Raw genomic sequence first — 57,671 nt, 5'->3', positions numbered from 1 at the left:
TTGAAATAAGGTCACGATCATTCTAAACCTTCCCATTGTGGTAAGGTCAATAAGATTTGTTTCTTGTTTCATCATTACTGATTGGAATCCAAATTAGGCGTATGTTCTTTACTCACTTAAATTAAAAACAATATTCCAAAAATCCATTTAAATTGAATAAATTTTCTTAAATAAAAAATCATCAAAACAAATCAGAATAAAAAATAACCATCAAAAAGAATTATCGATATGATCTAAAGCATTCAATTTAATTGATTAACAATCTTCAAAATTTCAGATATTTATAAAAAATGGGTAATGATATGAATGATAAATTAAGTTTTGGTTTATTCGCGATTTTATTGAGTACCATGGCATTAAGTTCTAATGCGCAAAGCGCAGATTATAAATGGAAGCTAAGAGGTGCGATTAGCAATATTGATCCCACATCTTCTCCAGGTAGTATTTTTAATCAAACAGCACCCGTCACAATAGATGATGCTTGGGGAGTCACTGGCACGATCTCTTATTTTTATACACCAAATATTGCATTTGATGTATTAGTCGGTTTGCCACCTGAACATAAAATTAATGTTGCTGGTAATGAAGTCGCAAAAACAAAACATTTACCTCCAATTTTCAGTGTGCAATATCACTTCTTGCCCAATGAAAAGTTACAACCTTATGTGGGTCTGGGCTTAAATTACACCTATTTTTTTAATGACCGATTATATAGTGATGATAAGTTTGATCTCTCAGATTCTTTTGGCTTAGCAGGTCAAATAGGCGTAGATTACCAATTGAACCCTCAATGGAGTGTTGGTGCTGATATCCGATATGCGGATATCAAAACCGATGTAAAAGTAAATGGAGAAAAGGTAGGAAGTGTGGATGTAGATCCAACAGTGTATAGTTTAAATATCGGATATAGATTCTAAATATTAGGGTTTAAAAAAGGAGTCAATGCCAAGACTCCTTTTTTATAGATATCTACAACTAACTTCAATTAGCCATTGATGATCCCAGTAACACCAGTCACGATCATATCGATGGCAATCGTACCGATAAGTAATGCAGCAACACGCCCCACGATATCTACATATAAGTCGATATAATTAGAATATTTATGCTGTAAATTATCATGCAAATATTTCATTAATATCAAAAGACTACAGGTTAAGAATAAGGTCATAAAGATGACTGTGATTGTCTGCCATAAACTTAATTGAATGCCAGTGATTACAGATGCAGAGATTGTTCCTGGACCGATCATAAAAGGCATGGCGATCGTACCAGCTAAATGGTTTGGTGCTCCACGCATGACCCCAATCGTATCAGCACCTTCAAATACATAACGATAACCAATCACCAAGAAAATGATCCCACCAAAAATTTGGAAAGATTCAAATCGTGCATGAAGTACATCATTAAAAAAAGCTTCACCTGTTTTAGCAAAAATGACAAAAACCACAAAGCTAATTAAACTACCTTGGATCAGCGCCATATTAAAAACTTTTGCATCTGAATTTCGAATAATCCCAAGCATATAAATGCTCATTAAAAAGGGATTAAGCAACGAAAAAAATAGAGCAAAGGCGTTTAGACTTTCTGACATGGTCATTTTCCTTGTTTAGATGAGCTACTACTAACTAAATGTCACGATCAGGAAATTGTGGACGTTTACCTGGACTGATACGGTTAATATGAAGGTACATCATATGACGTTCATATTTGTCCAAAATGTCGTTAATCACTTGTTCTTTGTTGTAACCGACCAAATCATTACCTTGCGAACCTTCAAACAAGTAACTTTCTAAACGATAGTAATAACGCTTTGTTCGTTTAGCACGGGTACTAAAGTTAGGGGTGTCATAACGAACGGGCCAAATCTCATATACGAAATTTTCTTCTTCATTCAAGTGAATAATGAGGTCCAAATGATAAAGCTCAGCATTATCTTCAAGAGGTTTGGTATTCACATCGACTTTGACACCTTTGGATAAAAGTTCCTGTGCCACGGCATCCATTGCAGGTTTACACACATCATCTAACATTTTTAATGTTTGTTCATGGCTAGGATGCAGCATTACGCGACTGAGTCGCTTTTTCCAATTGAGAATATCCACATTGCCCACGACTGGCGCGGCATTTAAGCTAGTACTGGCTTGTCTGAAATCTTCCAATCTCAAGGATTTGTATAAACCTGCCATCACAAAGAATATGACAAAGCTAAAAGGCAGACCCATGATGATGGTTGTGTTCTGTAAGGCAGTAATACCATTTGCCATCAGCATCGCCAAGGTGAGTAAACCAATGGCTATAGCCCAAAATACGCTGAGCCATCTTGGAGAGTCATGCTCGATATTGGTGAATTTTGTCGTGAAATTACCCAAAACAAGAGCGCCTGAGTCTGCAGAAGTAACGTAAAATAATAATCCTGTAATTGTTGCTATACCGGCTAAGAACGTAAAACCAGGATATTGTGCAAGTAGGTCATAGAAACCATGCGCTGGATTTTCTAAAACAGTTGTTGCGAGTTGCGCATTACCATCAAAAATTACATTGTGAAGCGCACTATTTCCAAAGATGGACAGCCAAGTCAGTGTAAATAGTAGAGGAATAATCAACGTACCAAATACAAATTCACGAATGGTACGACCACGAGAAATTCGTGCTAAAAACAGACCGACAAATGGCGACCATGCAATCCACCAAGCCCAAAAGAAAAGCGTCCAACTGTTCATCCATTCTTTAGGTTGTTCGAATGGAAAACTCATTAAACTCAATTTCGGGAATTGACTGAGGTAATCACCTAAATTTTGGATTAAGCCTGCGAGTAAGAATTCTGTATTACCAATCAAAAGAATAAAGAGGAGTAACCCAATCGAGACATAGATATTGATTTCAGAAAGTACGCGAATCCCTTTATTCACACCTGCCGTTACTGAGATGACAGTAATAACCACTGCGATCCCGATTAGACCAGCTTGAATCCACAAATTTTCAGGTAGATCGAAGAGAACGTGAAGACCATAATTGAGTTGTACGACACCAATACCACAGGTAGTCGCGATACCAAAAATCGTACCTAAGACGGCAGCTGTATCTACAGTGTGACCTATAGGGCCGTTAATTTTTTTTCCAAAAATAGGGTAGAGAGCTGAACGGATCGTAAGGGGAAGGTTATAACGATAACTGAAGTAACCTAAGGCTACACCAACCAATGCATACATGCTCCAACCAGTTAAACCATAATGAAACAAGGTCCATACCATGGACTGACGTGCTGCTTCAAAGGTTTGTCCTTCACCTACAGGTGGGTTCATGTAATGCGATAGAGGTTCAGCCACGGAAAAGAACATGAGATCAATGCCAATACCCGCAGAAAAGAGCATTGCAGACCAACTCAATAAACTAAATTCAGGCTTAGAGTGTTTAGGTCCTAATTTAATTTCGCCATATCGGGAGCATGCGATAAATACAATAAAGACAAAATAGAGTGTCGCAGCCAACAGGTAATACCAACTAAAGGTTCTGCTTACCCAATCGAGGGTTTGTGTAATGACGTTATTGGCAGCTTCATTAAACAAAATTGTGGTGATCGAAAACAAAAGTATCAATGATGCTGATACATAGAACACGACCTTATTCAAACTATCCTGCGTTTGATCATTTTTGTTATGCATAAATCAGTGACCATTCAATGAGTAATGAAATGATCTACAGCGCAGTTCGATTTAAATCCTGATAGAAGCTTGCTTTATCCACAATTACAAACTTTTGCAAATACAAAACAAACTGAGCTGTACATCATGGAAGTAATAGCACTATAATTTTTATTGATTGAACGTTCAATTAAAAAAACGTTTACTAATGTTACAGCGTTCTTATTGATAAACGCTGATTATAATCTCCTGTAGGTTTAGGTCATCTTATGCCAAAAGTTGGTATGCAACCCATTCGTCGTCAACAATTGATTGATGCCACTCTCTCCACTGTAAATGAGCTCGGTTTTGCTGATGCATCCATTCAACAGATCGCGCAAAGAGCAGGTGTCTCCACGGGTATTATTAGTCATTATTTTGGTGGTAAGAATGGATTGATTGAGGCAACCATGCGCTATTTACTACAGCAACTTGGAGAAAGTGTAAGGGATCTAAAATCGGAGGTTGGTCATTTACCAGAAGATCGTTTAATGGCGATCGTTAAAGCGAATTTTGCAACGCCTCAGACCAATCAAGCCGCGATGAAAGTATGGCTCGCGTTTTGGGCTATTAGTTTGCATCAACCCGATCTACACCGATTACAGCAAGTGAATCACTGTCGTCTACATTCAAATTTAAAACATGAGTTTTTAAAACGTTTAAGCCCCACAAAAGCTGAACAAGCAGCTCAAGGGTTGGCTGCATTAATTGATGGGTTCTGGTTAAGGGGCGCATTAACAAGAAGTGAGATTGATACCGATCTTTCTATCCGTCTTTGCCATGCCTTTATCCAGCAGCAACTTACACAATAATTTTTAATATTTACTATATCTGAGGCTAATCGTATGAATAAATTCCCATTACAACGTCCTTATATTCATGGACAATTCGTCGATGCTCAATCAGGTCAAACTTTTGATTCGATTAATCCAGCCACGGGGCAAGTTCTTGCGACCATTCAAGCATGTTCTCAACAGGATGTGGATCAAGCCATTCTATCTGCCAAACAAGGACAGAAAGTTTGGGCTGAAATGACTTATATGCAGCGTTCAAGAATTTTAAATAAAGCTGTAGCTATTTTACGTGAAAGAAATGATGAACTTGCCACCATTGAGTCCTTAGATAGTGGTAAAGCATATAGTGAAACATCGACTGTAGATATTGTGACAGGGGCTGATGTACTCGAATACTACGCTGGAATTTTACCTGTACTCGAGGGTCAACAGATTCCTTTAAGAACAGATTCATTTGTCTATACACGCCGTGAACCTTTGGGAATTGTAGCTGGTATAGGAGCATGGAATTATCCAATTCAAATTGCCTTATGGAAGTCAGCACCTGCTTTGGCGGCGGGGAATGCAATGATTTTCAAAGCCAGCGAGATTACCCCATTAACAGCCTTTAAATTGGCAGAAATTTATACCGAAGCTGGAGTGCCAGATGGGGTATTCAATGTTGTAACAGGGGGCGGTGATATTGGTGCCTATTTAAGCCAGCATGTAGATATTGCGAAAATTTCATTTACTGGTGGTGTGAGCACTGGAAAAAAAGTGATGGCTCAAGCTGCTGAATCGAGTCTTAAAGAAGTCACGATGGAGTTGGGTGGGAAGTCACCATTAATTATTTGTGAAGATGCTGATTTAGACTTAGCTGCAGATATTGCAATGATGGCAAATTTCTATAGTTCTGGACAGGTATGTACGAATGGGACACGAGTGTTTATTCCAGAATCATTAAAACTAAAATTTGAAGAAAAGCTATTAGAACGTATTCCTTATATCCGCTTAGGTAATCCGCTCGATCCAGAAACAAATTTTGGACCAGTATCTAGCTTTGCGCATATGAATAAAATTTTGGCATTCATCGATTCTGCTAAAAGCGAGGGAGCACGTTTAGTGTGTGGTGGTTCTAGAGCAACAGATGATCATTTAAAAAATGGTGCTTTTGTACTGCCTACAATCTTCAGTGATTGTCGAGATGAGATGACCATTGTTCAAGAGGAAATCTTCGGTCCTGTGATGGGTATTTTGACATATACATCAGAAGAAGAAGTGATTCGTCGCGCTAATAATACTTCTTATGGATTGGCTGCTGGCGTGGTTACCCCTGATATTGTCAAAGCACATCGAATCATCCACCAAATTGAAGCAGGTATATGTTGGATCAATACGTGGGGTGAATCGCCAGCTGAAATGCCAGTCGGTGGCTATAAGCATTCTGGTGTAGGAAGAGAGAATGGTTTAACGACTTTACAACACTACACGCAAATCAAATCGGTACAAGTGGAATTAAGTCCATTTCAATCTGTATTTAAAGCCTAAGGAGAACACTATGACATATGATTACATTATCATAGGTGCAGGTTCTGCTGGGAATGTACTTGCAGCGAGACTCACCGAAGATCCAGATATTAAAGTTCTGCTCCTTGAAGCGGGTGGCCCTGACTACCGTTTAGATTTTAGAACTCAAATGCCTGCTGCTTTGGCTTATCCTTTACAAGGTCGACGTTATAATTGGGCATATTTGACCGATCCAGAACCACATATGAATAACCGCCGTATGGAATGTGGACGTGGTAAAGGTTTAGGTGGTTCATCATTAATTAACGGTATGTGTTATATCCGTGGGAATGCCATGGATTTAGAACAATGGTCTCAAATGAAAGGACTCAGTCATTGGCGCTATGCTGAATGTTTACCTTACTATAAAAAAGCAGAGTCTAGAGATATTGGTGCAAATGAATATCACGGTGATCAAGGCCCAGTAAGTGTTGCTACGCCAAAGTCAGACAATAATGAGTTATTTCATGCAATGGTTGAAGCGGGTGTGCAAGCTGGATATCCACGTACGGATGATTTAAATGGATACCAACAAGAAGGCTTTGGTCCAATGGATCGTACGGTGACACCTCAAGGCAGACGTTCCAGTACCGCTCGTGGCTATTTAGATATGGCTAAAGGTCGTCAGAATTTAACGATTATTACGCATGCCACAACCAATCGAATCTTATTTGAAAAAAAACAAGCTATCGGTGTTGAATACATTCTTGGTCAAGATGCAACTAATTTACACAAGGTCTATGCTGAGCGAGAAGTATTGCTGTGCGCAGGTGCTATTGCATCACCTCAAATTTTACAGCGTTCAGGGGTAGGAGCTAAGTCATTATTAGAGTCACTGGATGTAAAGGTTGTGCAAGATTTACCGGGAGTGGGTGAAAATCTGCAAGATCATTTAGAAATGTATCTTCAATACCAATGTAAGAAGCCCGTCAGTCTTTACCCTGCATTAAAATGGTATAACCAACCTAAAATTGGCGCTGAATGGCTGTTTTTGGGTAAAGGAATTGGCGCAAGCAATCAGTTTGAAGCAGGTGGATTCATTCGCTCTAGTGTGGAGTTTGAGTGGCCGAATCTCCAGTATCACTTTTTACCAATTGCAATTAACTACAATGGTACCAATGCAATCAATGAACATGGTTTTCAAGCACATGTTGGATCTATGCGATCGCCGTCAAGAGGAAGAATTCGCTTAACCTCGAAAAATCCTTTTGATCATCCGAGCATTTTATTTAACTACATGAGCACTGAACAAGATTGGCGCGAATTCCGTGATGCAGTGAGAATTACACGAGAAATTATGCATCAGCCTGCATTAGATCAGTACCGAGGTAGAGAAATCAGTCCAGGTTCAGCATTAAAAACAGATCAGCAAATTGATGAATTTGTAAAAAATCATGCAGAAACAGCGTATCATCCTTCGTGTAGCTGTAAAATGGGTGAAGATGATTTAGCTGTTGTAGATGGTTACGGTCGTGTCCATGAAATAGATGGGTTGCGAGTGGTCGACGCTTCTATCATGCCGCTGATTATTACTGGTAATCTCAATGCAACGACGATCATGATGGCCGAGAAGATTGCAGATCACATTCGTAATCGACCTGCTTTAACCCCTTCAGATGCACCATTTTATCGTGCAGAAACTTCACCCTCATTTTCTTAATTATAAATTTTATGATGATTAAAACGACTCAAGCAGTGCTGTTGAGCACTGCTAGCTTTATTATTTTACCCAGTTATGCAAATTCTACGAATCAAGAAACAAATTCACCAATTCAATTTGATGGATATGTCACATTATCCTCCAAATACATTTCACGTGGTTTAACAAATGCACCAGAAAATGATGACCTCGCAATTCAAATAGGTCTAAACCTCAGTTATAACAACTTCTATGTCGGGTATTGGGGGTCTACACTAGGCTACTCTTATGCTGAACTTCAAGGTGATAAGCGCCGTAAAACTGATAAATTAGAGCACGACTTTATTGTCGGCTACAGTTTTGATACTGGTAGGACAAATTGGAATATTTGGAGTGCCACTTATTTCTATCCGAACGCGTCAAATACAACTTCAAATGAAATGGGAGTAACTGCCTCACACCAATTCAATGATAAAAACTCTTTATCAACCAGTTTATCTGCATATACATATGATGTCGTGTATGCAAACCAAGGGGATACTTATCTAAACCTAATATATACCCACCAACTCAATGATAAATTATCTGCTACAGCAAGTGCTGCAGCGAGCTATTTTAATGATAATGGGAAATATGAAGGTCTAGAGCTCGGTGATACAAAACGAGAATTTGCTTATCGCTTCTCATCTATCGGGCTAGATTATGCCTTGACACCAGAACTCGGATTGAGTGGACAATATATTTTTGGTGGTAAGAACCGCTATAACGAAAAACAGAAAAATTTAGGTGTAGTGGCTTTCACCTATAGTTTCTAATTTAAGAAAATCTTCAAATGCTTAGGCTTAAATTTTGAATACCAAAATAGCCTAAGCAAAAGTGTAATTTAAAAAATTACACTCATTAATAAATAAAATCTCGACATATCAAAGATTATTAAAAAAACCTATCAACTTAGTATTTATTTAATGAGTAATAGAAGTGAGGATTGACCAAAATAAGGTCATGAATGTCACGAGGAGAGTAAAATTTTACGCAAAATTTTTCAAGGATCTATTTAGAAATAGTTGTTGTGAAAAAAGTTCACTAAGGTTTTTTGAGGTTACATAGATGACTATACTCAAGTACTCAATCATTTCAGCCAAATTCATAAATCAACTAGATACTCATAACTTATAACTAGTGAGGGCAATGCATTGAAAAATAGAACTATGAATGTTCATATTAAACATAAGGTTAGAATTTGATTCTCTCCAATATTAAAAAAGGGCTTTTGATTTCTATCTTCAGAGATAAACAACTAAACGTCTAATCTCATTTATTAAGTTTTAATATTTTGAAGAATATTTTTCTCATCCTTAACGGTGCTATCGGAAAAATAGCAAAGATTTATGAAAAATAGTGTTAATTGTTTTTATTTTATTGCTGTCATCAATATTACAAATATACCTTAGACAAATATCTCCCTAAAATCATTGAACTTATTTCGCTTTTTGAGCCAGTATTAAGAATGCTTTTAACCTGAGTGAGCTGGCTTATCTATGAGTAAAATCTCTAATTTAGATATCAAATTGTACTAAAATTAGTACGAGTCACTCAAAGAAAGCAAAAAATTAAAATTTCAGCATTAAAATTCAGAGCTTTAAATGCTAAAGCTCTGAATTTAATAAGTTAACGTGTAATTTTCCAGGTTTGATATGAATTATTGCTTTGACATCCAATCATTTGTAGGCGTGCCATACTATTTGCACCATCAGCGGCATCAAGGCATAGACCTGTTTTTAAGTTGATATATTGGCTTGTGTGGCGACTATACATCCATCGTTGACTACTATCATTATTGCACGGCGCAACTTTAACGAAATTATCTTTAACATCGCCCATCAAACACGCATCCCGATGAGTTAAATATAAGCGATGGGTGTGATCCGTACTCAGACGTTGATTACCGTTGTTGGGATCACATGAATACAATCCCATTTGTTGACCACCATTCAAGCTATCTGCACAAAAACCTCGTGCACCATTTTTCAAAATGAAAGGTTTTTGCTGGGTGTAATTGGCATTATTTACAGTAGAAATGCAAGTAGAATCATCCGTGCAATGCGCTGATGCCACTTGTACACAATTTCCATAAGTTTTAGTCGTTTGTGATTTAGACTTAATTGAAGAGTTTGCTATTGCAGGATAGGTCGCTGAAACAGATGTATGAACATCATTACAACTGTTATAGCCATAAATACCGTTGGGTTGTTGGTGCTGTCTGAAATTTTCGGTAAATGTAGCTAAACTATCAAAACCACCCCAGGTCTGCGGCACATTGATTTTTGCAATTTCAAGTTGTTTACCAGTACTCATGTCTTTAACAAAAGCTGAGACTGTACTGTCATTATTTTTCACAATCTTAAAATTATATTTCGTGCCTTCTTTCCATTCATAAGGTAAGTCACATTGAACGCCATCACCTTCATGATCAAATTGTCTGCAATACGCAGGGTATCCTGATTTCCAAGATGTCGTTTTCCAGATTGAGAAATTTAAATACTTCTCATCATTGCTTCGTTGCTGTAATCCAACATAACCGATATTTCCATTTTTTAATGAAAATTGATTGGCCCAAAATGTATTACCATCATTTCCTGGCTCATTGGTAATGATGATTTTATTTTCGAGTGTTGCAAAGCCATTAGCAGGAATATTGTTCCAATGGTAGTCAGTCGAAACCATTCCGCCTGCAACCACGGCATACGCATTTGAAACTCCAAGTAACACAGAAGTACTTAAAGTGGTACGAATAATAAGATTGATTAAATTCATTGTTATATGCTCATATGATTATAAAAATTAAGACATAGATTCTTTAGTTTTACTTATGATTCTACAGTGATGAATACAATTTAGAATCACTATAAATAAAATTTATTTATTTAAGTTTAACTAAACATTAAACATGTTGAAATGTTATAACATAACAATTATGATTTAGTTACATCAAAAATCAAGATCATTCATTGATTGCAATAAGCGATCAAATGATGTGGTTGAACATGAAAACGAGTAACTCACCATGAATATTGATTCTTCACAACCGTATAAATTACCTGTCACTGTGCTATCTGGATTTCTTGGTGCAGGAAAAACCACACTTTTAAATCATATTTTAAATAATAGAGAAGGAAAACGTGTCGCAGTAATTGTGAACGATATGTCAGAAGTCAATATTGATGCGGCTTTAGTCAGAGAAGGTGGGGCGGAATTATCACGAACGGAAGAAAAACTCGTTGAAATGAGTAATGGATGTATTTGCTGTACTTTGAGAGAAGATTTATTAGTAGAAGTAAGACGATTAGCGGAAGAGAAAAAATTTGATCAACTCGTCATTGAATCTACCGGAATATCAGAGCCTCTACCTGTAGCCGAAACATTTACGTTTGAAGATGAAGACGGCGTATCTCTAAATGAGTACGCTCGTTTAGATACCATGGTGACCGTAGTCGATGCATTCAATTTTTTACGTGATTATCGTTCATATGATCTTCTTCATGAGCGTGGCGAATCACTTGGAGAATTTGACCAACGTACTGTTGTGGATTTACTGATAGATCAAATCGAATTTTGTGATGTTATTATTCTAAACAAAACTGATTTAATCGATGAGCATCAGAAGTCCCAACTTTATGCGATTCTCAAAAAGCTTAACCCTAGAGCAAAAATTGAGTCATCAACATTTGGTCAGGTTGAACTCGATAGAATACTCAACACACAGCTTTTTAATTTTGATGAAGCCTCACAAGCACCTGGTTGGTTAAAAGAGTTGAGAGGAGAGCATAAGCCTGAAACTGAAGAATATGGAATCGAAAGTTTCGTATATAGAGCAAGAAGACCCTTTCACCCACAACGTTTTTACAATTTTATTCATTCAGAATGGAAAGGTGTTATACGCTCAAAAGGATTTTTTTGGCTTGCTGCGGAACCAACAATGGCTATGGCTTGGTCACAAGCTGGAGGTATGGCTCGGCATGGTCAAGCAGGATATTGGTGGGCTTCGGTACCACAAGAGGAATGGCCACAAGATACGCAATCTATTCAGGAAATTGAATCGAGTTGGCATCCAGAAACGGGTGATGCCAGACAGGAAATTGTTTTAATTGGACAAGAGATGGATAAAGAGCAATTAATCCAAAATTTTGATCAATGTTTACTTACTGATTCGGAGATGAGTTTAGGACCAATCGTTTGGTGTAATTTCTTTAATCCATTTGAAGCTGAAAAAGAATTACTCGCCTAAATTGAGCAAGGAATTCCTTAACAAATTAAGAGTAATCTGAGTTCTCCTGCATTTTCTTTTGGAGCACGGTGAACACAAGGAAGTGCTTTCTGATCAGGATGATCTACAGCCAAACGCCAGAGATGACCAATTCCTAAATTTAAAGGTGTTGCACCATTTTTAGGTTGATAGTGAAGATCCATATAGGTCTCTTCAAGAAAATCGTCAAACTCATGGTCTTCGCCATCAAACAATGATTTAATTTTTTGACGGATTTCTGGGATTAGAATTTTTTGTTCAACCTGTTCATTGGAAATAATATCGCTAGCCACCCCGTAATAGGTACACAAATATGTATCCGTTGCTAATGGCGATCGATCTACATGAAAAGAATATACATCAGTGCTGATAAAATCCAATTCTTCATCACGCTGATATTGCTTAATTAAGTTTAAAGACGGCGATGCGCCCAATTCGGTGAGCAACGTTACATCATTAATAATAATGTCTCTCGCTTTGCTTGCAGAGTCTGAAAGTTTGAGTTGCTCTAATTGAGCGATGGTAATTTCAGTAATATCTTCTATGAGTGTAAGTTTTCTAACGATTTCTTCGAAATTGAAGTCTAAATGCCTATACCAACATAAAGCATTGATAGGGTCTTCAAAAACTTCATTCGCTAATGCTTGGAAAGTATTCACCAATTTGGCTTGAGGATATGAGTGAATGAGTTCGAGCATATGATCTAAAACTTTTTAAAAACATATTATAGCTTTTAGCTCTAGACTTGATAAGACTGGATTTAGATGATTGATCGTTGTCCTATGTAGTAGGAGAGTGGGGCTTCCACCCATAACTACACACTGTCAACAATAACGATAGATACGCATTAAGGCTATTCTACAATTGGGTGTAAAAAGCTAAACATAGCTTAAGTTTTTTGTTGGCTACAATTTCTGTTTAGCTTTTTGACGGAGAACAAACAAATATAAGCTTTCAACTTTTTCACGTGCCCATGGTGTAGTTCGTAGAAATCGTAAAGATGATTTAACACTCGGGTCGATGCAAAAACAACGAATTTCAATTTTACGACTTAATCCTTCAAAGCCTCCGTAGTAATCCAATAACTCATCTAAAATGTCAGCAAGTTTTTTGCCATGTAAAGGGTCATTGGATGTGTTCATAATTGATCAACTGAATTGTGTAAGATGGGTATTATAACCTGAGCCAGTCAAAAATTAAGAACGTTGCTTTCTATACTCAATGAACCATCGATAATGACAGATTGTGTTTTGGTTTTAAATTTTTTTTCTAATGTGAATTCTAATCATTCGTTGTTTTATGCCATGTAACAAGACAATATCTAGTATTGGTGCGCTGTTAAAGATATCCTATTTAACATAAATTGAAGTTGTGTGACTTCAGAATGACGAAAAATTAAGGTAAAAATGGATTTAGAATATTCTTATCGAGAACTATTTAGTTTATGTGATAAAGCTAAGCTTGGTAGTGTAAAAAAAGTATCTTTACACTTTATGAAAATGATTTAGCAAAACAATGGAATCCTGACTTAAACTCAGAATGGGTTTGCCGACATTATCTTGCATCAAAAATGATATTGAATGCTACAGTAATTTTGAATGCGCTAAATTTTTCTGAAGAAAATGGCATGCGTTTAGCAACTCCATATTTTGAATATTATGCAGCTTTATCGCTAACAAGAGCAGTTGCTTACACACTACCAGATAAAAAGTGGAATAATGGGGAACTTATTACTATTTCTCATAAAGATGCTATCAACTCTGCGTTTGATTGGCTAAAACGATTTAACTCTCCTATGGCTGAGAGTTTAAAGTCTGTGACATTAAAATTAAAAGCTCAACGAGAACTTATTTCTTATAGAATTCCATCAACTGGTGATCAAAATATTTCTAGAGAGCATGACCTAGAACAATTATTAACTATTCTTGCTGAAGTTGCTCAATTCAATTCTGAATTACTTAAGAAAGCAATTACTATGAATGCTGATCCTAAGACATTTATTGTTAATGATGGAGATATTGCCAATTTAGTTTTAGTTTCGATCGATGATCATGAATTTCCTGATCAATATGATTACTATAGATTAAATTATTTAAAAAGAAAAATGCCTTATCCTACATCTTTACATTACACGATGACAGAAGGTATGACCGAAGACTTTATTGGGTCTTGGGATGGAGAAGAAGGTACATCTTTTTCTAATGGTGGGCCAGGCAACTGGCAGTCTATTTTTGATATCCCATAATAAAAATTTAAGATCATCACGGTACTGAGCTGTAGCTACATACAGTGTTGTGTAGGCTACTAGTCTCAGAGATCTTATTTAACATAATATACATTATGCGAAATTATGGCGAATCAATCTCTGGTCAATCGACAAATCAATATTTCATGTGTATACATATGCTTAGTCAATTTTAAAGAAAATCGATTATGGATAATCAAAAAAGAATTCATGCTTTCACGGATGATATATTAGGTACAAGTGATGCGATTGAGCTCTCAAACAGAATTCAATCTAAAGACATCTCAATTGATGAAGTTTTAAGAGCTACGATTGAACGCGCAAAATTCGTAAATCCTCTGCTAAATGCAATTGAATTCGAAAACTTTGACCAAATACTTAAATCGCCTACTTTTAAACCAAATCAGATTTTTTCTGCAATCCCTACATTTATTAAGGATAATCTGGATCTTATTGGTTTTCCTACGCAACAAGGATCAACATCGTTCAAATCCAAGGAAAAGATCAAAAATTCTAAAATTACTCAACAAATGTTAGATACAGGCTTAATTGCACTGGGTAAATCTAAAATGCCTGAATTTGGCTTAAATGCTTCAACAGAATTTAAGTCTGGGGATTACACACGCAATCCTTGGCATACTGATTATTCGTGTGGAGCTTCTTCAGGTGGAGCTGCGGCACTCGTTGCATCAGGCGTAGTACCAATTGCACATGCAAATGATGGTGGTGGTTCGATACGAATTCCTGCAGCAAATTGCGGTTTAGTCGGTTTAAAGCCGACACGTGGTCGTTGGTATCCAAATGAAGGTTCGCAGTATTTACCAATTGACCTTGTTTCAGATGGTGTTTTAACACGTTCTGTGCGGGATACCGCGTTTTTCTTTGCTGAAATGGAAAAACAATATAAGCCAAAAAAATTACCCGAAATTGGCTTAATCCTGCATCCATCCAGCAAACCTTTACGGATTGGTCTTGTTTATGATTCATTGCAAACCAATATTGATGCTGAGACCCGTCAAACTGTTGAGTCTACTGCTCAATTACTCAGGAATTTAGGTCATCATATTGAAGAATTTTCACTTCCTATTCCAGATTCGTTTGTAGATGATTTCAGCCACTATTGGGGTTTTTTATCATTTATGATTCAACAGTTTGGAAAACCGCTACTTCGCAAAGATTTTAACGTGAATGAGTTAGATCATCTAACAGTTGGGCTTGCAAACTTGTACAAGAAAAATTTCTATAAAACCCCTTTATTTTTATACCGTTTAAAGCAAATCCAGCGCATCTATCAACAAATCTTCCAACAATATGATGTCATCCTTTCGCCAGTTTTAGCGCATGTTTCGCCTCAAATTGGATATCTTTCACCTCAACTCGAATTTGATGTTTTATTTGAGCGTTTAAGGAATTATGTGGCATTCACACCTATTCAAAATATCGCAGGTGCTCCAGCGATATCATTGCCGATGGGTATGACCAAATTAGATTCAAGACCGATAGGTATTCAGCTTTCTGCTGATTTGGGACAAGAGCGTTTACTGATAAATCTCGCTTATCAGCTTGAACAGATACAACCTTTTAAAAAAATATATGATTAAAATCATACATTAAGGATCATTAATCAAATTCTTGATGATCCTTATCAACAATACTCAGTGCTTGTTTATCACTTTTTATGCATAATATATACATAAATGTGATTTAGAGATTTGTATGGATTTAACGAAGCATTCTGTGGAACGAATCATCCCAGCTTGGAAATGGTTAAAAAAATACAATACTCAAGATTTTAAATCTGATTTTCTTGCATCTGTGATCGTGCTTGCAATGCTTGTACCACAAGGTATGGCATATGCCATGATTGCAGGCTTACCTCCAATTATGGGCTTATATGCCAGTATTATCCCTATGATTGCTTATGCATTGATTGGAGGGAGTACTACCCTTTCAATTGGTCCAGTTGCATTAATCTCTATGATGACTTTTGCCACGCTACAGCCATTATATGAAGTGGGTTCACCAGTCTATATCCAAGCTGCCTATTTGCTAGCAGTAATGGTTGGCATAATTTCATTTTTATTGGGACTGTTTAGATTTGGTTTTTTGATTCGTCTCATAAGCCATCCTGTGATTAAGAGTTTTATCATTGCTTCTGCCGTCTTAATTGCGTTAGGTCAAATAAAATTTATTCTTAATATTCCATTGCAATCCAGCAATTTAATCGAATTTTTTGCAAGTTTGGCTCAATACATTTCTTTATATGATTTGGCCAGCTTATCTTTGGGTTTAGCTTCAATTTTAGCGCTCATTTATTTACCTCAATTACTTAAAATTTCAGCATTTTCAAATCATCAAAAATTAATGCAATTTGTACAAAAAGCATTACCGTTATGCTTAGTGCTATTTTCAATCTTACTGGTTCAATCCTTTAATTTAACTGCCTATGGAATTAAGACAGTAGGTGAAATTCCAAGTGGATTACCCCCTATTCAAATGCCGTACTGGACTTGGGACATGGTGAAAATACTGCTTCCTGGTGCAGCAATGATCGCTATGGTGAGTTTCGTTGAATCTATTTCGATCGCGCAAGCTACGGCTTTTCAATCACGTAGTAATTTGAACAGTAATCAAGAGCTTGTTGCACTCGGTGTTGCAAATTTTGGCGCTGGAATTAGTGGCGCATTTCCTGTCACTGGTAGCTTATCACGCACAGTGGTCAATGCTGATGCTGGTGCAAAAACACCTATGGCTGGCGTTTTATCCTCCCTACTTATTATTGTGGTCAGTCTATATTTTACAAGCCTATTTGAATATTTACCTTTAGGAGTATTGGCTGCAACAATCATTGTGTCGATATGGAAACTTGTTGAAATTAAACCCTTTATAGAGGCTTGGAAATATTCCAAAGCAGATGGTTTGGCAATGGCTCTTACATTTTTAGGGGTGCTGTGTGTAGATATTACAACAGGCTTAATGGTGGGTATTATTTCAACATTTGTGTTGCTGTTATGGAGAATTAGTCGTCCACATATTGCAGTGATTGGTCTCGTTGAAGGTACGCAGCATTTTAGAAATATTTCAAGACACCAGGTTATTACCAGTAAAAGGCTCGTTTCGGTGAGAATTGATGAAAATTTGAGTTTTCTCAATGCAAACACCCTGAAGGAATTTATTATTTCAGAAGTTAGCCAACATGATGAGCTTCAACATGTTGTCATTAACTGTTCCAGTATCAGTAATATTGACTACTCAGCTTTAGAGACTCTTGAGGAAATGAATTCTGAGTTATCTAAACTCAATATTCAACTACACTTAAGCGAAGTCAAAGGTCCTGTTATGGATCGCTTAAATTCAACCAACTGGATACAACATCTGACTGGTAAAATATACCTCACTCATTTCCAAGCAGTATATGAATTAGACCCGCATTTCAGCCAAAATAAATCATCTTTTGCATAAGAATTTGATATTCTTAAGTAAGAATTATCAAAAAAAATCCAGTGATTTGATTCACTTAATTTTTATTATGAATAAGTTTTATATTTAAAATCATTTTTAAGTATAGAATACCCCACTTATTTATCCGATTTTAAGCCAGACTCGGCATTATTAGGTTCAGTTATGTTCACTGCTCTAGCACGTTTGAGTTTAGTCACCAAAATCATTATCGCCATTATTCTTGGCGTTTTGGTGGCTATATTTTTTCCTCAAGTTGCACCACAATTAAGCTTGCTGGGTGATTTATTTATTAAAGCCCTTAAATCTGTTGCACCAATTCTTGTTTTTGTTTTGGTCCTTTCTTCGATTGCAAACTTTAAAGTTGGTGATAGCAGCAGTGCGAAAATCAAACCCATTATGATGATGTATGCCGTAGGTATGTTTTTATCTGCGTTAACTGCTGTCATTGTGAGTAATTTATTTCCAAGCACTCTTTTCTTAGATGTCGCTGCGCAAGCTGATTTACAACCACCTGGCAGCTTGACTGAAATTCTTAAAAATTTATTACTCAGTTTTGTTGCGAATCCTATCGTTGCATTAAGTGAAGCAAACTTTATTGGGATTTTGGGTTGGGCTGTTGCACTGGGTATAGCATTTCGTCATGCCACAGACACCACAAAACAGTGTCTGACGGATGCTGCGAATGCCGTGAATCACGTGATTCGTCTTGTCATCAGTTTTGCACCTTTCGGTATTTTTGGACTTGTTGCTGTTACTTTTGCAGATGCAGGTCTTAAAACCTTAGCAAGTTATGCACAATTATTGTCTGTTCTATTAGGGACTATGTTCTTTGTTGCACTTGTAATTAACCCAATTATGGTGGCATTTGTTACGCGTTCAAATCCTTATCCATTGGTTATTCAATGTCTACGTGAAAGTGGGATCACCGCATTTTTCACCCGTAGTTCAGCAGCAAATATTCCGGTGAACTTGGATCTTGCCAAGCGTTTGGGCGTGAATGAATCGACAGCGAGTGTAGCAATCCCGTTGGGTGCTGCAATTAATATGGCGGGCGCATCAGTAACGATTACCGTATTAACATTAGCAGCGGTGAATACACTTGGTATTTCTGTTGACTTTACCACGATGCTTGTTCTTTCTGTTGTGGCTACAGTTTCTGCTTGCGGGGCTTCTGGTGTAGCAGGTGGTTCACTGTTATTGATTCCTGTCGCTTGTGGGCTATTCAATATTTCACCTGATGTGGCTATGCAAGTCGTAGCAATAGGTATGGTGATCAGTGTTCTACAAGATTCAACTGAAACAGCCCTCAACTCATCTACAGATGTATTGTTTACTGCTGCGGTTGATCGCGCTCCTTCAAAATAATATATTCATGGCATAAACTTTTAGAATGAAAGATATGCCATTTCAATTCCTTCCAAACTGGGTACAATTTGGGGCTTTCATGCTTGCAGTAAATGCAGGCATGATCAACGTTTTGGGTCTCATTTCTTTATTACATCAGTCAGTTTCGCACATGACAGGCAATGCAAGTTTGCTTGCCATCGGTCTTATTGACCATGATTTCAAAGCTGTAATTTTTCTGATTCTTATTATCTTGAGCTATGTTTTAGGCTCTAGTTTTAGCGGTCTGATATTGGGGAATAGTCAATTTAAACTTGGACGCAGATATGGTCTACCATTGAGTTTAGTGACTTTTTTTATTCTGCTCTGTTGGGTATTTATTCCCTATTATCCTCGTTATGCACTGCTATGGGCATGTTGTGCGATGGGTGTACAAAATGCCATGGTAAGTCATTATAAAGGTGCGATTATACGCACGACTCACCTTTCTGGTGTCTTAACCGATCTTGGTTTAGCATTTGGGTATTTTGTAAGAGGTCTTACAACGGAATCCAGAAAAGTTATTTTGCATTTAGTGATTTTATTTGGTTTTATTATTGGCAGTACTGTTGCGGCATTCAGCTATCCTTATTTACAATTAGAAGCGTTTTTAATTCCTGCAGGTTTAAGTTTTTTACTGACCCTGATCTATTGGATTTTATATTTCCGTCATTGTTATTTTCAAAAATCGTAGTTGGTATTACTCATGGTAAAAAATGCCTTGCAAGCACAATTGCTCAAAGCTGGTTTAGTCGATCAAAAAAAGGCTAAAAAACTTTCTAAACAAGCTGTGCATGAGCAACGCACGGGTCAAAGCAACGAAGCTGAGATTAAAGCTAAAATTGAACAAGATTTAAAACAAAAACTAGAAAAAGATCAGAATCTTAATCTTGAAATCAAACGCCAGCAAGATGAAAAAGCATTACGTGCAGCAGTAGTGCAAATGATTGGTCAACATAAAATCAAAGATATTGATGGTGAAATCAGCTACCAGTTCGTTGATGAAAATAAAATTAAGAAAATTTATATTAATCAACAAGTTTACAATGCACTCGTGGCAGGCACATTAGTTATCGCCAAAGATCAAACAGGTTATGCTGTTCTACCAAGAGCGTTATCTGAGCGGATTAATGAAAAAGTCGAAGGATTTATTATTGTGAATAATGCTGAGAAAAATGAGGCTATTACGGATGAGGAAGATCCATATGCAGCTTATGTTATTCCAGATGATTTAATGTGGTAAATCTCTCTAAAGCCTAATTTATTAGGCTTTTTTAACGCTTTATATGTGATTCAGATTGCGGTGCAGCAAGTATAAATTCACGATTAAGTTGCTTTGAGTCATATTGCTGCTTCCAATCATCACGAGATGAGTCTATCAATTTTCTGCGCTCGTCTTCTATTCTCTGATTCGATTTTTTTTCAATCGATGGTATTTTGGAGAGCTCAAAAAAATCAATGGATTGACTTTCTCGCATTATTTTTTCATTTTCTAATTGCTGAAAATGAGCAAGTTCAATAATGCTTCTTTGAGGAGCTTTCGCAAAAAGCAAAGAACACAGAGAGATCGATATAAAAAAGATTAAATTAGATTTAAACATGGGTTTTATAATTTGAAAATGTAATGACGATAATCTACGAAATTTTATAGTGTGACTTATTTCACATTAATTATATTTAAAATAGAAGTTCATAAAATGTATTTCAAGTAATTTATTTAATCTATTCTGTTTGATAAACGTTAACTCTAATAAATTTAATAACTTAAACCATTAAGCTAATGCCAATTCATTTAGAGGTGATCAAGTTGGACAGATTAAATTTTGTAACTCAAATCCAAGAATGGTCAGATCAATTTCCTTGGTTAGAGATGTTGACCTCTCTGAGCATTCTTATTCTCATTGCATTTATCGCAAATTTTATTGCTAAACAAGTGGTCGTCCGTGGTATTCGCAAAATTATTAGTAAACTACGTTTTAGTTATAGTGATGTCTTAGCGGAACATAGCGTTATTCGAAGAATTGCAAACATTGTCCCAGCATTGGTGATTATGAATGGAATAGTGACGGTTCCGCACCTGTCTGAAAAAGTCATTACATTGATTCAGATGTTTGCACAAGCCTTCATTTTCTTAACCATAGCCTTGGCAATTAGTCAGCTTCTCACCATTTTTAATATTATTTATCAACGTAATCCTAAATCACACAATAAGCCAATTAAGGGTTATTTACAGTTAGTTAAACTGATTATTTTTGTTGTTTGTGCACTGATGGTCATAGGAACATTTCTTAAAAAAGATGTTTTCACGCTATTGGCAGGTTTCGGGGCAATGGCAGCAGTGCTGATGCTGGTTTTCCAAAATACAATTCTATCTTTAGTGGCTTCAGTTCAAATCTCTTCATATGACATGGTTCGGATTGGCGATTGGATTGAAATGCCAACCTTAAATGCGGATGGCGATGTCATTGATATGTCATTACATACGGTGACCGTACAAAACTTTGACAAGACCTATACCACTATTCCGACCAATCGTTTGGTGACAGATACTTTTAAGAACTGGCGAGGTATGCAAGAACAAGGTGTTCGTCGGATTAAACGTGCACTTTATATCGATCAAAATAGTGTTCACTTCTTATCTGCAATGGAATACAGCAAGCTCAAAGAATTTCTGATTCTAGAAAAATACCTAGATGAGAAACAAACCGAGTTAAAAAACTTTAATCAGCAATATGCAAATAATGGGGTCAATAACCAACGTCGTTTAACCAATTTGGGAACATTCCGCGCATATATTGAATACTATTTAAAAAATCATCCAGGTATTGCACAAAATCAGTCCTTAATCGTCCGTCAATTACAACCGACAGGTCAAGGTTTGCCTATAGAAATTTATGCTTTTACAAATACGACAGCATGGGTGGCTTATGAGGCGATCCAATCCGATATTTTCGATCATCTTTTGGCGATTCTTCCTGAGTTTGGATTAAAAATATTCCAGATTCCTTCTGGGAATGATTTCAAGATCCCTCAAGACACAGTAAACTGAGTTTTGATTAGATGAATTAAGATTGATCGTATGCTGCAGTGGTTTGAAAAACTCGTTGATCCATATCCATCCAAAGATTTAAATCAGCCCTTGCCGAAGAAATTTTTTCCATTTGTTTGGCAAGCAGCATCAGGAGTTAAGCGTTATCTCTTGGTGCTGGTGTTATTTACTGCAGCAACAGCTTCATTTGAAGCAATTTTCTTTTCCCAAATTGGTCATTTAGTTGATTGGTTATCCGCATCGACGCCTGAAAATTTTCTCGAAAATAACCAAACAAATTTAATGATTTTGTCTGGTTTTCTACTTGCTAATATTTTCTTTGCAAGTTTGCAATCAATCATAAGGCATCAGATTTTATTCAGTAGCTTTCCAATGCGCTTGCGTTGGCGTTTTCACAACTTATTACTTCTTCAAGGTTTAGACTTTTTTCACAATGATTTTGCAGGTCGATTGTCAGCTAAAGTCATGCAAACTTCACTTGCTGTTCGTGAATTTTGGGTAATTTTGGGGGATATCGTTACTTATGTGGTGATTTATTTTATTACCATCAGTGTGGTTTTAGGAAACGTCTCCCCTCTACTCCTTATTCCGCTTATGGCATGGTTGATTTTATTCATTGGCTCGGCATCCTTCTTTATCCCGCGACTTGGAAAAATTTCAAAAAAGCAGGCTGATGCACGCGCGGTGATGACTGGTCGTGTGACTGATGCTTATACAAATATACAAACAGTAAAATTGTTTGCACATGCTGGTCGTGAAAGCCAATATGCCAAAGAGTCTATGCAACTTTTTATGAAAACGGTGTATACCCAGATGCGTCTGGGAACTGCTTATGAAATTAGCATTAATCTACTGACCGCAATTTTATTCTTTGGCGTTTTAGGTACAGCAGTTTTGCTTTGGTTTATTGGTGAAGCCAACATCGGCGTGATCGCCGCAACGACAGCCATGATTTTAAAGCTGAATAGTATGGCTTCTTTTATGATGTGGCAAACTTCAGCCTTATTTGAAAATATTGGTACCATTCAAGATGGGATGAACACGCTAGCAAAACCAATAGCAATTGAAGACAAAGAAGCTGCACTGCCACTCGAGGTACACTCTGGTGCGATTAAATTTGATAATGTGAGCTTTGCTTATAATCAAAAAAATGTTATTAATCACTTGAATTTAGAAATCAAACCGGGTGAAAAAATTGGAATTGTCGGTCGGTCTGGTGCTGGAAAATCGACACTGATCCAACTACTACTTCATTTTTATCAAACCCAACAAGGTAAAATTTATATCGATGGTCAAGCGATTGATGAAGTCACCCAAGATAGTTTAAGAAAAAACATTGCTCTCGTGACGCAGGATACTTCTTTGCTGCATCGAAGTGTTGCTGAGAATATTAAATATGGTCGACCTGAAGCGACTGATGAAGAAATGTATGAAGCTGTCCGTAAAGCTCGATCAGAAGAGTTTATTCCACAGCTTACAGATCTACGTGGTCAGACAGGATATGACGCTTATGTTGGTGAGCGTGGTGTAAAATTATCTGGAGGGCAAAGACAGCGTATAGCAATTGCACGGGTATTCCTAAAAGACGCTCCAATTTTGATTTTAGATGAAGCAACCAGCGCACTCGATTCAGAAGTGGAGGCTGCGATTCAGGCAAGCCTTGATGACTTGATGGAAGGTAAAACGGTAATTGCAATTGCACACCGCCTTTCAACCATTGCTCAAATGGATCGATTAATTGTTTTGGATCAAGGAAATATCGTAGAACAAGGATCTCACGATGAGCTGATCCAACAGAATGGAATTTATGCCCAACTTTGGCAACGCCAAACGGGTGGATTTTTAGTTGAACAAAAAGTGAAAGACAAGGAATTAGACGAAGATGCTTTATCTTGATGATTTAAAAGTGGGTGATCAGTTTAAAAGTCGTGAATATGAGTTAACACTCGAAGAAATTAAAGAATTTGCACAAAAATATGACCCTCAAGTCTTTCATACTGATGAAGAGGCCGCAAAAGATCATCCTATTTTTCAAGGTATCGCAGCCAGTGGTTGGCAAACGTCAGCCATTACCATGCGTCTTTGGACTGAATGTTTTCCAATTGCCAAGGGGCTTATCGGTTCAGAGTCAAGCTTAAGATGGCCAAAACCAGCTCGTGCTGGTGATCGTTTGCATGTAGAAGTTGAAATTGTTGCTATCAATCCTTCTAAAACAAAGCTAGATCGCGGAATTGTGAGTTATGTCACACAAACAAAAAATCAGCATGGTGATGTTTTGTTGATTTCAACCACAAAAATTGTCGTTTTTAAGGCTTAAACATCGGTTTCACACTAGATTTGTCCGACAAAATTGGTATTTTCTATCTGGAATTTATGTCAGTATTATTTTCACCAAAAATTATGAAAAAAATTGTGTAAAGCAATGGATCGCACATGAAAACAGTTTCAGTTCGCCCAGATTTAGGCATTCCAGGTGTTTACGGACTCTTACTTTTAGATGTTGTTTCTCGTTGGGGTTATAGTGCTGAGTCGCTATTCGCTCCCTTTGGATTCACCAACGAGCAACTTGCCGATCCTGAATTTAGAATTCCACTACATGTAGCGAATGAGATGATTATTCTCGCGCGCAAAATGACAGGTGAAAGTTCTCTTGGTTATCATCTTGGTAACCAAATGCGGATTTCTATCCATGGTTTTATTGGCTATGCCATTATGACCTCGAATGAGATTACTGATGCACTTATTTTAGCCAATCGCTTTATACAACTGCGTATGCCTTTTCTGCAATTTCATTTCTCGACATTTACAGAACAAGTTTCTTTGCAGTTACAATGTGATATTGATCTTGAACCGCTGAGAACTGAAATTGTCATGGCTTTGACTTTTGGTGTCATTACAATGGCAAAAGCACTGACAGGCATTAATGATTTGTATGGCGAAATTAATTTTGACTTCCCGAAACCTGAAGGCTTTGACAAATACATCAGTCGTCTACATCCCAAAACGATTATTCATTTTGACCAGACTCATTTTCTTGCCAGTTTCGATAAAAGTTATTTAGGCTTGAAGATGGTTAACGCAGATCCGATTGCCAGTCAAATTGCAATTAATCAGTGTGAAGCAGAACTATCAGAGCTTGGAGAACGCCGTCGAATTTCAATGCGTGTTCGCGATATTTTGACACATTCTGAACAGCACTATTTAAGTATTGAAAATGTGGCAGATCGCCTGCATATGTCTGATCGTACACTGAAACGTCAGTTGGCTGCAGAAGGAACTTCTTTTTCAACCTTAGTGGATGAAGTTCGATATCGTCATGCAACCTCCCTACTGTCACGTACTGACTATTCACTTGAACAAATCGCAGATGAACTCGGTTATTCAGATGTTGCGAATTTCAGTCGTGCATTTAAACGTTGGAGTGGTCGAAGTCCAAGCAGTTGGCGTAAAGATCCATATTTATAGAACTTTCGTTTTTAAATAAAACACTGTATAACACAAGAAAATTTTTCAAATCGAATTGAGGAGTCGTGATGAATCATCCTTCAGAGCTTAAATATGCTCGCACACACGAATGGGTACGTATTGAAGGTGATCTCGTTGTTACTGGGATCTCAGATCACGCACAAGATGCATTGGGTGATCTTGTCTATGTAGAAGCACCTGAAGTAGGTCGTGAGTTGACTGCTGGTGAACAAGCGGGTGTAGTTGAGTCTGTGAAAACAGCTTCTGATATTCATGCTCCTGTAAGTGGTGTAGTTGTAGAAATTAATGAAAATCTAGAAGATGATCCAGATTTTGTAAATGATGATCCCTATGGCAAAGGCTGGATCTACAAAATTAAACCATCTAATTTGGGAGATGTAGAACAACTTCTCTCAAATACAGATTATGAATCAGGTTTGTGATATTTATGACCAGTCTACGGACTGGTTTTTTATTTATACATTTTCGGATGAATGGCTCACTTTTTGCTGTAATTTTCATGTAATTTGATTATAATTAATTCAACTTCTCTCCCTACTTCATTGCTGACCAAAACCAAAAATAATTTTATTTGGCACAGATTGAAGCTTTTAATGGTTCAATATTTCAAGGTTGTCTATGTCTTCTATACATGCTGAGCATCTATGGAATAAATCTTTTATTCTGTGTCTAATTAATAACTTATTTATTTTCATCTTCTATTTTGCTCAGACAACGATATTGCCAATTTATATTCTGAATGATTTAAATGGTAATATTACCCAAGCTGGGCTTGCACTGACTTTGTTTCTAGCTTCATCGATCGCAATACGACCGTTTACCGGTCTCATTATCGAGAAGATTGGGCTTAAAAAAGCACTTTATATCTCTGAGTCATTTTTTGTACTGCTCTCTTTCGCTTATATCTTTGCTGATAATCTAACCCTATTACTGGTCATTCGGTTACTACAAGGAATTTGGTTCAGTATTTTGACCACTGCTATGATACCAATCGTCAATGACTTCATTCCAAATCAGCGTAAAGGTGAAGGCATGGGCTATTTTGTCATGTCAGTCAATCTTGCCATTGTACTAGGACCCATGTTGGGCTTGATTCTCATTCAACCATGGGGATATATTCCAGTGGCTACACTTTTAGCTGCAATTGTTTTTATTGGTTATTTGTTCTGCTTTTTGATTCCGATCCAGACACAATTTCAAACTGTTAAGCGCAAAACAAAAATTAGTGTTCATGATTTTGTTGAGATTAAAGCTTTACCTGTTGCGATGATGGCGATGCTCATCTCATTTTCTTATGCAAGTATCATGTCTTTTATCTCGACATATGCTGAATCAAAAAATTTATTGACCTATGCGAGCTTATTCTTTGCTGTTTTTGCAATTTCCATGATGCTTCTAAGACCCTTCACAGGAAAGTTATATGACTCTAAGGGTCCTGCCTACGTTGTCTATCCAGCGATTGTGAGCTTTAGCATTGGGCTATTCATTCTAAGCCAAATTCATTCTGCTGCCGGATTATTGATATCTGCTGTCTTTATTGGTATAGGCTTTGGGTCTGCTCAGCCATGTCTCCAAACGCAAGCCATTCAAGCTGTAGCACGTGAACGTGTTGGACATGCGAGTTCAACTTTTTACACCTTTTACGATATTGGCATCGCATTAGGTTCTTTTATTTTAGGTATTGTGATCACACACTATCAGTATTCGATTGCATATATATTATGCGCGATCTTGACGCTATTAAGCTTGCTGTTTTACCGCTTCGTTGTTCAAACTAAAGTAAAAGCGTTCTAGAGAGCTAAAAATTTGTCCAAAAAAAAAGCCTTCAGATGAAGGCTTTTTTATTTAATTAGCTCTCTGCATCTTCATCAAACATACTGAAGGTTTGTGAAGAGGTTTCAGCATTCTCTCGGACGCGTGTACTTTTTAGCTTAATCTGTAGACGTAATTCATTTTTAGAGTCAGCATTACGAATGGCTTCATCATAACTGATCGCACCTTCGTTATATAAATCAAATAATGCTTGGTCAAATGTTTGCATACCAAGTTCTCGCGACTTGGTCATAATTTCTTTCAACTCATGAAAGTTACCTTTCAAAATCAAATCAGAAACTAAAGGTGTATTTAGCATGACTTCTACAGCAGCTCTACGTCCGACACTATCTTCAGTTCGAACTAAACGTTGAGAAATAATGGCCTTCATATTTGATGAAAGATCCATAAGCAACTGATTGCGCCGTTCTTCAGGGAAAAAGTTGATAATTCGATCTAAGGTTTGATTGGCATTATTCGAATGCAACGTGCCTAAGCACAGATGACCAGTCTCTGCAAAAGCGATCGCATGCTCCATGGTCTCCGTATCACGGATTTCGCCAATTAAAATTACATCTGGTGCCTGACGAAGTGTGTTTTTAAGCGCATTATGCCATGAGTGACAGTCCACTCCGACTTCTCGGTGAGTGACCATTGATTTTTTATGTTTATGCACGTATTCAACTGGATCTTCTACAGTAATGATGTGCCCTGCTGAGTTCTCATTACGGTAATCAATCATGGCAGCAAGTGAAGTAGATTTACCCGATCCAGTGCCACCAACCACTAGAATTAAACCTCGCTTTTCCATTACCACATCTTTCAATGTTTCTGGTAATTTCAACTTTTCAAAGTTTGGAATTTCAGAGGTAATGGTACGAATGACCATCCCTACATTAAGTTGCTGTTGAAAAACATTCACGCGAAAGCGCGATACATCTGGGACATTAATGGCAAAATTACATTCTAATTCACTCTCAAATTCTGCTCTTTGTTTTTCATTCATTAAGCTATAAGCGAATAGTTTTGTTTTTTCTGCAGTCAAAGCTTGAGAACTTAAAGGCTTCATTGAACCTTGATGTTTCATACTTGGAGGAAAATCAGCTGAAATAAATAAATCTGATCCCTCATGGTCAAAAACGCTTTTAAGCAATCTGAACATGAATTGCCGAGCTTCGCTAAGTAATTCATTACTGAACATTAATTTCCCCAAGTTATAAATATTAAATACTTAAAATACTAATAGAAATATAAGGTTATTTCAGCTGTTTCATCAAATATTTAATGCTTTGAACAAACATTCAAATCTTAAAGGCAAAAAAAAGAACCCATATTTCATGGGTTCTTTTTTACGAATTATATTAGGAGAGTTGTTGAGCAACATCCAAAATCAATTGCTCTGTACTTAACCAACCCAAGCATCCATCAGTCACTGATTGACCATAAGTCATGTGATCAGAAATTTTCTGATTGCCATCGACTAAAAAGCTTTCTAGCATGACGCCACGGACTTGTGTTTGAGGTCGTTCATTCACAATTTGCTTTAATACAGCAGGTTGATTCAATGGATTCTTAGCGCTGTTTCCATGGCTACAATCAATAATCAAAGCTGGTAGTACATGGTTATTGTTTTCTTGAATCTTTTTAATTTCAGATAATTGGTAATTTGTACCCTGATTCGATCCACGTAAGATCAAATGTGCATGCGGATTACCCTTTGAAGATAAAATGCTTGGACCACCATCTTGACTTAAACCAAGAAATTGATGCGGTTGTGAAGCGGACTGAATCGCATCCAATGCAATTTGGATTGATCCATCTGTACCGTTTTTGAACCCAATGCTATAAGGCATATGGCTAGATATTTCACGGTGAATTTGCGACTCGCTTGTTCTCGCCCCAATCGCGCCCCATGAAATCAAATCATCAAAATATCCTGTTGCCATTGGGCTTAAGATTTCTGTGGCCAACGGCAAACCCATTTCAGCAATTTGAATGAAGAGTGATCTAGACTGTTCAAGTCCTTTTTGCATATCTGCTGAACCATTTAAATCTGGATCATACAAGAAGCCTTTCCATCCTACAGTGGTGCGAGGTTTTTCAATATAAGTACGCATCACGATGAAAATCTGATCTTTGACTTGTTCTTGCAGTTGTTTTAATTTTTGTGCGTATTCGAGGGTTGCTTTAGGATCATGAATCGAACATGGACCAGTAATGACCAATAAACGTGGATCATGACCCGCTAAAATGTCTTGTATTGTTTGGCGATGTTGACGAATTTGAAGTGAAACTATCGGACTAACTGGTAAAGCTGATTTTAGTTCTAATGGTAAGCTTAATTTTTTTTCTAAAGTATGTTGAGCTGTGGTTATAAGCTGAGAATTAATTGCATTCATCTTGAATTCCTTTGGGCAGCAATTGCCCTATCTTTTATTTGAGCGTGAGGTGTCTATTGGCTGGGTTTTGTTCTTGACTAAAATAGAACCAATAACCGTTGCTAAAATAAAAAGTATTCAATGTTTTCATGAGATGCTCCTATATTTGTTGAGATGAAAAAAAACCTGATTGGTGTTGCCAATCAGGTATAAACTTGATGGGCAACATTTTTGTTGCCCGAACGCGTCTAGGCAACTAGATGTTAAATTGCCAAAAATAATAATAAGCGTTAGTAATCAAGTGTGTCGTTTTCATCAAATTATCTAAAATATAACCCTTAAAAGTAAAATACGCATAAATAGACTGATTGACAAGCAATTTATATAAAAAATATTGTTATATCAATCATAACTCAAATATATCAATGGTTTATTGCTTATCTGTAGGAAGCCAATCTTTTATAGCACATACTTGTTTGAGCATCAGTTGCTCAGCCTCAGACTTACAAATCGCTTGGCTAAATAAAAAGCCTTGACCATATGCACAGCCAACATCCTGAAGACTTAAGAGCTGTTGGCATGTTTCGACACCTTCTGCGATCACATCCAATGACAGAATAGGTCCGAGCTTAGCAATGCCCTCTACAATTGAATTGATTGACTTCTCCTCATTCATTCGATTCACAAAAGCATAATCAATCTTGAGACAGTCGACAGGATAATCTCTTAAATGCGTCATTGAAGAATGACCGGTTCCGAAATCATCCAATGAGATTCGAAGACCATAATTTTTGAGCTTTTGTAGTGCTCGAATCACAAATTCTATTCCACGCTCAGCCAGAATATGTTCTGTAATCTCAACCTCGATTAAATGAGCAGGAATTTGATGTCGTTCTAAACGTTGAATTAACAATTCTGCATAATTGTCACGCATGAATTCAACTGGAGAGGCATTAATTGAGATCGGTACAAGTTGAACGCCCTTAGACATCCAATCTGCCATGTCACTGAAAATCTTTTGATGCATGATTTCACTGATTTTACTGGCCAGCTCATAATCGTTAAACGCTTCTGAGATTGAAGCTGGATAATGAAGTTGCTGCTGTGTATCATGCCAACGCATCAAAGCCTCAAATCCGATTAGCTGACAGTTATCTAAGCGAACCTTAGGTTGATAATACGGTTCGATTAAATTGTCCTGTATGATATAGCGAGCAGTATCAAGTTGTTGCATCTTCTTTTCAGCAAGTGCAAACATTTCGTCATCATACATACGATACCCACCACGACCTTTTTCTTTAAGATCATTTAGAGCGGTATCCGCACATTTCATCAATCCGAATACATCTTGAGCATCTTTAGGATAAATGGCACATCCAATACTCATCCCACTATTAATCACTTTTCCTGCATAAGTGATGGGGGCAATATTTTGTTTAAGCACTTTCTGTGTGGTTTGATGTAATTCTTCTTCTGAGGTCATCCCTGGGACAATAATTGCAAATTCATCTCCACCTAAACGTGAAACAATACACTTGCGATCCAAACTCTTTTGCAGACGTTTAGATAAGACTTTAAGTAGATGATCTCCAGCAGGATGACCTAAAGTATCGTTAATGTTTTTAAAATGATCGAGATCAATAAACATCATACCAATAAGTGTTTTTTCACGATTTGCTTGTGAAATCGCCGCTTTTAATTTATTTTTGAAGGCACGACGATTCATCAGACCAGTCAGATCATCATATTCACTGCTGATTTTTAGTTTAGCTTCGGCAACACGTTGACGGGTAATATCACGTGATACACAGAGAATACTGGTCGTATTTCCTTGTTCATCATGCACAGGTGTTAAAATATTATCCCAATACATCACAGTATCGCCGTGTGTGCTCATCCCCGCAAAACGGGCATTCTTCCCTCGAGCTGCTGTTTTAATCGCTTTTGCCCCCTGTTCACGTACTTCAGGTGGTAACAGCGTTAACCAATCCATTCCAAATTTCTTAACACGCTCTTGACCCAGTAATGCCATGCATCCAGATTTGTTCATGTGTTCAAGCTTGCCATCTGGTGTGATAATTTTTATACAGTCTACGCTGACATCGAGCATATCTGTATTCGCACGCAAGGCCTCAGCAGTTTCACGCATTTTGATTGTACGATCATGGATATTTGTGCAACTTATCATCCAATTTTGCTGGTTGGATTGAATCACCTTAGGTTCAGCAAGCATTAAGAACCAAAGATATTCACCTGATTTATTTTTTATACGACACTCTTTTTCAAATTTCTGACCGTTTTTTTGAGCATCATTCCAAATCTGATAAAGATGTTCAGCATCATCAGGATGAACAAATTTAAGCCAGTCTACGTCACGTAAGATTTGCGTATCCGCACCGATATATTGTTTAAGTGCGAGATTACAATACCCTGAGTTGGTGTGACTGACCCAAATCAAATTGGGCAGTAAATCGAGTGCAAATTTAAAGTCATCTGACAGTGTTAGATGCAAAGGCACAGCTTTGGACTGTAAATGATCAGCTCTATTCAGATCCAGAATGCTCATAGTTCACCTATTCGAAAATAACAACCCATCAAAATGACGAATACAAAAATCAGCGTAAAAATTTAGAATTTAATTAATCAGTATTTAAATTTAGTTAATAATGATTATTAATCATCATTAATTTTAAAATACGTGATAATAATAACAATTAAATGGACTAAATTAATACAAATACCATTTCTGCATGATACATAATTTTTATCACTTGTGAATATTAAATAGACAAAATGCATAAAAAATAATGAAATACGACACAATAATGAATTTATTTGATAATTCGACATCTTAGAATTAAATAATTCCGATTTTAATTAAAAAAATACCTACTTATATTAAGTAGGTGTTGAATAATATAAAAATAATCTAAACTTATTATTAATTTATTATAAAAAATCTTTAATGTTTTTGATCACCTCACTTGGTTTTTCTGCATGTAACCAATGTCCAGTGCCATCAATCGTCACAAATTTAGCTTTAGGATATTGGAACCGAATAAGATCGTTATCACGCTCGAGATTAATATAATCGGATAATTCTCCTTTTAAAAACAAAGTTTCATTCGATTGTGGATTAAGACGTTCCCATGACAAAATCTGAAAATATTGTTGTTTAAGTGCATCTAAGTTGAATAGCCAATGTCCATTGCGGAAAGATTTGAGCAGAAATTGAATAACGCCAATTTCATTAATATATTTCTGCATCAACTCGGTTGCCTCCTTTCTTGAAACAACTTGAGCTTTTTGAACTTCTTCTAAAGCTTTGAAAATTTGATCATGATGAGATTTTTGATAAGCGACGGGTGCCATATCAAGTACAATCAACTTAACTACTCGATGTGGTACAAGGTTTGCTAAGTGCATGGCAACTTTCCCCCCCATCGAATGACCAACGATGTGAAATTGTTGCACATTCATATCATCTAAAGTTTCTACAACATCTTGCGCCATGAGTTGATAACTCATTTGATTAGAATGAGGTGATAAACCGTGATTACGCAAATCAATTTGGATGACATCATGCGTTTCCTGAAATGCTCTCGCGAGCATGCCGAGGTTCGATAAACTACCAAAAAGACCATGAATCAGAACAAGAGCAGGTTGACGTTGATTCGCATTTGATTTGGTGATCTCAGCATTTAGTCGCATATATATACTCAAATAGCTTTAAAAATGTGATTCAAATTCTAACAGTAGAGTTTGTATTTTGGTGTTAGTTTAATTTTTATTTATATAATTCAGTAAATTAAAGACAATCAAAAAAATTCGGTTATAAGTAAAAGTATTGAGTTTTATAAAAATTAGTCCTGTAATTCGATCTTGTGATCGTGCGGAAATTATATATATTATCCGATTAAACTTTTTACTTTGAACATTTTAGGAAATTTAGACCATGTTTCATCATGTAGATGCTTATGCAGGTGACCCTATTCTTTCACTTATGGAAGAATATAGTAAAGATGAGCGTACTCAAAAAGTGAATTTGAGTATTGGTCTATATTATAACGAAGACAGTATTGTACCTCAGTTAAATGCGGTCAAAGCTGCGTACAAAAATATTGAACCGAGCAACGATAAAGTTAAACTTTATTTACCAATGGATGGTTTGAAATCTTATAACGAAGCGACTCAAGCATTAGTTTTAGGTCCTGATAGTCAAGCGCGTAAAGATGGTCGTGCTGTCACGATTCAAACACTTGGTGGCTCAGGTGCACTTAAAGTTGGTGCTGATTTTTTGAAAAAATATTTCCCTGAGTCAGATATCTGGGTAAGTCAGCCAACTTGGGATAACCATATCGCAATTTTTAATGGCGCTGGTATCCAATCTCATTTCTATCCTTATTTTGATGCTGATACAAATGGCGTTAACGTTCCAGCAATGCTTGAGGAATTAAAAACACTAAAAGCAAAAAGTATTGTTTTGCTTCATCCTTGCTGCCATAACCCAACTGGTGCAGATTTAACGCCAGCAGAATGGGATCAAGTGATCGAAGTACTTAAGACGAATGATCTTATTCCATTCCTTGACATCGCTTACCAAGGTTTCGGTAAAGGTCTTGAAGAAGATGCATACCTTATTCGTGCTTTAGATAAATCAGGTATGAATTTCATTGTGAGTAATTCATTCTCAAAAATCTTCTCACTGTATGGTGAGCGTGTCGGCGGCTTAACATTTGTCTGTGATGATAAAGCTACTGCTCAAAAAGTGCTTGGACAATTAAAAGCAACTGTACGCCGTATTTATTCTAGTCCAGCAAGCACAGGTGCATTGTTGGTTGAAAACGTGTTAAACAACGCAGATCTAACTGCTCAATGGCAAGCTGAATTACAAGAAATGCGTGAACGTATTATTAAAATGCGTGAATTGTTAAATGCTAAATTGAGTGCGGCTCTGCCTGAACGTGACTTTAGCTATCTAGTAAAACAACAAGGTATGTTCAGTTATACAGGTTTGACTGGCGAACAAGTGGATATTTTGAAAGATAAATATGGTATTTATTTAGTCCGTAGTGGCCGTATGTGCGCAGCAGGATTAAACTTGAATAATATTGATTATGTGGCTGAATCAATTGCAGAAGTTTTGAAAGCTACCGCTTAAAAACAAAAAACGGGCATATCGCCCGTTTTTTATTGCCCAATTAAAAATGTACAACTGTACGGATTGATTTACCTTCGTGCATTAAGTCAAAGGCTTTATTAATGTCTTCTAGCCCCATAGTATGAGTAACAAAAGGTTCTAATTGAATGTCACCCTTCATCGCATCTTCAACCATTTTTGGTAATTGAGTACGACCTTTTACACCACCAAATGCTGTACCCATCCATTTACGTCCAGTCACTAATTGGAATGGACGAGTTGAGATTTCTTGACCTGCACCAGCCACACCGATAATGACAGATTGCCCCCAACCACGGTGTGCACATTCAAGCGCTGAGCGCATTACGTTTGTATTACCGATACACTCAAATGAATGATCAACACCCCAGCCAGTCATCTCTACAATGACTTGTTGAATAGGTTGATCATAGTCCTTAGGATTGAGGAAATCTGTAGCACCAAACTGCTCAGCCAATTTAAATTTTTCTGGATTAGTATCCACTACAATAATTCGGCCAGCTTTGGCTTGTTTAGCACCTTGAACAACTGCTAAACCAATACCACCTAAACCGAACACAGCAACAGTATCACCTTCCTGTACTTTTGCAGTATTGTGAACCGCACCAATACCAGTCGTCACGCCACAACCCAATAAACAAACGTGTTCAGGGTTTGCTTCAGGATTAATTTTTGCTAACGATACTTCGGCAACAACTGTGTATTCACTGAATGTTGAACACCCCATATAATGGTAAATAGGTTCGCCGTTATAAGAGAATCGAGTCGTTCCATCAGGCATAACACCTTTACCTTGAGTGGCACGTACAGAGACACATAAGTTTGTTTTATTTGATTTACAGAACAAACATTCGCCACATTCTGCAGTATAAAGTGGAATGACATGATCACCTGGTTTTACACTGGTCACGCCTTCACCAACTTCAACCACAATACCTGCACCTTCGTGACCAAGTACCGCAGGGAATACGCCCTCTGGGTCTTCACCAGAAAGTGTAAATGCATCAGTATGACAAACACCTGTATGCGTAATTTTCACCAATACTTCACCAGCTTGTGGTGGAGCAACATCTAATTCAACAATTTGTAATGGCTGACCTGGACCGAATGCCACCGCTGCACGAGATTTCATGATGAAAACTTCCTTTGTAAATTAAGATTTAACAGATAAGTTACAGTAACCGCTTTTGATAAAAACATTCAACTATTTGATTGATGATATTATAGCCATACAACTGAATAATAAGATTTAGGAACGACAGCTTTGATGCTTATGTTGCGACATATATTGTGTTTACTCACATTCTTTATTTTAACTGGATGTAATTTGGCGATGAATACAAGTATAAAACAAGCCCCAATCCAACCTCATACCGCACTTTGGCTCAGTAATACACCAGAAACAAAACGCAATATTGAACAAGGTTTAACTGCATTTTTACCACTTCATGATCCTTTTATGAGTATGGCTTCACGTGTTCATTTAATACGTGAAGCAAATCATACGATCGATTTACAGTACTATATCTGGGAAAATGATGTGATAGGTCAGCATTTATTGTCTGACCTACTCAAAGCAGCTGATCGTAATGTGAAGGTTCGACTGTTAATTGATGATCAAAATGGCACTCAATTAGACTCGACCTTAAGTGCATTGTCTAAACATCCTAATATCGAAATTAAGCTATTTAATCCCTACAAATTTCGCAGCTTTAGAGTTTTGGATTATGTGTTTCGCTTTAATAAAGTCAATCATAGAATGCATAACAAACTGATTATTGCTGACGGAGCGATTGCTGTTACTGGGGGGCGTAATATCAGTAATGAATATTTTGATGCCAGTGACAATTTTCAATTCGCGGATATGGATATTTTATTTGCAGGGCAATCAGTTTCAGCTGCAAACACGGTGTTTCACCAATTTTGGAATGATGAGCTGAGTTATAATATTCAGCAAATAATTCCTCAGTCTCAAAAAGAATTAGCGTATTTAAGATCGCATTATTCAACCAAGCAAAATTTTCAAGGTGCTGAAACTAAAAAACGTATTGATCAAGCAGAACGTTTTTTAGAAGAAAATTTAAAAAAACATCCTATTCGTTGGTCTAAAGCTCATTTTGTTGCAGACAGCCCCAATAAAATCAGAGCGAAAGCTCAATCTCATGAACTGCTGTTTAATCAGTTCAAATCCATTATGGGGAAACCTGCTCAAGAAATAAACTTGGTGTCTGCCTATTTTGTTCCTACTGTTCATGGTGAGTCTTTCCTCAAACAATTGAGTGAGCAGAATGTCAAAGTTCGAGTTTTAACAAACTCATATTTGGCAAATGATGTCCCGATTGTTCATGCATTTTATCAAAAATATCGAACCCCACTCTTAAGGTCAGATGTAAAACTTTACGAGTTTAAACCTTATATTGAACGGTCTGATCGGACTTGGTATGAAATTATGACGGGTAATGTTATTCCTGCGAAAGGAAAAAATGCGTCGCGTCTTCATGCTAAATTTTTTACTGTAGATGATAAAGTTTTTATTGGAACATTCAATTTTGATCCACGTTCAGCGTATTTGAATACTGAACTTGGACTGATCATTGAGTCAGCCGATTTTAAAACAGAGATATCTCAATCTTTAGATGAAAATCTTCCCAAAGTTGCCTATCAACTACATTTGGATGCACATCAAAACTTAAGATGGGAAGAACAACGAGGTGAAGAAAAGTTAATACATGATCATGACCCTGAAACGACTCGTTTTCAGAGATTTATGTTCAAGTCTTTGTCCTATCTCCCAATCGAATGGATGATGTAAATTCTTTGTTGTGACTGGTTTGTACAACCAGGATAAATTGCATTATTATTCACGTTTTATTTTTTGAACCCTTGGTTCTACTCTACTCCCATGCAATTTTTTGATCTTAGTCGACAGTATAATCTGAACGACATACTCACCCCTTTTTTATCACTTGAAGATTTATCTCAGCATGAATGGTATTTAGCTAAAATTAGTGTTGATTATGATTGCCTTACTGATGAAGACTTAGTTGAAGGTTCTATCACGTTAAAATCTAACCATAATGTTCAAATTGATTTGGCTTGGTTAATTTTAGACAATGGTCATGAGTTACAAGTTTTTTTCAAAGGCATTGAAACCTCTGTCTCAGAACAAACGCTCGTGATTGTGAAGGGTGCCCGCTTAGTTGATGAAGAAGGACAAGAATTATCTGCTCAAGCATTATCTTTATGGATTGATGGTACTCTACTCAATATGCTTCCACATATTCGTAAAGAAATTAAATCACGTTTAAACTTGTGGGATTATGTAGATTATGATGTGTAATAAGCATCTCGATTGACTTTAACAGGTTGTTAAATTAATCCAATTGACTGGAAAAGTTCACGATAGTATTCGGCTTTCTTTTCAAGAGCTAAAGGATAAGCTCTTGAAGAAGATGGCATACGATGAATTCGGATATCTTTGTTATCAAATTGCAGATCCACGACTGTACCCATTTTAACTTTAGTGTGTACAGACGCATTCATTGACTTTAATAAGGTCTCAGTTGCTTTATCACCTGTGGTCATAATATCTCGACAATATGGAATTTTTTTAAGCAATAGAAACATATCTGTCGGTGTAACGATTTCTAGAAATTGATCTGAGGCATTGTCTTTCAAACGCCGTACTTGATAGGCTGTATCAAATATTGCAATGCCCAACTCATTTAGAAAATCTTTCAGCATTTGCTCTTTGAATTGTTTATTTTCACGGTCTAGAAAATAATGAGAGTCTTGAAAAAAGATCAACCCATATATTTTCCACATATCATTTTGAAAATTCGGATAATAAAAATCCATTTTCCATCTTGCTTTCGGCGGAGGAAAACTGCCAAGCATGAGCAATTTGGCTTGTTGAGGTACAAATGGCTCAAGTGGATGTGTTTCGATATCACTCATATCAAATTTCGGTCTAACTTTTCGATCTACAGTGATTTTGAATAATCGAACTAATTTTTTTTGCCCAAAGCTGATAGATTTCTTTACTTGGATGAAATCCATCCTCAGCCATCTTCAAATTGAGTTGTTTATACTCATCCAAATCATATTTAACCAATTCAAATTTTGGTTGTGGTTCAATCCAATTTTCCAATTCAACATTCATTTGATGGGCATATTTTCCAAACAACCAAGCTAAAGGATTTGGTAATGCAGGAAACTCATTCATCGGTGGAACTCCAGTCGCGATAATGAGCTTGGGTGAAAATTTCTCAGCGATCAGTGAATATAATTGTTCTTGTAGGCAGATCCATTTTTGTGGTGAGATGAGCTGTGTTACATCATTGACCCCTATCGAAGTTACTACAATATCAAACTGATCGTTATTAATAGCCTGTATAGTTCGAATTACATCTGAAGTACGATTTCCAGTTTTTGCAATTAATGACCAGCGAATTTGAAAATGATCTCTTAGTTCTTGTAACAATGTTCCGCTTAGCGCATCTTCTTGAAATTGCACACCCACACCAGCAGCAGCTGAATCACCTAAAATTAAAATTGATATTTGAGGGCCATTACCAACCAAACCATTTCTTTCCCCCAAAGCTTCTGCTAAACGAGGTGTATTTTTCTTGACTTGGTAACCTTGCACAAGTAAAGCTGGAATGAGTGCGATTGTCGCTAATTTAAGAAACATGTATTTGATTTTAGGTTTTGATATTTCCTATTTTAAACGATTTTTTGATATTTTCATTGCTATTTATTATTGAAAATAATTATCATTTACATAATTAATTCAAAGCTAAAATCCATGAATCATCATATCAAATTTTTTTGTATATTGATGTTAGTGAGTTCCGCAGTAAGTGCTGATCTCTCTGTAAATCATTCATTACAAGTCAGCACTCAATCCTATGCCCCTGTATGTGAGGATATGGATGCTAAAAGTAAGGTGCTTCAACAAATCCAAAAACAGATTCAGATGTATCCTGATCAAAAAAATCATCTCCTCGATCAATTTTGGTCGGAAATTCGTAAAAATCAAACCCCAATAATTGAAGATTTTAATGAAACACACCAACGTGTCATTTATTTATATCGTGGTGCAAAACACAATGTGCGATTAATCGGTGGTCCGAGTAATGATCATGAGTGGTTAACTCGACTTAAAGGTACTGATATTTGGTTTAAAGAAAGTATTGTTGATTCAAGATTTATCGGAAGTTATAGTTTTGCTGTGGATTCACCGAATATCGATGGATATTTATCAAATTACTGCCCACATTTAAACCCAAATTTAAAAGAATCACGAGATCAGCGTCGATCTATTTTAAAGGTACAACAACTCGACCCTTTCAATCCTCATAAGTGGTTTGATTCTAAAAATATTGCCTTAAAAACGAATACCACGCTGAGGAATGAAAATATCGCAAAACTCAGTCGAGCGCCCAATTTTATTGATCCAACTCAAATGGCTGAAAAAAGTGAAAAACAATTAACTTATTCCGTGTTGAAAAGTAAAGTTTTGGGAAATGATCGTCTTATCCAGATTTATGCGACTCCACCTCAAGTCGGAAAATCATATATCACACTGATTTTTTTTGATGGTGAGCAATATGCGCATTTAGTTAAATTTCCCCAGATATTAGATCAGTTGGTTCAACAACAGCAACTCCCACCTATACAGGCTGTTTTTGTTGGACATCCTAATGATCAATTACGTGCTAAAGAACTTAGCCCCAATCCAGAATACACACAGTTTTTTCAAGAAGAATTATTGCCTTGGATGAGTCAACATTTGCCCTACCAACGTGATCACAACAAAACAGTCTTATTGGGTTCAAGTTTAGGTGGTCTGAGTTCTGCTTATTTGGCGTTAAAAACATCCAATGATATTAGTCACGTCGTGCCACTTTCTGGTTCATTTTGGTGGAAATCTGATCCAAACGATACAATCAATGGTATGAGTAAACTGATCAGAGCTTCAACATTAGACAATATAAAGAAACTCAATTGGTATATTTCAGCCAATAGCTATGAATATTCGAGACAAAATAATAGCTTAAGCATTCTAGAAACCTCTCCGATTGTCGCTCAGGATTTAATCGATCAGGGACACAATGTTCACTATCAAGAATATATAGGCGGACATTCATATGCCGTTTGGCAAATCGTCATACAAGATGCTTTGAAATATTTCTTTAAAAATAAATCCCACTAAATGTGGGATTTATAAGACGTTCTTTTAACTCAGCTTATTGACGAGCTGAAGCGGTAAAACCTTCATTGCAAAACCCAATGGCAACCATGGCCACTTTGGTACATATGCTTTGACTGGTTGCTTTTCGATTGCTTCAGCTAATAGTCGTGATCCTGTGGCTTGATCGACCTCAAAAGGTAATTTTCCAGCACCTTCATTAATTTCAGTTCGAATGTAACCAGGATAAATCGTTGAAACTTTAATTGGTGTTCCAAGAAGTTCAGCTCGAATCCCTTCGGCTAAATGCGCAATTCCCGCTTTACTGGCAGCATAAGCTGTAAGATGTTTTGGCATACCACGCAAAGCACTCATCGACGAAATTACAACTAAATGTCCTGAATTTTGAGATCTAAAAATTTCGACCGCTGCTTCACATTGTGCCATCGCAGAAATAAAATTAGTTTCAACTGTTGCTTTATTAATCGCAAAATTACCTTTACCGATACGACGTCCTTCGCCCACACCAGCATTGACTATCACTCGATCGATAGTGCCTAGCTCATCTTTAAACTCTTTAAATACACGGAAGACTTGCTCATCATCCGTGACATCCAATACCTTCGCACTTACTTTTACCTGATAGCGTTGTTCTATTTCGTCTTTTAAAGCATACAACCTTTCTAAACGACGTGCACAGATCGCTAGGTTATATCCTTTTTTTGCAAACTCTTGTGCCATCCCAGCACCGATACCTGAGCTTGCCCCTGTAATTAATATAGTTTTGTTCATTCCATTTTCTCTCTATGGCATATAGCCTTGATCAAATCCAAGTGAGCAAATCACGATCTTGTTCTTTTAAATAATGATGTTCATTTAAACTGAGTAATTGTGGTTCTGTACCAACCAATCTTAAGGTGGTAAAACTGGTATTAGTGATTGCCCAGTTCAATGCAAAAGTTTTGTCTGAACTTAAACCAAGTAAATGCCCTGCAACAACAGATATAACACCACCAGACGTATAAACTACGGCATAGCGAGGTTTTTCCTTTTCAAGTTGTACACATAGTTTGTTCAAGCCTTGAAGTACTCTTTGCTGAAATTGAGGCCAGCTTTCGTCATAATCATGATGATGATCCCCCTTGGTCCAACGTTGAATTGCACCTTCAAAAATTTTTCCTAAATAGGCACGTGGATCTACCGCTTGACTAACATCTTTTTTAAGTAATGCAGGATCTGCAAAACGTGGTTCATATTTTGCAAACACTTGTTGATGATTGAATTCGTTCCAATGTGGATCGATATCAATCTGACTGTCAGGAAAACACTCTTTCAAAGAGATATCCGCCGTCTGCTGATGACGTTTCATCGAGCCAGCTAATACATAGGGCTGCTCTTGTATTAACTTTTGAAAATATTGTCCCAACACACGTGCTTGAACTTCACCTTTCTGAGAAAGCTGATCATAACTTTCAGCACCAAATGAAGCTTGACCATGTCTGACCAAATATATTGTCGTCATCTTGGCAGAATATCCTGTAATTTTGCGAGATAAGTTTTTGCAATTTCATTCGCTTCAAGCTTTTGTATACCTACGAGTTTTAAAGCACGAATATGTAATGCATGAATCACAATCCAAAAATCCTTAAATGCAGGATTATCCGTTTGTTTATGGTAATAACGATAATAAATTTGTTGTGCTATGACCGCTAATCTAAAGATCCCAAATACTTCATAGAACGTCCAGTTAGATGGCTTTAGTCCTGTTTTTTCTAGGTAATAATCCACAACTTCTTTACGTGTAAACATACCTTTAAGATGTGTAGGTTGTCGACGTGTCGATTCAAAGATCATATTGTCGTTTTCTTCAACCCAATATGCTAAGGCTGATCCTAAATCCATAAGTGGATCACCAATTGTCGCCATTTCCCAATCCAACACCCCGATGACCTCAGTAGGCTGTTGAGGATTCAAAATGACATTATCAAAACGCCAATCGTTGTGAATAATACAGTTGGTGGAATCCTCAGGAATATTGTCTTTAAGCCAATTTCGCACAAACTTAAAGGTCGGAACATTGATGGTATGGGCTTTGTCGTAGCGACTGTCCCAACCTTCGACCTGACGACGACAGTAACCCTCACCTTTTCCAATTTGCTCAAGTGCTGTTCCTTGATAAGGAACTTGGTGCAATTCAATCAATTTGTCTAAAACATTTATACAAAGCTGATGCACATCAAATTCAGTGAGTTTTAGTTCTGGTGGAAGCTTTGCCCTTGGTATAATTCCCTCGATTCGCTGCATCACATAAAAATCGCATCCGAGTACAGATTCATCCTGACATAATGCCAGCATTTTGGGCACGACTGGATATAGATCTTTTAAAGCTTTCTGAACATTATGTTCTCGAACCATATCATGAGCAGATTTGGCTTTGGTTCCTGCGGGTGGTCTTCTTAATATCAGATCTGCATTGCTATATTTGAGCCGGTATGTCCAGTTCGAAGCTCCACCAGAATATTGTGTAACTTCTATAGGTTCAATCACTTCCATGCCATTTTGATTTAACCAGGTTGTGACTGAAACGATATCGAGCTCTTCACCACGTCTGACTTGCCCTGCTGTATCTATAACTGACATATTTCTTCCTTAAATCGAGTGCTCATCTTATTGAGAATGACGAGTTGAAAAACCACGTTTCGCAAGTTCCAATTTTGCAATCATGCCTTTATGCACCTCATCTGGCCCATCTGCCAAACGTAATGCACGCGCTTGTGCAAAAAAACCTGTCAATGGCGTATCTCTAGATAGACCTGCACCGCCGTGAATTTGCATTGCCATATCGACAACTTTTTCCAAAACACTAGGTGCAACGACTTTAATTGCAGAGATTTCAGTGAGTGCAGCCATATTGCCCAGTTTATCCATTTTATATGCCGCATATAAGGTCAAAAGACGTGCTTGATCGATGGCAACACGCGCTTCCGCGACTCTTTCCAAATTACCACCAAGTTTCAAAATTTCCTTACCGAATGCTTTTCTTTGCATTCCACGATCAATCATTAATTCCAATGATTTCTCAGCAGCACCGATACAACGCATGCAATGATGAATACGTCCTGGACCAAGTCGCCCCTGTGCAATCTCAAACCCTTGACCTGCTCCACCAATAAAATGAGTGACTGGAACACGAACATTATTAAATGTTACTTCTCCATGACCGTGTGGCGCATCATAATCACCAAATACAGGTAACATTCTTTCAATTTTTACGCCCTCAGTTTCAACAGGAACTAAAACCATTGAATGTTGTTGATGTCGACCTTTATTTGCGTCTGGTGTATGTGCCATAAATATAATGATTTTTGCATTAGGATCGCCTAAACCCGAAGACCACCATTTGCGTCCATTTAAAACAATTTCGTCTCCCTCAATTACAGCAGTGGCTTGCATGTTCGTCGCATCTGAAGAAGCAACTTCTGGTTCAGTCATGCAAAATACGGATCGAATTTTTCCGTCTAAGAGAGGTTTTAACCATTGCTCTTTTTGTTGTGCTGAGCCATAGCGCCAAATTAACTCCATATTACCGCTATCTGGCGCATTACAATTGAAAACCGTAGGAGCCAATAAACTACGGCCAGTTAACTCAGCAATGTGTGCATATTCTTGAACTGTTAAACCTTGACCAAATTCTGGGTCTGGTAAAAAAAGATTCCACAAATTTTGCGATTTAGCTTTTTGTTTGAGTACTTCAAGTTCTGCTGGCCACATCCATGATGTCCAATCATCACTTGGATTTAATTGATGAGCTTTATGCCAAAATTCTTGTTCTATAGGCTCTATTTCGTCTTGAATAAAGCGTTGTGCTAAATCATAAAAGTGTTTAGCTTTTTCCGTTAATTGAAACATTAATCCCTCGAACTATATTCTCATCACGCTTTACATCAACATAGCTTGAAACCTACTATGAATGAAATGATTTATTTAAATATTACTTTATGAATAGAATTCATCAGGAGTCTGTGGATCTGAGCGCTTTTTCACACATTGATATCAATCTATATCCATTATTTATTGCGATATACGAACATCAAAGTATCAGCAAAGCCGCAAATTTGATGTGTATTACACAATCTGCAGCCAGTCATGCTTTACAGCGATTAAGACTACAATTGAAAGATGATCTTTTTATCCGAAGTGGTATAAAGATGGTTGCGACACCCTTTTCACATCAAATTTATCCACGAATAAAAGAAACATTAATCGCAATTCAGCATATCTCGACTCATCATATATCTTTTGATCCACTGACGATTCAATCTATTCGTATAGCAATTCATGATGAAATTGAGCCTTTAATTTTTCCGCAGTTAATTCGTCATTTTCGTGATTTAGGACTAGCGACACGGTTTCAAAGTATCAAGTTAGATCGAACTAACTGGGCAAAAGATTTATTGTCACAGCAACTTGATTTAGTGGTCGATCTTCAACAGAAAGTTGATGAGAAAATTTATTTTAGCGCTTTAGTGAATGATCGCTTTGTCATATGTGGTTTGACAACCATCGAAAATTTAGAACAATACAAACATGCCCAACATATTGGTGTTTCATCAAGACATTCTGGTGTGCTTATTGAAGATTTACATTTTAAAAAGTTGAATATTCAACGTGATATTTTTTTACGCTGTCAACACTATTCAACAGCACTACAAATTTTGAAGGAGTATCCTGACACATTGCTAACCTTACCTTTTAGTATTTTAAAAAATTTGAAATTACCTCAAGATTTAAAAATTTCTGAACTCCCTATTGAACTGCCTTTAATGAAAATGGGAATTTATTGGAATTCACAATTAGCATCACATCAAAAGTTTGAGTATTTAATTTCAGAAATTAATAAAATTTTTGCTTAGGCTATTTGTAGCGATGATAGAAGATGAAACTTAGGCTATTTGCTTAAAAATATGTGTAAATACCATCTGTTCAATATTGAATCAAACACTCACTTCGAGTTGATTTATCATATTAAGGCTTGTTTTCTCTTGTGTTTTCTATGTTTGATCAACTCCCTGCATCATGGCTTATTGGGCTAGGTGCGATTTTATGCTTATTACTTCTTATCATTTTTAGACAAGTAAGAATTTATCTTCTTCAAGTATTTAAACCTTTTAAAAAAGGAAAAACTTATTGGTGCCGTGTTACAGCGGTGAGTGATGGTGACACCCTCTCCTGCCATCGTTTGAATTTAAGACGTTCTAAAACTAAATTACGCTTTGCTTTTGTAGATGCGCCTGAATCTAATCAAAGTTACGGGCTTGAATCCCAACGCTTAGTTAAGAAAATGGTTCAAGGTAAAATTGTTCGTGTAAAAATCACGGATATTGATCGTTATGGACGTTGCGTGGGTGTGGTCTACCGCTATCGCAAGAATATGAATGAAGAATTAGTGAGGCGTGGTGGTGCATGGGTTTACGAAGAATACATACGTGATCCAAAGCAATTAAAATATATGATCTCGCTGCAAGATAATGCAAAACGCAATAAACGTGGTCTATGGCGCGGGACCCGTCCTATTCGACCAAGTACTTTTAGAAAACAAAAAAACTAATATTTTCAATACCCTGATTATCAATAAGTGCATTACGCTTGATTCGTCTAATAATTGAGCGTAAATTCAAGCCAACAAACTAGTTAGCTTGGTTAACTATATGCAAAACTCTCCCAAATTCCGTGTCGTATTGCTGCGAAGTGCGCGACTCTTTAGTGACCGTTTAAATGATATCTTGGCTCAATACCAACTGAACTATTCAATGTGGCAGTTGATTTATCATATCTATGATCATGACTCCATCACTTCAATTGATTTGGCTCATGAACTCAATGTTTCTAAACCATCAATTGCAAAACGCATTAATACTTTACATAAATTAGATGTTATTCAGTTTTTAGAATCATCTGATAAACGCCAAAAATTAATTCAATTAACCGAAAAAGGTCGAGATCTTTATCAAATTTGTACAATTCAGATTGATCAATTTGAACAACAGTTTTTGAATCAAATAAATCCTGAAGACATCGCTCAGAGTGCTGAGACACTTCAGCTGTTTTTGTCTATTTTAGAGCGTGATAAAAGCTTAAATATTGTGGAGGAGTTATGAGTATTTCCTCAAATCAAGTTGATCAGCCTCTTTGGACACGTAACTTTATTTTGGTCAGTTTAATTAACTTTCAATTGGTACTGACTTTTTATCTTCTTGTTATTGTCATTGTGGGATTTTCGATTGCAGAACTTGGGGCGACGACGGCGCAGGCTGGTTTAGTATCAGGACTTTTTATTGTGGGTACGCTGATTGGTCGTTTATTGGTGGCTAAATTCCTCGTTAAATTCGGTTCTAAAGTCACCATGCTGGTCGGACTTACTGGATTTCTGATATTTTCAGGCTTTTATTTTCTTCACTTAGAAGTTGGAACTTTATTAATTGTTCGGTTCTTTCATGGCTTTATGATGGGGGTTGCCTCCACCGTATTTGGCACAATTATCGCTCAAATTATTCCAGCAACTCGTCGTGGTGAAGGTATAGGTTACTACAGTATGAGTAGTACTTTAGGAACTGCAATTGGACCATTTTTGGCAATCTGGCTAATGCTTCATGTCAGTTACAACATTATTTTTGCCCTATCTTCAATCCTTGCAGTTTTATGTTTAATCACAGCATTATTTATTCAAGTTCCTCAATTGCATCAGGTTTCGTCTATACCTGATCAGATTCATACACCAAATAGTTTTCTATCTCAATATATTGAAAAGAGCGCCTTACCGATTGCTCTGATCATGTTGGTAAGCTCCCTCTTCTATTCAGGTGTTCTATCGTTTATCAATTTTTATGCCAAAGAAATCGATCTGGTTGAAGCAGCATCATTTTTCTTTCTCATTTATGCGTTGACGATTCTGCTCTCTCGTCCTATTACGGGACCACTGATGGATAAAAAAGGCGAAAATATAATTATGTATCCTGCCTTTCTCATTATGGCACTTGCATTCTTCTTGTTGAGCCAAGCTAACAGTTCGGGTCTTTTGTTGATTTGCGCAGGATTATTAGGTTTAGGATACGGTAATATCCAATCAATTTGCCAAACAATAGCAGTAAAAAGTACTAGTTTGGAACGGATGGGATTTGCAACCTCAACTTACTTTATCTTTTTAGATGCAGGTTTAGGATTCGGTCCTTATTTCTTAGGTTTAGCTTTAGATTTGATCAGTTACCAACAACTCTATTTATATAGTGCTATTGGTACTATATTTTGCATTGTCTTATATTATGTATTACATGGGAAAAACGTTCGAAATACAAAAATTGCTTAGGCTATTTATGGGTTTAAAAAAAGCACTCCAATGAGTGCTTTTCCATATTTTATTTAAACACTTTAAAACGTGTGGCGTCGTCAATATAGCCTTTATCGAAAGCTTCACCTTCCTTAGATCCAAATACCAATTGTGCGCGTAGTTTCCACGAAGCTGGTATAGCCCATTCAGTTTGGACTTGATCATCTACAATCGGATTATAATGTTGAAGGTTTGCACCTAAACCTTCTGTATGCAAAGCTGTCCAAACCGCAAACTGTGCCATTGCTGTTGAATGTTCCGCCCAAATTGGAAAGTTTTCCGCATACGAAGGATATTTCTCTTGTAAGTCAGTGATCGTATCCATTTCTTCGAAAAATAATACAGTGCCTATGCCTGCAGCAAAGCTATCCATTTTTGCAGAAGTTTTTGCTGCACTCGCCTCGTCCTTCGCATATGACTTTAGCTTCTCTTTCACAAAGCCCCAAAATTTTTCATGTCCAGCGTTAAATAAAATTACCGCACGTGATGATTGAGAGTTAAAAGATGATGGGCTTTGTTTAATCGCATTCTGAATAAGATCTGTTAAGTACTCAGGAGATTGTTCAACTGCTTTTCCTAAAGCATAAATCGTACGGCGTTTTTTAATTAAATCTAAAAATTGATTTGACATTTTCTGAAATCCTTTGGTATTTCCTCGGGGAAATACGATACTCTGACTTTTAATTCATTAGAAATACTTAACCTAAGATTAAATATTCAACAAATCAAATATGTTGTAGTGTTACATTAAGCATTTATCAGACCAACATCTATCCATTTTGAACCCTAATTAGAAGATCTGATTTTATTCGTATTTTTTTTACCCAACAGTAAAAAGCCCTCCATAATAGAGGGCTTGTCTTGGCATATGTAAGCTTAAAATTTAGCCTCAAGAACCTGAGCCGATACTTGGTTTTTCCATAGGGAGCGTAAGGTTGGCAAATAGAATTTTTCACCTAACTCTACTAATTCAGCATCAATCGCCGTATGAACTTCATGCATGAACAAATAGTCTAAATCTAACGTACTGAGCTTAGGTTGTTCTTTAGAAAACTTTGCTCTTTTTTGTTGAGCAGTTTTTACTAGCTGATCTGCAAATTCACGATTTTTGAATTGTGTAATGGCATTTAGACGCAGTTCAATAACACCCCAACCTGTCAGTAGGAGTTTGAACGTTTCAAAATCTTTTGTTGTTGATTCCCACGTCATGTCTTCTAGATTTTCATCTTTAGGCAGAATAGGAAGTAGTAATTCCATGATACTTGGGAAGATTTTTTTAAAGTTAAGAATAAATTTAACAGGATGTTCACCTGGATAATCTTGAAATTGAACATTTTTTTGAACATCTGTTAAATATATATCGAGCATTGAAAATTTCCGTAGATTGGCTATAAGGTCGCCCAGAAGACTGAGACCAGAAAGCAATTAATATGTATACATATTTTAACTAATGTTCTGTGTTTATCAATTCTGATTATATAAATTTTAATTGAACATGAAAATTTAAAGAAATATTAAATACAAAAACTCTATCAATATTTCATAAATTGCCAAATTTAACGGCATCTTCAGTTAATACTTTAACTTGCATTAATATTAAAATTAAATTGAAGAGGTTAAATAAATTTTTAATATTCTTCAATTTCATATATTTACAAGAGTGACTGACGAAAATGACTAAATTATTATTAACTACAATTGCCGTAATGTTCCCTATTGCTACTTTTGCAGCACCAACCGTAACTTTTCAAGGTGAAGTTACTTCTCAAACTTGCAAATCCTCAATTAATGGACAAACAAATTCAACCGTTTTATTACCCACGGTACCTACTTCAGAATTAGCTGCAGCTGGTAATACGACTGGAATCACTCCCTTCACTATCGAGGTATCTGACTGTCAAGTAGACACGGCGGATGTTGATATTACGACTAAGTTTTTAGGTCACAACGTAACCTCTACAGGTAATTTAGGCAATATTGCTACTGCTGATCCAGCGGAAAACGTTTCTATTCAATTAACTACAGATGCTGCTGGTAAAACACCTGTTGTTCTTAACGGTGTAACCGCTGTGCCAGGTTTAACATTAACAGCTGGAGAAACATCAGCAAGCCATCAATTCGGCGCTCAATATTATGCTGAAGATGCTGTAACCGCTGGTGCTGTAACCGCTGTAACTGAGTACACCCTTAGCTACAACTAATTTTAAAAAGCAATAACACGACTTAATTTCTTGTTCTGCTATTGAATCGTACTTCTCAGTAGCAGGACTTTCTTTCCTTTAAAAAGAGAGTTCCGTTTTGAAGACAGCAATCAAATCCAAAAATTTATTATTGGCAGCGATATGCATTTTCCATTCAGCTTCACATGCAGCTGTGGTTATGACGGGTACACGAATCATCTATCCTTCTAATCAAAATGAAAAAACCATTCAACTACAAAATAAAGATCTAACACCCAATATTGTTCAAGTTTGGCTAGATAGCGGATTTGAAGACTCAACTCCAGATCATGCTGAAGCACCGTTTATAGCGAATCCCCAAATATTTAAAATTCAACCAAATCAAGGTCAAATGGTTCGACTAGTTTTTACGGGTGAAAAAAATGAATTACCCAAAGACCGAGAAACGCTTTACTATCTAAACTTTTCAGAAATTCCTGCAACCACAAATGATTCAGTAAACAAGAATAAACTCATGGTGGTGTTCAAGAATCGAGTCAAAGTATTTTATCGACCAGAGAAACTTAAATTTGAATCTCATAAAATTTACGAACATATTCATTATGAACTCATTAACAGTCCAACGCTCCCTAAAGTTAAACTCACGAACAACAGCCCTTATTATGCCAATATCGCTCAAGTTCTATTAAATCGAGCGTCTCGAAATACTCAAATTTCTAAAAACAGTATGATCGAACCATACAGTAGCCTCGACATACCGTTATCTCCACGTGACGCGAAAATTCAGAATTTCAAGATTCATCTTAATCTCATCAATGATTACGGGATTATTGTATCCAATGAAATTCGACCGAAAGTGGAGTAATGCGACCATGCAATCCTTCCCTTTTGTCTATTCAAATTCTAGTTCGAACATTTTACTAGGCTTGTTAACCCTTATTACAAGTGCAAGCTTTGCGTACGATATACCAACTCGATCAGAAATAGGAAATAAACCAATCGCAAACGCTCCCAATAACAACGGTGAGTTAAATGCCAATTTGAAAAAACATGAAAATGTAGAAAACTACATCTTTGATCCTGCCTTTTTTCAAGGTTCTAAATTAAACCAAAAAGCTTTGATCCGTCTTAGTAAAGGTAATGAAATTAGTGCAGGGATCTATAAGGTTGATATTTACATCAACAATAAATTTATTGAAAACACTAATATTCGCTTTAAAGAAATCAGTGATAATGAAGTTGAACCGTGCTTCGAACTTGAGCAATTAGAGCGTGCGGGTGTTATTTCCCAGTTTAAGAGTGATAAAGAAACGCAAATTTCTGCATGTGAACAATTAACCCATTATGTAACAACAAGCTCAACAAAATTTAATCAAGCCCAATTAAGATTAGACCTCAGCATTCCGCAAAGTTTGATTAAAACCCTGCCTCGAGGCTATGTTCTTCCATCCCAATTAGATGATGGCGCTTCCATTGGTTTTGTGAATTATTACGCAAACTATTATCACAATAGCTATGCGGGTTATGGACAATCCCATCAACAAAACTCTGCTTATCTATCATTGAATGGTGGGATGAATTTTGGAAAATGGCAATATCGTCAACAGTCAAGTTTCACTAGTCAACAAGATAAAAACCAATGGCACAATATTCGAAGTTACATAAAACGACCGATTACCACACTGCAAAGTGAATTTTCAGCTGGACAGTTGAGCTCAACAGGACGTTTCTTTTCTGGTCTAAGTTTTAATGGAATGAATTTGAGTTCAGACGAAAGAATGCTCCCTGACTCCGTCCGTGGCTATGCACCTGTTGTACAAGGTACAGCTCAAACTACCGCTAAAGTTTCCATTCTGCAAAATGGTCGAGAAATTTATCAAACCACCGTAGCGCCAGGCCCATTCAAAATATCAGACCTCTATCCAACCAGTTACAATGGTGATTTAGAAGTAGAAGTACTTGAAGCAGATGGAACTCGTCAGACATTTAGAGTGCCATTTTCTGCTGTTCCTGAATCTATCAGAAAAGGGGCATTTAGATACAACTTAGACATAGGCCGTACCCGTGATATCGGTGAAGATACAAACTTTAGCAACATCACAACTCAATATGGATTAAGCAACGCACTTACCCTCAATAACGGTTTTCGTCTTGCTGAAGGATATCAATCTGCCTTAGTTGGTGGTGCTTTCACGACATATTTAGGTGCTTTCGGTATAGAAACCACTTACTCACGTGCAAAACTATTGAATGAAGATTATTTACAGGGTTGGATGTTTGGAGCCAATTACAGTAAAACATTCCAAAATACCAATACGACTATTGCACTTGCAGGATATCGATTTTCAACTGAGGGTTATCGAGATTTAACAGATGTCATTGCACTTCGAAAATCAATCAAAGATGGTTCAACATTTAATTCGAATACTTACCAAGAACAATCTCGGGCAACTATTCTACTCAATCAGTTATTAGGTGATTATGGCACCATTTATTTATCTGGTTCAGCTTCAAGATATCGAGATGACAAGCCAAATGATTACCAACTCCAACTGGGCTATGGTAAAACTTTAAGCAATGGAATCAACCTCAACCTATCTGTATCACGTCAAAAATCGATTTATCAGAACTCTTATAATGCCCAGCACGTTCTGGATAGAGCATACCCATATGATCAAAAAAATCAAACTACGGTAGGCTTATCGATTAGTTTTCCTTTGGATAAAAACAATTTAGCAAAAAATCTAAATTTAAATTATAACCACAGCGATCAGCAGAATACTTACCAAGCCACAATTGATGGAAATATCGAACGGATCGATAACTTAGACTATACCCTTGGAGTTCAATACGATGATTTTTCTGAAGTTACATTATGGAATGCAAGTTTAAATAAACGCTTCAATGCTGCCAATACCTCTTTCAACATTTCTAAGGGGAATGACTACTGGCAAAGTTCAGCCAATATTCAAGGCGCTTTAGCTGTCCACCCTGGCGGGATTACATTTGGTCCTTTCCTCAGTGATACCTTTGCCCTTATTGAGGCTAAAGGCGCATACGGTGCGAGTGTATTAAATGCTCACGGCACTAAAATTGATAAAAAAGGTTTCGCACTTGTGCCCGCGCTTACACCCTATCGATATAACAGCATTGCCATTAATCCTGAGGGTATGTCTTCTCAAACAGAAATCGATGCAGGTAATACCAAAGTTGCACCGTATGCGGGCTCAACGATAAAGATCAATTTTAAGACTAAACAAGGTCATGCTGTCCTGATCCAAAGCAAACTCAGCTCTGGAGGTACTATCCCACTAGGCTCAGATGTATTAAATGAGAAGAAAGAAAATATTGGTATGACTGGTCAAAATGGGCAAATTTATTTTAGAACTGAGCAACCCGCTGGAAACGTGCAAATCAGATGGGGAGAACATTATGATGAAAGGTGTTCAATCCATTACAACATTCCTGACACTGAAAAAGACAAACATATCATTCGTTTGAATGAAGTCTGCAACGTAGAGAACTAAACGATGAAATATATGATTCAAATTTTAGTACTTTTAGTGACTTTAACTGCGGTTACTACCTCCTATGCACGTTGTGTACGTAGTTATCTCGGTATGAGTGCAACTGATTCAAATGCAACACCTTTAGATTTTGGAAAACTAAAATTGACCTCGGCTTATTTGCAACCTGTAGGGAGTGTATTAGGTCATACGGTCGTTCCACCAACACACCGAGGTATTCCACTCTCCACCGTTTTATGGACATGCGATGAAGCTGATTTGCCCCATATTTATTTTTTAGTTGCCACCAATGGTGATGAACCCTTCGGTGGACATGTAGAAACAGGTGCCAGTGATGGCTTGAGTGGTGTTTACGCAACATGGTGGCAATACATTGGATTGAAACAGAGTATGGCAGGTGTCACGCTTTCCAGATATTGGCAGAAAATTAACATTGAAAACTACCAAAAAGCAGATGGTAAAATTCAAATTCGATTGATGGATATTCCTCCTCTCGAAGCGACTTTATACAAAATAAGTAGCCTCCCATCATTTACAAGAGGGACGCTGTGCAACCGAAATATGATTGTGAGTGGCTCATACAAAAGTGGAAAATTATCTACAATAGGAACTGCAAGTTGTAATCAGCCTAGTGCATATATTCAATTAGCAGGTAACAATAATGTCAATATAGTTCCACACCATGATCAAATCGGTGAAGATTCTAATATTAATTTTGCATTCTGGGGAGCCAATAATGGCTTTGCTTATGGATTAAACACTTCCACAAACTCCAACCTCTCACAAGTTCAAACATGCGTTGCTCGAACAGCAACACCTACGGTTTTATTTCAGGCTATTCCTGCGCAGCAAATTAACAATGGTTCGACCGCTGAAGCTAATTTTAATGTCGAAGTTGAATGCAGTAATGCTGCGAAATCAGGTGTTGCCACAGACCACACAGCAATCGGTTTTCAACCCTCTAATGCAGCATATGTAAATGCTCAAAAGTTAGGTTTAATCAACTCAAATGGCTCAGTTCAATATTTAGTTTCAGATCAATATCAACAATCTACTTATGCTAAGGGCGTAGGAATTCAACTCGAAAATTCAACGACAGGAACAAAGATGCATTTTCTCAATCAATATGCAATTTCTGGAGGTGGACAAAGTGCAGGCTGGTATCCAGTATTAGAAGGTGACCCGAGCCCCATCGGTTCTAATCAATCTGGATATCGAAGTTACGTACAGCAATATAAAGCGATTCTTAAGAAGATTCCTTACCTGGATGTAAAACCAGGGAAAGTTAAAGCAACAGCTACTGTTGTGGTGAAAATTCAATGAAAATTCGACTTATAATCATAACACTATTTTTGAGTAATCTACTGACAATATTGTGTCATGCTGGGGTACTAGCGTCATCTACTAGGATCATCTTTGAGGAAAAAACAACTGAAAAAAGCTTGATGCTGGTGAATACCAATGCTTACCCTGTTCTGACCCAGATCTGGGTAGACGATGGGGCATCGGGTCCTGACTATGATACACCTTATCTTATTTTACCTGCTGTATTTAAACTTCAACCAAATGAAATTAGAGGTATTCGTATTATTTATAATGGTCAAAAATTAGCAAAAGATCACGAGTCGCTACATTGGCTTAATATATATGAAATCCCTGCTACTTCTAGTCAGATAGAAAATAATAATTACATAAATTTAGCAATGAATACCCAGATGAAACTATTTTATCGTCCTGATTTTTTAAAAAATTACAATATTGATAAAATTATTTCAAAATTAGAATTTAAAATTATAGAAAATAGTTCAATAATGGAAATTATAAATCCAACCCCTTACTTTATCAGCTTATCAAACATTGAGCTAATTAATATGAATAAAAAAAATAATTATCAATCTAAACACAATTTAATTAAACCGTTATCTAAAATTGAATTACCAATAATTGACTCTAACATTAAAAAAATAGAATTCCGTGTAATTGATGAAGAAGGGCTAATAAAAAGTTATAGAAAGATTCTATAAAAACTAAAGTTAATTGATCATCCCTTATTACCTTCTTTCCATTGCATAGGAGTTTGACCTGTCAAACTTTTGAAAATTCGGTTAAAAGAAGTCTGATCTTTATATCCAAGCTTAGTAGAGATATCTGAAATACTTAAATCACTAGATTCCAAATATTTCTTAGCCACATTTAAACGCACATTTCTGAGTATATTCTGAAAGCACAAATTCCTTGCTTGTAATTCAATTTGAAGCAGTCTTGGAGACATATTTAAATAATCAGCAACAATATTTATTCTTGGATCATTTTTATTAATAGCTTTAAGTGTTGCGTAATTAACCAAATCTATAAAATCTTTATTTATAGGATATAAGTTTAACATTAGATCCGCCTGTTTCTTTAAAATTTCAAATAATACAGGATCTTTTCGCAGAGGTATATTATAAACTTCTCTATCAATTACTATTTTTAATTTATCTCTATTAAAATGAACATTACAACCAAAGTAATTTTCATAAAAATCCAAATTTTTAGGTGAGGTAGAGTAAAAATTAATTTCTTTAATAAAATCTCTTTGAATATTTGTCATTTGAATAATTCTTTGATAAATAATAGCTATTTTTAGCTCTTCTGAAATATTCGTCTCCCTAACAAATAAACCTTTATTGTAATAATCTGGTATATTCCAAGAAATGCTAAGCGTCTGATTACTGATGTCTATATTTTTATATGATTGATCATACCATAAATTAATATATTTACTAGGTAAACTCATAAACTCTGATAGATTACTACAGGATTCTGCTAGATAAGCACATATTCCTATGTGCGATGCATTACAGTATGTAGCAATATTCAAACCTAATCCTTCCTGATTATATTGTTGATCTATATAGCTTAATTTCTTTAACCATCTCCCATAAGGGATTCGTTCATTAAAATCGTAAGTATGATGTAAAGGACTTTTTAATTTATTTTTTTCACAAAATAGTTTAATAAGCTCACCCATTCCTGAACCTATAGTTTTCATTTCAAATTCAGATTTCAATTTAACTTCACATTTCAATTCACTAACTTATTATATAACCACTTGAAAAAATTCTTTATAAAGTTTACAAAAAACTTAAATAATATAAAAATTAAAACAATAAACTATACTTATCTTTCAAACCAACCCAATTAATCGAAAAATTAAATAGTATAAAAAAAATAAAATGAAATAAAATTCATTTTACAAAATAAAAACATATTAAAGCCCATTAAAATAATATTACACAATCCTCATTAGCTTAAACTTTCTAAAATCAATGAAAAATAAGTTCAATCATTATTAGCAATAGACCTCTTTCATAAATCATTTTTTGCTCAGTTCCAAGTTGTAGATTCCAGCGATTAAATTGAATCTCAAACCAAGCCTTTTACCTC

51 protein-coding genes are annotated in these 57,671 nt (G+C 36.6%); 31 read left to right on the top strand and 20 right to left on the bottom strand.

The features are described 5' to 3' along the window. Window positions 1-302: 302 nt before the first annotated feature. A complete protein-coding gene (locus AC1M9C_RS13405) occupies window positions 303-917 on the top strand; it encodes an OmpW/AlkL family protein (protein WP_481953890.1) in 615 nt (204 codons plus the stop codon). A gap of 68 nt (window positions 918-985) precedes the next feature. Here AC1M9C_RS13405 and AC1M9C_RS13400 read toward each other — a convergent pair whose 3' ends face one another. Continuing rightward, window positions 986-1,594, bottom strand: a complete 609-nt coding sequence (locus tag AC1M9C_RS13400; RefSeq protein ID WP_035268656.1) for a MarC family protein — start codon at window positions 1,592-1,594, stop codon at window positions 986-988. Window positions 1,595-1,628: 34 nt separating this feature from the next. Further along, the gene (locus tag AC1M9C_RS13395) at window positions 1,629-3,665 is read right to left on the bottom strand and encodes a choline transporter (RefSeq protein ID WP_035268654.1); all 2,037 of its coding nucleotides are present in this window, start codon (window positions 3,663-3,665) and stop codon (window positions 1,629-1,631) included. A gap of 248 nt (window positions 3,666-3,913) precedes the next feature. Between AC1M9C_RS13395 and betI the strand changes: the two genes are divergently transcribed. Genes betI through AC1M9C_RS13375 form a run of 4 tightly spaced genes read left to right on the top strand, consistent with a single transcriptional unit; the run spans window position 3,914 to window position 8,476 of the window. Further along, window positions 3,914-4,495, top strand: coding sequence for a transcriptional regulator BetI (gene betI, locus AC1M9C_RS13390; RefSeq protein WP_481953889.1), 582 nt, complete (start codon window positions 3,914-3,916; stop codon window positions 4,493-4,495). 33 nt (window positions 4,496-4,528) lie between these two features. After that, window positions 4,529-6,004, top strand: a complete 1,476-nt coding sequence (gene betB / locus AC1M9C_RS13385; protein WP_481953888.1) for a betaine-aldehyde dehydrogenase — start codon at window positions 4,529-4,531, stop codon at window positions 6,002-6,004. A gap of 10 nt (window positions 6,005-6,014) precedes the next feature. Then, window positions 6,015-7,682 carry a choline dehydrogenase gene (gene betA / locus AC1M9C_RS13380; protein WP_481953887.1) on the top strand — a complete coding sequence of 556 codons (1,668 nt, stop codon included), beginning with the start codon at window positions 6,015-6,017 and terminating at the stop codon, window positions 7,680-7,682. Window positions 7,683-7,696: 14 nt separating this feature from the next. Continuing rightward, on the top strand, window positions 7,697-8,476 hold the full coding sequence (locus AC1M9C_RS13375) for a TorF family putative porin (RefSeq protein ID WP_481953886.1): 780 nt from the start codon (window positions 7,697-7,699) through the stop codon (window positions 8,474-8,476). 853 nt (window positions 8,477-9,329) lie between these two features. On the opposite strand, the gene AC1M9C_RS13370 is transcribed toward AC1M9C_RS13375, so the two are convergent. Next, window positions 9,330-10,475, bottom strand: a complete 1,146-nt coding sequence (locus AC1M9C_RS13370) for an RICIN domain-containing protein (protein WP_481953885.1) — start codon at window positions 10,473-10,475, stop codon at window positions 9,330-9,332. Between the two features lie 250 nt (window positions 10,476-10,725). On the opposite strand from AC1M9C_RS13370, the gene zigA reads away from it, so the two are divergent. Further along, window positions 10,726-11,946, top strand: a complete 1,221-nt coding sequence (gene zigA / locus AC1M9C_RS13365) for a zinc metallochaperone GTPase ZigA (protein WP_481953884.1) — start codon at window positions 10,726-10,728, stop codon at window positions 11,944-11,946. A gap of 17 nt (window positions 11,947-11,963) precedes the next feature. Here the strand turns inward: zigA and AC1M9C_RS13360 are convergent, their stop codons facing one another. Both AC1M9C_RS13360 and AC1M9C_RS13355 read right to left on the bottom strand, forming a co-directional pair. Further along, window positions 11,964-12,662 carry a DUF1826 domain-containing protein gene (locus AC1M9C_RS13360; protein ID WP_481587926.1) on the bottom strand — a complete coding sequence of 233 codons (699 nt, stop codon included), beginning with the start codon at window positions 12,660-12,662 and terminating at the stop codon, window positions 11,964-11,966. 207 nt (window positions 12,663-12,869) lie between these two features. Then, window positions 12,870-13,106: a VF530 family protein gene (locus tag AC1M9C_RS13355; protein WP_481587925.1), complete on the bottom strand. Its 237-nt coding sequence runs from the start codon at window positions 13,104-13,106 to the stop codon at window positions 12,870-12,872. A 485-nt stretch (window positions 13,107-13,591) separates the two neighbouring features. Between AC1M9C_RS13355 and AC1M9C_RS13350 the strand changes: the two genes are divergently transcribed. The 6 genes from AC1M9C_RS13350 to AC1M9C_RS13325 all read left to right on the top strand — a co-directional run bounded on the left by AC1M9C_RS13350 (window position 13,592) and on the right by AC1M9C_RS13325 (window position 20,297). Then, window positions 13,592-14,209, top strand: a complete 618-nt coding sequence (locus AC1M9C_RS13350; RefSeq protein WP_481953883.1) for a hypothetical protein — start codon at window positions 13,592-13,594, stop codon at window positions 14,207-14,209. Window positions 14,210-14,397: 188 nt separating this feature from the next. Beyond that, complete coding sequence (locus AC1M9C_RS13345; protein ID WP_481953882.1) at window positions 14,398-15,810, top strand: amidase; 1,413 nt, start codon at window positions 14,398-14,400, stop codon at window positions 15,808-15,810. 115 nt (window positions 15,811-15,925) lie between these two features. After that, window positions 15,926-17,671 carry a SulP family inorganic anion transporter gene (locus tag AC1M9C_RS13340; RefSeq protein ID WP_481953881.1) on the top strand — a complete coding sequence of 582 codons (1,746 nt, stop codon included), beginning with the start codon at window positions 15,926-15,928 and terminating at the stop codon, window positions 17,669-17,671. A 162-nt stretch (window positions 17,672-17,833) separates the two neighbouring features. Continuing rightward, window positions 17,834-19,036 carry a serine/threonine transporter SstT gene (sstT, locus tag AC1M9C_RS13335; protein WP_481590040.1) on the top strand — a complete coding sequence of 401 codons (1,203 nt, stop codon included), beginning with the start codon at window positions 17,834-17,836 and terminating at the stop codon, window positions 19,034-19,036. A gap of 34 nt (window positions 19,037-19,070) precedes the next feature. Next, window positions 19,071-19,748, top strand: a complete 678-nt coding sequence (locus tag AC1M9C_RS13330; protein ID WP_481951910.1) for a YoaK family protein — start codon at window positions 19,071-19,073, stop codon at window positions 19,746-19,748. 12 nt (window positions 19,749-19,760) lie between these two features. Next, complete coding sequence (locus tag AC1M9C_RS13325) at window positions 19,761-20,297, top strand: DUF2058 domain-containing protein (protein WP_481953880.1); 537 nt, start codon at window positions 19,761-19,763, stop codon at window positions 20,295-20,297. Between the two features lie 31 nt (window positions 20,298-20,328). Here the strand turns inward: AC1M9C_RS13325 and AC1M9C_RS13320 are convergent, their stop codons facing one another. Further along, a complete protein-coding gene (locus tag AC1M9C_RS13320; protein WP_481953879.1) occupies window positions 20,329-20,655 on the bottom strand; it encodes a hypothetical protein in 327 nt (108 codons plus the stop codon). Window positions 20,656-20,861: 206 nt separating this feature from the next. On the opposite strand from AC1M9C_RS13320, the gene AC1M9C_RS13315 reads away from it, so the two are divergent. The 6 genes from AC1M9C_RS13315 to AC1M9C_RS13290 all read left to right on the top strand — a co-directional run bounded on the left by AC1M9C_RS13315 (window position 20,862) and on the right by AC1M9C_RS13290 (window position 27,383). Then, a complete protein-coding gene (locus AC1M9C_RS13315) occupies window positions 20,862-22,103 on the top strand; it encodes a mechanosensitive ion channel family protein (protein ID WP_481607331.1) in 1,242 nt (413 codons plus the stop codon). Window positions 22,104-22,133: 30 nt separating this feature from the next. Beyond that, a complete protein-coding gene (locus AC1M9C_RS13310; RefSeq protein ID WP_481953878.1) occupies window positions 22,134-23,999 on the top strand; it encodes an ABC transporter ATP-binding protein in 1,866 nt (621 codons plus the stop codon). After that, window positions 23,986-24,420, top strand: a complete 435-nt coding sequence (locus AC1M9C_RS13305; protein ID WP_035267505.1) for a MaoC family dehydratase — start codon at window positions 23,986-23,988, stop codon at window positions 24,418-24,420. The genes AC1M9C_RS13310 and AC1M9C_RS13305 overlap by 14 nt, the downstream gene beginning before the upstream one ends. 116 nt (window positions 24,421-24,536) lie before the next feature. Then, entirely contained in the window at window positions 24,537-25,568 is a 1,032-nt protein-coding gene (locus AC1M9C_RS13300; RefSeq protein ID WP_179997980.1) for an AraC family transcriptional regulator, read from the top strand. Window positions 25,569-25,636: 68 nt separating this feature from the next. Beyond that, on the top strand, window positions 25,637-26,011 hold the full coding sequence (gcvH, locus tag AC1M9C_RS13295) for a glycine cleavage system protein GcvH (RefSeq protein WP_481953877.1): 375 nt from the start codon (window positions 25,637-25,639) through the stop codon (window positions 26,009-26,011). A gap of 196 nt (window positions 26,012-26,207) precedes the next feature. After that, window positions 26,208-27,383, top strand: a complete 1,176-nt coding sequence (locus AC1M9C_RS13290) for an MFS transporter (RefSeq protein WP_481597092.1) — start codon at window positions 26,208-26,210, stop codon at window positions 27,381-27,383. Window positions 27,384-27,438: 55 nt separating this feature from the next. Here AC1M9C_RS13290 and AC1M9C_RS13285 read toward each other — a convergent pair whose 3' ends face one another. From AC1M9C_RS13285 to AC1M9C_RS13270, 4 genes are all read right to left on the bottom strand, one after another. Continuing rightward, window positions 27,439-28,602: a PilT/PilU family type 4a pilus ATPase gene (locus tag AC1M9C_RS13285; RefSeq protein WP_481953876.1), complete on the bottom strand. Its 1,164-nt coding sequence runs from the start codon at window positions 28,600-28,602 to the stop codon at window positions 27,439-27,441. Window positions 28,603-28,762: 160 nt separating this feature from the next. Then, a complete protein-coding gene (locus AC1M9C_RS13280; protein ID WP_481590965.1) occupies window positions 28,763-29,800 on the bottom strand; it encodes a 3-deoxy-7-phosphoheptulonate synthase in 1,038 nt (345 codons plus the stop codon). 409 nt (window positions 29,801-30,209) lie between these two features. Beyond that, entirely contained in the window at window positions 30,210-32,345 is a 2,136-nt protein-coding gene (locus AC1M9C_RS13275) for a sensor domain-containing protein (RefSeq protein WP_481587913.1), read from the bottom strand. Window positions 32,346-32,728: 383 nt separating this feature from the next. Then, complete coding sequence (locus AC1M9C_RS13270) at window positions 32,729-33,490, bottom strand: alpha/beta fold hydrolase (RefSeq protein WP_481953875.1); 762 nt, start codon at window positions 33,488-33,490, stop codon at window positions 32,729-32,731. A 244-nt stretch (window positions 33,491-33,734) separates the two neighbouring features. On the opposite strand from AC1M9C_RS13270, the gene AC1M9C_RS13265 reads away from it, so the two are divergent. Continuing rightward, a complete protein-coding gene (locus AC1M9C_RS13265) occupies window positions 33,735-34,940 on the top strand; it encodes an amino acid aminotransferase (RefSeq protein WP_481587911.1) in 1,206 nt (401 codons plus the stop codon). A 40-nt stretch (window positions 34,941-34,980) separates the two neighbouring features. On the opposite strand, the gene AC1M9C_RS13260 is transcribed toward AC1M9C_RS13265, so the two are convergent. Further along, a complete protein-coding gene (locus AC1M9C_RS13260; protein WP_092766302.1) occupies window positions 34,981-36,090 on the bottom strand; it encodes an S-(hydroxymethyl)glutathione dehydrogenase/class III alcohol dehydrogenase in 1,110 nt (369 codons plus the stop codon). A gap of 201 nt (window positions 36,091-36,291) precedes the next feature. On the opposite strand from AC1M9C_RS13260, the gene AC1M9C_RS13255 reads away from it, so the two are divergent. After that, window positions 36,292-37,770, top strand: coding sequence for a phospholipase D family protein (locus AC1M9C_RS13255; protein WP_481609651.1), 1,479 nt, complete (start codon window positions 36,292-36,294; stop codon window positions 37,768-37,770). Window positions 37,771-37,860: 90 nt separating this feature from the next. After that, window positions 37,861-38,298, top strand: a complete 438-nt coding sequence (locus AC1M9C_RS13250; RefSeq protein WP_481587909.1) for a hypothetical protein — start codon at window positions 37,861-37,863, stop codon at window positions 38,296-38,298. Between the two features lie 29 nt (window positions 38,299-38,327). On the opposite strand, the gene AC1M9C_RS13245 is transcribed toward AC1M9C_RS13250, so the two are convergent. Together AC1M9C_RS13245 and AC1M9C_RS13240 are read right to left on the bottom strand one after the other, a co-directional pair. After that, complete coding sequence (locus AC1M9C_RS13245) at window positions 38,328-38,915, bottom strand: uracil-DNA glycosylase family protein (RefSeq protein WP_481587908.1); 588 nt, start codon at window positions 38,913-38,915, stop codon at window positions 38,328-38,330. Window positions 38,916-38,928: 13 nt separating this feature from the next. After that, the gene (locus AC1M9C_RS13240; protein WP_481587907.1) at window positions 38,929-39,651 is read right to left on the bottom strand and encodes an SGNH/GDSL hydrolase family protein; all 723 of its coding nucleotides are present in this window, start codon (window positions 39,649-39,651) and stop codon (window positions 38,929-38,931) included. A gap of 147 nt (window positions 39,652-39,798) precedes the next feature. Here AC1M9C_RS13240 and AC1M9C_RS13235 point away from each other — a divergent pair, with 147 nt between their 5' ends. Then, window positions 39,799-41,175, top strand: coding sequence for an alpha/beta hydrolase-fold protein (locus tag AC1M9C_RS13235; RefSeq protein WP_481953874.1), 1,377 nt, complete (start codon window positions 39,799-39,801; stop codon window positions 41,173-41,175). A gap of 24 nt (window positions 41,176-41,199) precedes the next feature. Here the strand turns inward: AC1M9C_RS13235 and AC1M9C_RS13230 are convergent, their stop codons facing one another. From AC1M9C_RS13230 to AC1M9C_RS13215, 4 genes are read right to left on the bottom strand one after another with little or no spacing between them, the layout of a single operon-like run. Continuing rightward, window positions 41,200-41,943 carry an SDR family oxidoreductase gene (locus tag AC1M9C_RS13230; RefSeq protein WP_179997992.1) on the bottom strand — a complete coding sequence of 248 codons (744 nt, stop codon included), beginning with the start codon at window positions 41,941-41,943 and terminating at the stop codon, window positions 41,200-41,202. 31 nt (window positions 41,944-41,974) lie between these two features. Beyond that, entirely contained in the window at window positions 41,975-42,673 is a 699-nt protein-coding gene (locus AC1M9C_RS13225; RefSeq protein ID WP_481587905.1) for a histidine phosphatase family protein, read from the bottom strand. Continuing rightward, window positions 42,670-43,791 carry a phosphotransferase family protein gene (locus tag AC1M9C_RS13220; protein WP_481953873.1) on the bottom strand — a complete coding sequence of 374 codons (1,122 nt, stop codon included), beginning with the start codon at window positions 43,789-43,791 and terminating at the stop codon, window positions 42,670-42,672. The genes AC1M9C_RS13225 and AC1M9C_RS13220 overlap by 4 nt, the downstream gene beginning before the upstream one ends. Window positions 43,792-43,818: 27 nt before the next feature. Continuing rightward, window positions 43,819-45,060, bottom strand: a complete 1,242-nt coding sequence (locus AC1M9C_RS13215; protein WP_481953872.1) for an acyl-CoA dehydrogenase family protein — start codon at window positions 45,058-45,060, stop codon at window positions 43,819-43,821. An 89-nt stretch (window positions 45,061-45,149) separates the two neighbouring features. Here AC1M9C_RS13215 and AC1M9C_RS13210 point away from each other — a divergent pair, with 89 nt between their 5' ends. The 4 genes from AC1M9C_RS13210 (at window position 45,150) to AC1M9C_RS13195 (ending at window position 48,514) form a co-directional block, all read left to right on the top strand. Further along, window positions 45,150-46,064 carry a LysR family transcriptional regulator gene (locus AC1M9C_RS13210; protein ID WP_481953871.1) on the top strand — a complete coding sequence of 305 codons (915 nt, stop codon included), beginning with the start codon at window positions 45,150-45,152 and terminating at the stop codon, window positions 46,062-46,064. A gap of 140 nt (window positions 46,065-46,204) precedes the next feature. After that, window positions 46,205-46,759, top strand: coding sequence for a thermonuclease family protein (locus AC1M9C_RS13205; protein WP_481607346.1), 555 nt, complete (start codon window positions 46,205-46,207; stop codon window positions 46,757-46,759). Window positions 46,760-46,859: 100 nt separating this feature from the next. Beyond that, window positions 46,860-47,309, top strand: coding sequence for a MarR family winged helix-turn-helix transcriptional regulator (locus AC1M9C_RS13200; RefSeq protein ID WP_481953870.1), 450 nt, complete (start codon window positions 46,860-46,862; stop codon window positions 47,307-47,309). Continuing rightward, the gene (locus tag AC1M9C_RS13195; RefSeq protein WP_481953869.1) at window positions 47,306-48,514 is read left to right on the top strand and encodes an MFS transporter; all 1,209 of its coding nucleotides are present in this window, start codon (window positions 47,306-47,308) and stop codon (window positions 48,512-48,514) included. The genes AC1M9C_RS13200 and AC1M9C_RS13195 overlap by 4 nt, the downstream gene beginning before the upstream one ends. 49 nt (window positions 48,515-48,563) lie before the next feature. On the opposite strand, the gene AC1M9C_RS13190 is transcribed toward AC1M9C_RS13195, so the two are convergent. Beyond that, on the bottom strand, window positions 48,564-49,166 hold the full coding sequence (locus AC1M9C_RS13190) for a nitroreductase family protein (protein WP_481953868.1): 603 nt from the start codon (window positions 49,164-49,166) through the stop codon (window positions 48,564-48,566). 245 nt (window positions 49,167-49,411) lie between these two features. Beyond that, complete coding sequence (locus AC1M9C_RS13185) at window positions 49,412-49,903, bottom strand: hypothetical protein (protein WP_481953867.1); 492 nt, start codon at window positions 49,901-49,903, stop codon at window positions 49,412-49,414. Window positions 49,904-50,208: 305 nt separating this feature from the next. On the opposite strand from AC1M9C_RS13185, the gene AC1M9C_RS13180 reads away from it, so the two are divergent. The 5 genes from AC1M9C_RS13180 (at window position 50,209) to AC1M9C_RS13160 (ending at window position 56,266) form a co-directional block, all read left to right on the top strand. Continuing rightward, a complete protein-coding gene (locus tag AC1M9C_RS13180) occupies window positions 50,209-50,736 on the top strand; it encodes a fimbrial protein (protein ID WP_481587896.1) in 528 nt (175 codons plus the stop codon). Between the two features lie 97 nt (window positions 50,737-50,833). Next, complete coding sequence (locus tag AC1M9C_RS13175) at window positions 50,834-51,580, top strand: fimbrial biogenesis chaperone (protein ID WP_481953866.1); 747 nt, start codon at window positions 50,834-50,836, stop codon at window positions 51,578-51,580. Next, window positions 51,555-54,242, top strand: a complete 2,688-nt coding sequence (locus AC1M9C_RS13170; protein ID WP_481587894.1) for a fimbria/pilus outer membrane usher protein — start codon at window positions 51,555-51,557, stop codon at window positions 54,240-54,242. Before AC1M9C_RS13175 ends, AC1M9C_RS13170 begins: the two co-directional genes overlap by 26 nt. 3 nt (window positions 54,243-54,245) lie before the next feature. Then, entirely contained in the window at window positions 54,246-55,565 is a 1,320-nt protein-coding gene (locus tag AC1M9C_RS13165; protein WP_481953865.1) for a fimbrial protein, read from the top strand. Then, window positions 55,562-56,266, top strand: a complete 705-nt coding sequence (locus AC1M9C_RS13160) for a fimbrial biogenesis chaperone (protein ID WP_481953864.1) — start codon at window positions 55,562-55,564, stop codon at window positions 56,264-56,266. The genes AC1M9C_RS13165 and AC1M9C_RS13160 overlap by 4 nt, the downstream gene beginning before the upstream one ends. Before the next feature lie 17 nt (window positions 56,267-56,283). On the opposite strand, the gene AC1M9C_RS13155 is transcribed toward AC1M9C_RS13160, so the two are convergent. Continuing rightward, a complete protein-coding gene (locus AC1M9C_RS13155; RefSeq protein ID WP_481953863.1) occupies window positions 56,284-57,276 on the bottom strand; it encodes a helix-turn-helix transcriptional regulator in 993 nt (330 codons plus the stop codon). Window positions 57,277-57,671 lie beyond the last annotated feature (395 nt).

The organism is Acinetobacter sp. 24-47-39 (genome assembly GCF_056783825.1).
Note: the sequence above shows the minus strand (reverse complement) of the source record. Positions and strands in the feature narration are given on the sequence as shown.

Excerpts from the sequence above, each read along its gene's own strand:
- AC1M9C_RS13405 (WP_481953890.1), top strand. The coding sequence starts at position 303 with ATGAATGATAAATTAAGTTTTGGTTTATTCGCGATTTTATTGAGTACC.
- AC1M9C_RS13400 (WP_035268656.1), bottom strand. The coding sequence starts at position 1,594 with ATGTCAGAAAGTCTAAACGCCTTTGCTCTATTTTTTTCGTTGCTTAAT.
- AC1M9C_RS13395 (WP_035268654.1), bottom strand. The coding sequence starts at position 3,665 with ATGCATAACAAAAATGATCAAACGCAGGATAGTTTGAATAAGGTCGTG.
- betI (WP_481953889.1), top strand. The coding sequence starts at position 3,914 with ATGCCAAAAGTTGGTATGCAACCCATTCGTCGTCAACAATTGATTGAT.
- betB (WP_481953888.1), top strand. The coding sequence starts at position 4,529 with ATGAATAAATTCCCATTACAACGTCCTTATATTCATGGACAATTCGTC.
- betA (WP_481953887.1), top strand. The coding sequence starts at position 6,015 with ATGACATATGATTACATTATCATAGGTGCAGGTTCTGCTGGGAATGTA.
- AC1M9C_RS13375 (WP_481953886.1), top strand. The coding sequence starts at position 7,697 with ATGATTAAAACGACTCAAGCAGTGCTGTTGAGCACTGCTAGCTTTATT.
- AC1M9C_RS13370 (WP_481953885.1), bottom strand. The coding sequence starts at position 10,475 with ATGAATTTAATCAATCTTATTATTCGTACCACTTTAAGTACTTCTGTG.
- zigA (WP_481953884.1), top strand. The coding sequence starts at position 10,726 with ATGAATATTGATTCTTCACAACCGTATAAATTACCTGTCACTGTGCTA.
- AC1M9C_RS13360 (WP_481587926.1), bottom strand. The coding sequence starts at position 12,662 with ATGCTCGAACTCATTCACTCATATCCTCAAGCCAAATTGGTGAATACT.
- AC1M9C_RS13355 (WP_481587925.1), bottom strand. The coding sequence starts at position 13,106 with ATGAACACATCCAATGACCCTTTACATGGCAAAAAACTTGCTGACATT.
- AC1M9C_RS13350 (WP_481953883.1), top strand. The coding sequence starts at position 13,592 with ATGCGTTTAGCAACTCCATATTTTGAATATTATGCAGCTTTATCGCTA.
- AC1M9C_RS13345 (WP_481953882.1), top strand. The coding sequence starts at position 14,398 with ATGGATAATCAAAAAAGAATTCATGCTTTCACGGATGATATATTAGGT.
- AC1M9C_RS13340 (WP_481953881.1), top strand. The coding sequence starts at position 15,926 with ATGGATTTAACGAAGCATTCTGTGGAACGAATCATCCCAGCTTGGAAA.
- sstT (WP_481590040.1), top strand. The coding sequence starts at position 17,834 with ATGTTCACTGCTCTAGCACGTTTGAGTTTAGTCACCAAAATCATTATC.
- AC1M9C_RS13330 (WP_481951910.1), top strand. The coding sequence starts at position 19,071 with ATGCCATTTCAATTCCTTCCAAACTGGGTACAATTTGGGGCTTTCATG.
- AC1M9C_RS13325 (WP_481953880.1), top strand. The coding sequence starts at position 19,761 with ATGGTAAAAAATGCCTTGCAAGCACAATTGCTCAAAGCTGGTTTAGTC.
- AC1M9C_RS13320 (WP_481953879.1), bottom strand. The coding sequence starts at position 20,655 with ATGTTTAAATCTAATTTAATCTTTTTTATATCGATCTCTCTGTGTTCT.
- AC1M9C_RS13310 (WP_481953878.1), top strand. The coding sequence starts at position 22,134 with ATGCTGCAGTGGTTTGAAAAACTCGTTGATCCATATCCATCCAAAGAT.
- AC1M9C_RS13305 (WP_035267505.1), top strand. The coding sequence starts at position 23,986 with ATGCTTTATCTTGATGATTTAAAAGTGGGTGATCAGTTTAAAAGTCGT.
- AC1M9C_RS13300 (WP_179997980.1), top strand. The coding sequence starts at position 24,537 with ATGAAAACAGTTTCAGTTCGCCCAGATTTAGGCATTCCAGGTGTTTAC.
- gcvH (WP_481953877.1), top strand. The coding sequence starts at position 25,637 with ATGAATCATCCTTCAGAGCTTAAATATGCTCGCACACACGAATGGGTA.
- AC1M9C_RS13290 (WP_481597092.1), top strand. The coding sequence starts at position 26,208 with ATGTCTTCTATACATGCTGAGCATCTATGGAATAAATCTTTTATTCTG.
- AC1M9C_RS13285 (WP_481953876.1), bottom strand. The coding sequence starts at position 28,602 with ATGTTCAGTAATGAATTACTTAGCGAAGCTCGGCAATTCATGTTCAGA.
- AC1M9C_RS13280 (WP_481590965.1), bottom strand. The coding sequence starts at position 29,800 with ATGAATGCAATTAATTCTCAGCTTATAACCACAGCTCAACATACTTTA.
- AC1M9C_RS13275 (WP_481587913.1), bottom strand. The coding sequence starts at position 32,345 with ATGAGCATTCTGGATCTGAATAGAGCTGATCATTTACAGTCCAAAGCT.
- AC1M9C_RS13270 (WP_481953875.1), bottom strand. The coding sequence starts at position 33,490 with ATGCGACTAAATGCTGAGATCACCAAATCAAATGCGAATCAACGTCAA.
- AC1M9C_RS13265 (WP_481587911.1), top strand. The coding sequence starts at position 33,735 with ATGTTTCATCATGTAGATGCTTATGCAGGTGACCCTATTCTTTCACTT.
- AC1M9C_RS13260 (WP_092766302.1), bottom strand. The coding sequence starts at position 36,090 with ATGAAATCTCGTGCAGCGGTGGCATTCGGTCCAGGTCAGCCATTACAA.
- AC1M9C_RS13255 (WP_481609651.1), top strand. The coding sequence starts at position 36,292 with ATGAATACAAGTATAAAACAAGCCCCAATCCAACCTCATACCGCACTT.
- AC1M9C_RS13250 (WP_481587909.1), top strand. The coding sequence starts at position 37,861 with ATGCAATTTTTTGATCTTAGTCGACAGTATAATCTGAACGACATACTC.
- AC1M9C_RS13245 (WP_481587908.1), bottom strand. The coding sequence starts at position 38,915 with ATGAGTGATATCGAAACACATCCACTTGAGCCATTTGTACCTCAACAA.
- AC1M9C_RS13240 (WP_481587907.1), bottom strand. The coding sequence starts at position 39,651 with ATGTTTCTTAAATTAGCGACAATCGCACTCATTCCAGCTTTACTTGTG.
- AC1M9C_RS13235 (WP_481953874.1), top strand. The coding sequence starts at position 39,799 with ATGTTAGTGAGTTCCGCAGTAAGTGCTGATCTCTCTGTAAATCATTCA.
- AC1M9C_RS13230 (WP_179997992.1), bottom strand. The coding sequence starts at position 41,943 with ATGAACAAAACTATATTAATTACAGGGGCAAGCTCAGGTATCGGTGCT.
- AC1M9C_RS13225 (WP_481587905.1), bottom strand. The coding sequence starts at position 42,673 with ATGACGACAATATATTTGGTCAGACATGGTCAAGCTTCATTTGGTGCT.
- AC1M9C_RS13220 (WP_481953873.1), bottom strand. The coding sequence starts at position 43,791 with ATGTCAGTTATAGATACAGCAGGGCAAGTCAGACGTGGTGAAGAGCTC.
- AC1M9C_RS13215 (WP_481953872.1), bottom strand. The coding sequence starts at position 45,060 with ATGTTTCAATTAACGGAAAAAGCTAAACACTTTTATGATTTAGCACAA.
- AC1M9C_RS13210 (WP_481953871.1), top strand. The coding sequence starts at position 45,150 with ATGAATAGAATTCATCAGGAGTCTGTGGATCTGAGCGCTTTTTCACAC.
- AC1M9C_RS13205 (WP_481607346.1), top strand. The coding sequence starts at position 46,205 with ATGTTTGATCAACTCCCTGCATCATGGCTTATTGGGCTAGGTGCGATT.
- AC1M9C_RS13200 (WP_481953870.1), top strand. The coding sequence starts at position 46,860 with ATGCAAAACTCTCCCAAATTCCGTGTCGTATTGCTGCGAAGTGCGCGA.
- AC1M9C_RS13195 (WP_481953869.1), top strand. The coding sequence starts at position 47,306 with ATGAGTATTTCCTCAAATCAAGTTGATCAGCCTCTTTGGACACGTAAC.
- AC1M9C_RS13190 (WP_481953868.1), bottom strand. The coding sequence starts at position 49,166 with ATGTCAAATCAATTTTTAGATTTAATTAAAAAACGCCGTACGATTTAT.
- AC1M9C_RS13185 (WP_481953867.1), bottom strand. The coding sequence starts at position 49,903 with ATGCTCGATATATATTTAACAGATGTTCAAAAAAATGTTCAATTTCAA.
- AC1M9C_RS13180 (WP_481587896.1), top strand. The coding sequence starts at position 50,209 with ATGACTAAATTATTATTAACTACAATTGCCGTAATGTTCCCTATTGCT.
- AC1M9C_RS13170 (WP_481587894.1), top strand. The coding sequence starts at position 51,555 with ATGAAATTCGACCGAAAGTGGAGTAATGCGACCATGCAATCCTTCCCT.
- AC1M9C_RS13165 (WP_481953865.1), top strand. The coding sequence starts at position 54,246 with ATGAAATATATGATTCAAATTTTAGTACTTTTAGTGACTTTAACTGCG.
- AC1M9C_RS13160 (WP_481953864.1), top strand. The coding sequence starts at position 55,562 with ATGAAAATTCGACTTATAATCATAACACTATTTTTGAGTAATCTACTG.
- AC1M9C_RS13155 (WP_481953863.1), bottom strand. The coding sequence starts at position 57,276 with ATGAAAACTATAGGTTCAGGAATGGGTGAGCTTATTAAACTATTTTGT.